Genomic DNA, 56,386 nt, shown 5'->3' with positions numbered 1-56,386 from the left:
GGCCCGGAGGCCGAACATCGCCACCGCGCGATTGCGGATCGACAGCAGCAGCGAGATCCAGGACGGTTTGCGGCGGAACATCAGCTCCGCCAGTTGAGCGGCCGACTGGCGCGCTTGTTCATCGCTGAGGGCAATGCTGAACGCATCGGAAAAATCCGCGCCGGGCAAGTCCTGCAGCAGAGCGGCGTCGGTATCGACGAGATGGGCGGAAGGTGTTTTCATCGCGGCCTCAAGGTTTGGACGGGCGTTTTTTTGCCAGCTCGGCCTGGGCGCTGGCGGCGACAAAGCGTTCGCGGGTCTCATCTTCCTTGCGGCGGCCGAAGGCGTAGTTGGCTTCCAGCCACATGACGTTGATGATGCCGAAGGCCAGCGCCAGGCCGACCCCGAGTATCCAGGCGAAATACCACATGATGTTCTCCTTCTCGACTATTCAATGGTTAGTAAGCGGTGGTTAGTAAGCCGTATGTTCATTGTCGGCGATGTGCTTGAGCGTCACCTTGCCGCGCATCACGCGATACACCCAGGCGGTGTACATCATGATCAGCGGCACGAAGAACAGCACCAGCCAGAACATGATGCCCAGCGTCTTGTGACTCGACACCGAATCCCAGATGGTCAGGCTGCTGCGCGGGTCCAGCGACGACGGCATGATGAACGGAAACATTGCCGTGGCTGCGGTCAGGATGATGCCGGCTACGGCGATGCCGCTGCTGATGAACGCCAGTCGCGCCTTGCGCCACGCGCCGAAGACCAGCACCAGCAGCAGTCCGGCGATGGCGGTGATCGGGATCGCCTTGGTTTCGGGCCACCGCGCATAGTTGTCCATCCACGCGCCGGAGACGATCTCGACCGTCTTCGCCAGCGGCATGAAGGCGCTGTTGGCGCTCGGCATGTCGGTGATGCTGTAGCCGTCAATGCCGTGCGCCACCCAGAAACCGGCCGCCACGAACAAGGCGAGGGTGGCGAGTGCACCCCACAGTGCAATCTTGCGCGCACGCGCCGCGATCACCGCTTCGGTCTTCACCATGATGAAGGTGGCGCCGTGGGTCAGCAGCATCGCCACGCTCAGCACGCCGGACAGCAGGCCGAAGGGATTGAGCAGTTCGAAGAAGCTGCCGGTGTATTCCACGCGCATGGTCTCGTCGTAGTGGAACGGCACGCCTAGCAACAGGTTGCCGAAGGCCACGCCGCAGATCAGCGGCGGCACGATGCCGCCCACGAACAGGCCCCAGTCCCAGGCATTGCGCCAGCGCGGATCGGCCACCTTGCTGCGATAGTCGAAGCCGACCGGACGGAAGAACAGCGAAAACAGCAACACCATCAGCGCGATGTAAAAGCCCGAGAAGGCCGTCGCGTAGACCAGCGGCCAGGCCGCGAAGGTGGCGCCGCCGGCGGTGATGAACCAGGTCTGGTTGCCTTCCCAGGTCGGGCCGATGGAATTGATCAGCACGCGGCGTTCGGCGTCGGTCTTGCCGACGAAGGGCAGCATCATGCCCACGCCGAAGTCGAAGCCGTCGGTCAGCGCGAAGCCGATGATGAGCACGCCGACGAAGGCCCACCAGATGATTTTTAAGGTTTCGTAATCGAAGATCATGAGGATTTCCTTGTGTACTTCTTCGTGAATGTGGTGAGTTGCGTGAGTTTCTGCCCGAGCGCCGGCACAAGTTTCTGCACGGACGTCAGCGCGCCGGTTTCGGCAGCGGCGGCTTCGCAGCAACAGCCGGTTTCTTTTCCTTCTCCAGCAGCTCCCAGTGGTATTTGCCGGTGTGCAGGCTGCTTGGCCCGCGCTTGGCGTACTTGACCATGAGCATCATTTCCACGACCAGCAGGAAGGTATAGAACAGGATAAATCCGGCCAGGCTGAAATACAGGCTCGACGCTTGCAGGGTCGAGGCCGACAGATGCGTCGGCAGGATGCCGGCAATGGTCCAGGGCTGGCGGCCGTATTCGGCCACGATCCAGCCCAGTTCGGCGGCGATCCACGGCAATGGGATGCTAAACACGGCCAGCCGCAGCAGCCAGCGTTGCGGCGCCAGTTGCTTGCGCACCAGGAAGTAGAACGCCGCCGAGAAGATGAACAGGAACAGCATGCCCAGCGCCACCATGCCGCGGAACGACCAGAACAGCGGCGCTACGTTCGGGATGGTGTCGTCGACCGCATTGGCGATCTGCTGCGGCGTGGCGTCGATCACGTTGGGCGTGTACTTCTTGAGCAGCAGGCCATAGCCGAGGTCATGCTTGAGCTTGTCGAACTCGGCGCGCGCCTCGGGCGACTTGTCGCCGGATTTCAGTCGCGTCAGCGCGGCATAGGCCAGCATGCCGTTGCGGATGCGCACTTCGTGTTCCTTCTTCAGATCCTTGATGCCGATCACCGGCGTATCGACCGAGCGCGTGGCGATCAGGCCGAGGACGTAAGGCACCTTGAACGCATAGTCGGTGCGCTCGCCCTTGTTGTCGGGCAGGCCGAAGATGGTGATGCCGGCCGGCGCAGGGTGGGTTTCCCATTCGGCTTCGATGGCGGCAAGCTTGACCTTGTTGACTTCGCCGGCGGTGTAGCCGGATTCGTCGCCGAGCACGATCACCGACAGCGTCGAGGCCAGGCCGAAGCCGGCGGCGACCGCAAACGAGCGCAGCGCGAATGCGGTATCGCGGCCCTTGAGCAGATACCAGGCGGATACACCCAGCACGAACATTGACGCCGTGACATAGCCGGCCGCGACGGTGTGCACGAACTTCACCTGCGCCACCGGATTGAAGATCACGTCGGTCATGCTGACCAGTTCCATGCGCATGGTTTCGAAATTGAATTCCGCGCCGACCGGATTGTTCATCCAGCCGTTGGCGATCAGGATCCACAACGCCGACAGGCTCGATCCCAACGCCACCAGGAAGGTCACCATCAGATGCTTGACGCGCGACAGTCGATCCCAGCCGAAGAAGAACAGGCCGACGAAGGTCGACTCGAGGAAGAACGCCGCCATGCCTTCGATCGCCAGCGGGGTGCCGAAGATGTCGCCGACGTAGTGCGAGTAGTACGACCAGTTGGTGCCGAACTGGAATTCGAGCGTGATGCCGGTGGCCACGCCCATGGCGAAGTTGATGCCGAACAGCTTGCCCCAGAAACGCGTCATGTCCTTGTAGATGGGGCTGCCGGTCATGACGTAGACGGATTCCATGATGACCAGGATCCAGGACAGGCCGAGCGTCAGGGGAACGAACAGGAAGTGATACAGCGCCGTGATGGCGAACTGAAGGCGCGACAGACTGACGACTTCGTCAATGGGAAGCATGGGGGACCTCGGTGGTGGAAGTGGAGACGGTGGGGACGGCAGGTGTGGAAACGGATTCAGGTGCCGGCGCCAGCAGATGCTGTTCCACCTGGGCGGTGGGCATGCGCATCTTCCTGGCCTGCGGTTCGGAGAAAAAGGTTTTCGCCAGCAGCGTCAGGAGCGCGATCTTGACCACCAGGATCAAGGCGATCTCGGCGCCGAGCGGAAGTTTGGTCAGGCGCGGCAGGTGCCAGAGGCTATGCGTGCGCAGCAACCATGAAGGTCTGGACATGGATCACTCCTTCGCCTTGGCGGCAGAGGCAGCCGCCGCCTTCTCTTCCTTGTCGGCCTTGTCGTTCTTGTCGGCCTTCTCGCCGCCGAAGCGGAACTTGTCCTTCACGTCGAGCAGCTTCTTGATCTTCGAGCCCATCTTCATGAGCGAGGACAAGGTTTCCGGCGACAGCCGCTGCACGTCGTCGAACCAGGAACTGGACAGCTCGATCAGGTCATACATTTCGCGCATGCGTTTTTGCGCGTGCTTGTCGTCGGCGCTGGCCGGCGTTTCGAGCAGGGCGTCGCGCAGCATCGACAGTGTCGGTTCGATCTCGCGGCGGCGGCGTTCTTCCAGCAAGGCCTTGAAAATGTCCCAGATGTCTTTCGGCGGTTCGAAATATTCACGGCGGTCGCCGGGCTGGTGCAGCAACTTGACCAGCCGCCACGACTGCAGCTCCTTGAGTCCCATGCTGACGTTGGAGCGGGAAAAACTCAGGTAATCGGCGATTTCATCGGCGTTAAGCGGGCGCGCCTGCACGTACAGCAGGGCGTAGATCTGGCCCACGGTGCGGTTGATGCCCCAGCGGCTGCCCATTTCGCCGAAATGGAGGATGAAACGCTGCATCAGGGGGCTGAGGGTGTTGGGTTCCATGGAGAATTCCTGGGAGTTCGGCATTGTGGATTGTTTTGAATTTTCAGTAATTACTGAAATATACGGCATTTCAGGAATATGAACAATCGCTGCGTTGCCGCATAACGACGCTGCCGGACCGGAAAAACCATCGGCAGCCGCGAAAACGGCGAAAAGACCCTTTTCCGGGAATCAACCGGCATCGCCGCGATCCGACTCCTTATTTGCCCGGAACCAAGCCATGTCCCACACCTTCATTCGCAAGCTTCCCGATGAGACCCGTCTGCAACAAGCCTGGCAGCTCAGCAAAGGCGCAGTGACGGCCTGGCTGGACGACTTCGCGCCGAGCATGGGAGCCGCAATTGCCTACTACACGATCTTTTCGCTGGCGCCGATGCTGGTAATCGCGATTGCAGTGGCGGGGATGGTGTTCGGCCACGACGCAGCACAAGGCGAAATCGTCGGGCAGATCCAGGGCGTGGTCGGTGTGGAGGGAGCGATGGCGGTGCAGGGCTTGCTGAAATCGGTGAGTGAACCGCGCGACGGCATCATCGCCGCCGGCCTCGGCATTGTCACGCTGGTGATCGGGGCCACCGCCGTGTTCGCCGAGTTGCAGAGCGCACTTGACCGCATCTGGCACATTCCGGCGGCGCCGCGCGACAGCGGCATCTGGCTGCTGATCCGCAAGCGGCTGCTGTCGTTCGGACTGATACTCGGCCTCGGCTTCATGCTGATCATTTCGCTGGTGGCCAGCGCGGGACTGGCGGCGCTGGGGAAATGGTGGGGCAGCTGGTTCACCGGTTGGGAAATCCTGTTGCAGGCGCTGAACTTCGCGATTTCGTTCGCGGTGTTTACGGGCTTGTTCTCGGTGATCTACAAATACCTGCCAAGCGTGCGGCTGGCCTGGCACGACGTACGCGCCGGCGCGGTGGCGACAACCATACTGTTCATCATCGGCAAGTACCTGATCGGCCTGTACCTGGGCCGCGCCGGCATGACCTCGGGATTCGGCGCGGCCGGGTCGTTCGCCTTGCTGCTGGCGTGGATCTATTATTCGGCGCAGATATTCCTGCTTGGCGCGGAATTCACCTGGGTCTACGCCAACCGGTATGGCTCGCGCGCCCCATTGCACCCGGAGACCTGAACCGGGCGCAGTTTCCTGGCGGCGTCAGCCGGTCAGCGTGCTCGCGTCGCGCCCCAGCAGCTGGCGATTGCCACGCTGCGAAGACGCCAGCGCGGCAAAACTGCGCGCACACATCAGGCTTTCATACAGGTCGACAGCGGGGGTGATGGTGTCGGCCGTGGCCATGCCGCTGGCTTCTTGCGCTTCGACCAGCACGCGCGTGAGCAGAGCGGCGTCGGCAAGTGCGGAGTTGGCGCCCAAGCCGCCGGCCGGGCTCATGGCGTGAATGGCGTCGCCCAGCGCGGTCACCCGCGACGCCTTCCACAGGCGCGGCACGCTCGCGGTGCGGATCGGCACCAGCGTGCGGGCGGCCGGATCGCAGGATTCGTACACCAGCTTCAGCGCCGGCGACCAGTCGGCGGTGACGGTGCCGATGATTTGCGTCAGTTCGGCCGCACTGAAGCGCAGCACCGCATCCGGATCGCGCGACAAGCCGAAGCGTTCGCGCGCACCGACCAGCGCCCAGTACAGATAGTCATCCGGCTGCGGCAGGTCGGCGTCGAAACCGCCGCCACTGCCGTTCGCCTCGAAGCGCATGACGTCGATCACGCCCGCCAGTCCCTTTTCGAAAATGACGCTGGTGCCGGCTTGCAGCCGGTGCGCCAGCGTTGCGCGCAAGGTCGCTGTCAGCGGCGTCTTGCCGTACAGGCAGACGTCGCCGGTGTCCTGCGGCCGCATTGCCGGGAAGCGCTGTGCCGCCACCGCCGAGTGGACCCCGTCGGCAGCCACCAGGACGTCGCCCACGGCACTGCGGCCGTTGACGAAATGCGCAGTCACCCGGCCATCCGGCATCTCTTCGTATTGCAGGAATTGCGCGCCGAAATGCACTTCGCGTCGCAGGTCCTGCAGCAACACCCGGCGCATGGTCTGGCGATCGGCAAGGCTATCCGGCGCGCCGTCCGCAGCGCCCTTGCGCCAACTGCTGACCCACTTTCCGGCCAGCGGCTCCAGTTGTCCATTGATGGTGTCGACGCTTGTTGCGGCCCGTGCGCAAGTGGCGTCGAACAGCTGGTAGCGGGCCGGCGGCAGGCAGGCTTGCAGGGCGTCGCGGCCGCCCTGGTCGATGCGGATGCGATAACCCTGGGTGCGGCTGAACGGCGACGCGTCCTTTTCGTAGACGGTGACCGCGATGCTATGCTTTTTGAGGCCTTGGGCCAGGCACAGGCCGCCCAGGCCGGCGCCGATGACGATTACGTGCAGAGGTGGAGTGGTGGATGGTTTCACGTTGTTCTTTCGCTCTGGGAATACACATGGAAAGGCGGCGGGATTGCGTTGCAGCCCTGTCGTGAAGCCCAGTATTGAACAAAAGCGGGAAAGCGTGATAACGTTGTTTGGACAGAATATACTGAAATCCGGCCATGACAAAAGAACTCTATGCGCAATTCGCCGACGTCAGCGACCGCGCCGACGGACCACCGCTGATCGCGATCTGGGGTGATGACCTGCGCGCCGACGATTTCCAGCGGCTCAAGATCGGCACGCGCGAATACGACTGGCATACCCATCTGCGCGGCCAGCTTTTTTGCATAGAAAGCGGACTGGTGCATGCCCGCACCAAACACGGGTCGTGGCTGTTGCCGCCGCAGCGCGCCGGCTGGATTCCGCCGAGAGAGTTGCATCAGGCCGACATCATGGGCGTCATGAGCGGCTGGAGCATCCTGATCTCACCCGAGGCCTGCCGCGGCCTGCCCGACAAGCCCTGCGTGATCGGCGTCTCCGACCTGATGCGTGCGCTGGTGCGGCGCGCGGTGACGTGGAGCATGCAGGACGAATTGTCGCCGGCGCAACGGCGCGTGATGAACGTGCTGCTCGACGAGGTGCGGCAAGCGCCGCACGAGCCGCTGCATCTGCCGTTGCCGACGGATCGCCGTTTGCTGCGGATCGTCTCGGCCATCATGCAGGAGCCGGCCGACAATCGCACGCTCGAGCAATGGGCCGAATGGGCCGGTCTGTCGCCGCGCACGATGAGCCGGCTGTTTCGTCTCGAGGTCGGCTGCAGCTTTGCCCAATGGCGCCAGCAGGCATTGCTCACGCATGCGCTGGAACGGCTGGCGCGCGGCGAACAGGTGGCCGCTGTCGCGGATGCGCTGGGCTATGCCTCGCCGAGCAATTTCATCGCCATGTTCCGACGCTGTTTCGGCGAATCTCCCGGGCGTTACTTCAACGCCTAGCCGGGGCATTGGCATGCCGTCGCGTGTTAACATCGCGGCCATGAACAATAACGACGCCATCGCCCAGGCTTACCTGTTTTTCCAGCACGGCCAGCTGGAGGCTGCCCACGCCATCCTGCAGCCGCTGGCGCAGCAGGTCGACGCCGATTTCAATTTGCTGCACTTGGCCGGCGCCGTAGCCGCGGGACTACAGCTGCACGCGCAGGCGATCGGGCTGTACCGCCGCGCATTGGCGTTGACGCCCGGCGAACTCGCGGTGAGTTACAAGCTCGGCCGCGTGCTGTACGAAGCCGGTCTGCACCAGGAGGCGCTCAGCCTTTATCTGCAACTGATCGCCGCCGGGGTGCAGCATGCCGACATCTTCCACGCCGCAGCCTTGCTGCTGCAGCAGTTCAACCGTCACGAAGAAGCGCTGCAAACGCTTGAACATCTCTTCCGACTGGCCCCGCAGAACGCCGACGCCTGGCACCTCCACGCCATCTCGCTGGGACGTTTGCAACGGCCGGGCGAGGCCTTGCAGAGCATGCAGAAGGCGGTTGCGCTGGCGCCCGCACAGACTGTGTATCGCTTCGATCTGGCGTTGCTGCAACACGAACTTCATCTCAACGAAGAGGCGCTGGCCAGCGTCGACCAGGTGCTGGCGCAGGAGCCGGACTTCGGTGATGGCTGGGTGTGCCGCGCCGCATCTCTGGGACGCCTGCGTCGCTATGAGGAATCGATCGCCGCCGCCCGGAAGGCCCTGAGCCTGCGCGCCGGTTATGCCGACGCCAGTGTCAACCTGGCGCTGACCTTGCTGGCGCTGGGACGTTTCGACGAGGCGTGGCCCTTGTACGAGGCGCGCTGGCAGGGCGAACTCGCCGATCCGCAGCGGCATGGCGACGTTGCACGCTGGCCCGGTGCGCATGCCGCCGCCGGCAAGACCGTGTTGCTGTGGGCGGAGCAGGGCCTGGGGGACACGATTCAATTTTCGCGTTACGCGCAACAGGTCGCGGCATCCGGCGCAAACGTCGTGCTCGAAGTGCACGCCGCGCTGAAAACGCTGTTGCAAGCGCTGGAGACCGACCCGGACTCCGGCGAGCCCACACGCATCATCGTGAAAGCCATCGGTGAAGCCTTGCCGGCAGCCGATTACCAGCTGCCGTTGATGAGCCTGCCGCTGATGTTCGGCACGCGTCCGGATACGATCCCGTCGCCGCAAGCGTATCTGCGCGCGGGAGCGCACGCGCAGCAGCGTTGGGCGCAATTGCTTGAGCAGGGCAGGGAAGGCGGCCGGCCGCTGCGCGTCGGCATAGTTTGCTCGGGCAATGCCGGCAATCACAACGACCGCCGCCGCTCGATTCCCTTGCAGGCGTTTGCGCCGTTGCTGGATATGGCCAATGCTGAATTCTTCCTGCTGCAACCGGAACTGCGCCGGCGCGATGCCGACTGGCTGGAGACCGCGCCGGCGCTGCAATGGCCGGGCCGTGAATTGCAGGACTTCGATGACACCGCCGCGCTGATCGCCAACCTGGATCTGGTGATCGGCGTCGATACCGCCGCCGTGCATCTGGCCGGCGCGCTTGGTGTACCGGTGTGGATATTGTTGTCGTACGCCGCCGACTGGCGCTGGTTGCTGGAGCGCGACGACAGTCCCTGGTATGCCTCGGCGCGCCTGTTCCGGCAGACCACGGCAGGCAATTGGGATGCGGTGATGGTGCGCGTTCGCGCGGAGCTGTCGGCGCTGAAGCAAGCCGCCGGCTGATCGGCCCGAGGTGTCTCTCACCCCCGCGTGGGGAAGAACAGGCTGAAGGCGATCCAGCCGTCGGCGGAGCAAGCCACGGCGGCTGTGCCGCCATGCACGGTCATGATGGCCTTGACGATCGCCAGGCCGAGCCCGTTGGATTCGGTGAATTCACTGCGTGACTTGTCGCCGCGATAGAAGCGGTCGAACATGCGTTCCATTTGTTGCCGCGTCATCGGCGCGCCGCGGTTGGCGACGTCAATGGCGACACCACCGGCAACCGGTCGCGCGCCGATCCTGATGGCGGTGCCGACGTCGCCGTAGCGCACCGCGTTGACCACGAGGTTGCTGACCGCGCGCCGCCCCATCACCAGGTTGGCGCTGCAGGCCAGACCCGGTGCGACATCGACCTCGAACTGCATGTCGCGTTCGGCTGCCACGCCTTCGAAATAATCGGCGATCTTTTGCAGCTCTTCCGACAATTCAATCGCACTGCGATCAACCATCAGTTCGGCATGGTCGGTCTGCGCCAGGAACAGGATGTTCTCGATGATGCGCGACAGGCGCGTCAATTCCTCCAGGTTCGATTCCAGCAGTTGCTCATACTCTTCTACGCTGCGGCGTTGACCCAGCGTCACTTGCGTCTGCCCCATCAGGATGTTGACCGGCGTGCGGATCTCATGCGCCAGGTCGGCGGAAAATTGCGACAGATGTTCGTAGCCGTTTTCGAGGCGATCGAGCATGGCGTTGAGCGCACCGGCGAGCTGGCGCAATTCGGCCGGCGCATCTTCTTCCCGCAGCCGGGTACTGAGATTGGACGGGGTGATTTCGGCGGCGCGGCGGCTCATGCGCGTAAGCGGCCTCAGGTCGCGCCGCAGCACGGCGAAACCGAGCACAGACGTCAGCAGCACCGCCAGCGCCACGGCGGCCACCACGCGCCATAGATACACCGTCATCATGCGCGACTCTTGCGTCATGACATAGGCGGCGACAATCTCGACGGTGTCGTTATGGTTGCCGACGTCAGCCAGCGCGGAGACCCAGCGCACCCGCACGCCGTCGGCGCGCATGCCGTCATGCAGCGAGGCGATGCCCAGCGGCATGCCGATGGCGACCGGCGTCATCTCCGGCGGCGTCAGCTTGTCGGGATTCATGTTGATGAACGGCGCCTCGCCCTGGCGGCGGAAGATGCGCACATCCTGCTCGTTGCCGAGCATGCTTTCGAACAGGGCGGGACGCTGCTCCATCTGCTCGACGTTGTAGAGGTCGTGCAGCAGGTTGCGGAAATGTTCGACGCGGCCGATCAGCGTGTAGTCGGCGCGCACTTCCAGCGACTGGCGCGCGGAGTTGTAGAGATACATGCCCAGCCCCGTCACCACCAGGAAGGCGATCAGCGCAAACAGCGCGCTGACACGGAACGCCAGTGTCCAGGAGCGCCATGGCCTCATGCTGCGTCCTTCATGGCGTTTCGGAAAACATGTAGCCGATGCTGCGCACGGTGTGGATCAGTTTCTTTTCGAACGGCGCGTCTATCTTGGCGCGCAGGCGCTTGACCGCAACGTCGACGACGTTGGTGTCGCTGTCGAAATTCATGTCCCACACCTGCGAGGCGATCACCGAGCGCGACAAGGCTTCGCCCTGGCGTTTGATCAGCAGATGCAGCAGCAGGAATTCCTTGTTGGTCAGCACGATATTGACGCCTTGCCGGGTGACCTTGTGGCGTACGTGATCGAGCTGCAGATCGGCGACCTGGTACACCTCGGCGTCGCGCGTGACGCCGCGGCGCAGCAGCGTGCGGATGCGCAACACCAGCTCGGTGAATGAAAACGGCTTGACCAGGTAGTCGTCGGCGCCCAGTTGCAGCCCGCGGATGCGGTCGTCGACATGGTCGCGCGCCGTCAGGAAAATCACCGGCAGGTCGCGTTTGGCGCGCAGCGCGCTCATCACCTGCCAGCCGTCGGTGCCGGGCAGCATGACGTCGAGCACCACCAGGTCGTAGTTCTGTTCCATCGCCATATGCAGGCCGTCGGTGCCGGTGCGTGCGAGATCGACCGTATAGCCGGACTCGCGCAATCCCTTCTTGAGGTAGTCGCCGGTTTTCGGATCGTCTTCGATGACAAGGATGGCCATGCTGGGCTTGTGGGGTTCAGAGGTTGTCAGACTGGTTGTAGGGCAGATGTGGCTGCATTCTAGCAATTCGGGGCGGGCGCACGATGACAAATTTGTCATCAAATTGCCATCTTGATGACACTGCCCCTGCCATAGGATGATGGTGCAAAAGAAGCGCCCGCGCCATGCGTTTTCATGCTTCCGGGCAATAAGCCGCATCCATCCATTATTTCAGGAAACCGCCATGCTGATCAAAATCCGTCCAGACCAGATCGATATTCCGCTCGCTTCGGAGATCACGCCGCAAGAGGTCTACGCCTCGCGCCGCGCCTTCATGGGCAAGGTGGCGGCGGGTGCGATCGCCGGCAGCGGCCTGCTCGGCGCCGGCAGCGCATTTGCCCAGTCGGCCACGGCGCGCAAGTTGCCGGCCAAGCTCAACAGCGCCTATGCCGTGATGGACAAGCCGACCGCCTACCAGGATGCGACGACGTACAACAATTATTACGAATTCGGCACCGACAAGGCGGATCCTGCACGCACCGCCGGCACGCTCAAGACCGCTCCCTGGACCGTCAGCATCGAAGGTGAGGTGAAGAAGCCGTTCACGCTCGATCTCGACGCGCTCATGAAGCTGGCGCCGCTGGAAGAACGCATCTACCGCCTGCGCTGCGTCGAAGGCTGGTCGATGGTGATTCCATGGATCGGCTATTCGCTGTCGGCGCTGATCAAGAAGGCCGAGCCCACCGGCAACGCTAAATACATCGAGTTCGTCACGCTGGCTGACAAGAAGCAGATGCCCGGCTTGTCCGATCCCATCCTGCAATGGCCGTATACCGAAGGCCTGCGTATGGACGAGGCCAATCATCCGCTGACCTTGCTGACCATGGGCATGTACGGCGAAGTGCTGCCGAACCAGAACGGCGCGCCGGTGCGCGTCATCGTGCCGTGGAAGTACGGTTTCAAATCGGCCAAGTCCATCGTCAGGATCCGCTTCGTCAAGGATCAGCCGAAGACCGCCTGGAACATGTACGCCGCGCAGGAATACGGCTTCTATTCCAACGTCAATCCCAACGTCGATCATCCGCGCTGGTCGCAGGCCAGCGAGCGCCGTATCGGCGAAGACGGCTTCTTCGCACGCAAGCGCAAGACGCTGATGTTCAACGGCTACAACGATGTCGCGGGCTTGTACACCGGCATGGATCTCAAGAAATATTTCTGACGCCGGAGCCGACATGCCATCCCTGAAAAATCTTACGCAGCGCCAGGTGCAGCACCTGCGCAACCTGCTGTTCGTGCTGGCGCTGCTGCCGCTGGCGCGGCTGGTGGCGTTCGGCTTCCTCGACCGGCTGGGCGCCAACCCGATCGAATTCATCACCCGTAATACCGGCGACTGGGCCTTGTATTTCCTGTGCATCACGCTGGCGGTGACGCCGCTGCGCAAGCTGACGAAGTGGAACTGGCTGGTGCGCCTGCGTCGCATGCTGGGGTTGTATGCATTTTTCTATGTCGCGTTGCATTTCACGATTTTCTTCTGGCTCGATCATTTCTTCGACGTACGGGAGATGTGGGCCGACATCGTCAAGCGGCCGTTCATCACGGTCGGCGTGCTGGCCTTCGTACTGCTGATTCCACTGGCCGTCACCAGCACCAACGCCATGGTGCGCAGGTTGGGCGGCAAGCGCTGGCAATGGCTGCACCGGCTCACCTATGTGATCGTGCCGCTGGGCGTGCTGCATTTCTGGTGGGTCAAGGCGGGCAAGAATCTGCTGGCGCAACCGATCCTGTTTTCGATGATCGTGGCGCTGCTGTTGCTGACGCGCGTGCTGTCGGAAAAAAACCTCCAGCGACTGGCGCAACTGTGGTCGCGGCGCGGCGCCGGCAATACAGGAACTGCTTTGATGAAAGAAGGTAAATGATGAAAAACACTTTGCACAAATACGGTTTGCCGCTTCTGTTTGCCGCTTCGGCAATCACGATGTCTGCATTGCCTGCCTCGCCCGCTTTTGCTGCGGAATCGGCATTCAGGATTCCACCGCCGAAAAGCGCGCCCGCCAGCAATGCCGCCACCGAAACAGTGGTTCTCGCCGGCGGTTGTTTCTGGGGCGTGCAGGCAGTGTTCCAGCACACTCTCGGCGTGACCAGCGCGGTGTCCGGCTATGCCGGCGGCAACAAGGAAACTGCGCGCTACGAGATGGTCGGCAGCGGTTCTACCGGCCATGCCGAATCGGTCAAGGTGACCTTCGATCCGCGCAAGGTTTCTTACGGCAAGATCCTGCAAATCTATTTCTCGGTTGTGCACGACCCGACCCAGCTCAATCGTCAGGGGCCGGACAGCGGCACGCAATATCGTTCGGCCATCTTCTACCAGAGCGATGAGCAGAAGCGCATCGCCGCCGACTACATCGCCCAGCTTGATGCGGCCAAGGTCTACCCGGCGCGCATCGTCACGCAATTGACGCCGTTGGCGCCGGCGGCGTTTTATGCGGCCGAAGACTACCATCAGGATTTTGCGACGCTGCATCCGACGCAAGGCTATATCGCGCGTTTCGATCTGCCAAAGATCGAGAATTTCAAACAGCTGTTTCCCTCCGACTATCGCGCCGCGCCGGTCACCGTCTTCAAGAAATAATTTGTCCGACGTGCTTCCTTCCACGCGGAGGGAAGCATGACAAATTTGTCACCGCTTTGTCATCCGTTTAACCCTTTGCGCCTCCTACACTGAGCGTCAATCCTGTGCACCGTTCACCGGTGCGATGGATCGTCCACGATCAGAAATACAAGGGAGGTTTGCATGGAACAAACAATGAGATTCATGGCCGGGCAGCGCCACGTCGCTGCTGCAATGGCAGTCGCCGGCTCGGTGCTGGCAGCGACGATTTTCCTGTGCAGCAGCGGTAATGTGCTGGCCCAGGATATGCAGAATAGCCAGCATATGCAGCACCATCACGCCACTGAAACCGCCGCCGCGCACGGCATGGCGCCGCCGGCCTTCATCGCCAGCACCGCAAAGCCGTTTGCAGGATTGATGGACGACGCCATGGCGGTGATGGACTACGGCATGGCGCAGGCGCCGATGAACGGCAAACCGGCACACGATTTCATCACGATGATGATGCCGCATCACCAGGGCGCGATCGACATGGCGAAGGCCGTGCTGCTGTACTCCGATGATCCGGAAATCCGCAATCTGGCGCTGGGCATCATCACCGAACAGCAGAATGAAATCAAGGTCATGCAAGCCTGGTTGCAGCGTCATGGCGGCGCCGGCGGCCAATAGTTTTAACCAATCACAATCCAACTCAGGGACACCACCAACATGAAAAAATCCGCATTGGCGCTCGGCGCTGTCGCAGCCTTGTTCGCACACGCCGCCTCGGCTTTGCCGTCGGCCGACGATCGCGTCTACACCGCCGACCAGAACAACAATACCGTCAGCGTCATCAATCCCGCCACCAACACGCTGGTCGGTCAGATCCGCCTCGGCAATCCGCGTCCGGACGTGCTGTCGCCGCTGTACAAGGGGCAGATCAACGTGCACGGCATGGGATTTTCACCCGACCACAAGACGCTGCTGGTGGTCTCCAACGGTTCCAACTCGGTGACCTTCATCGACACGGCAACCAACAAGGTCAAGGGTACGACTTACGTCGGTCGCTCGCCGCATGAAGGTTTCTTCAGCGCCGACGGCAAGGAAGTCTGGGTGGTGGTGCGCGGCGAGGATTACATCTCGGTAATCGATCCGGTCAGCTTCAAGGAGACCGGTCGCATCCAGACCGGCGTCGGTCCCGGCATGGTGCAGTTCATGCCGGACAACAAGCTGGCGTTTGCGGTGTCGAGCTTCACGCCGCAAGTCGACGTGATCGACGTACAGTCGCACAAGGTGGTGAAGAAAATCGACGTCGTCAGTCCGTTTTCACCGTTCCTGCAATTCACCCCGGACTACAAGGAAGTCTGGATGACGCACAAGGACGTCGGCAAGGTCACGCGCATCGATACCCGCACGCAGCAAGTCGTCGGCGTGATCGACACCGGCTTCATCACCAACCATCTGTCGTTTGCCAGGGTCGGCGGCAAGGTGCTGGCGTATGTCACCGTCGGCGGTGAAAACGTCGTCAAGGTCTACACCACCGACAAGGACGCGAAGCTCATTGCGACCATCGCCACCGGCGCCTTGCCGCATGGGATATGGACTGCGGATGACAGCAGCCGCATCTATGTCGGACTCGAGAACGGGGATGGCGTCGAGGTCATCGACACGGCTTCCAACAAGGTGATTGCGCATATCGGCGGCGGTCAGGCGCCGCAGGCGCTGGTGTATCTGTCGCATGTCGCCGGTGCGGACGGCGGCGCCGCCAATCTGGTTGCGCGCGTGAACAGCGATCCGCTCAACATCCGCCTGCAAGCGGCGGCCAGCGGTCCCGCCGAGGCGCGCGGCTTTGTGGTGTCGCGCAATCTCGGCGTGGTCGACGCGCTGGAAGTGTCGTTGTTCAAGCTCAAGCCGCAGACCGCTTACAGCGTCTATCTCGATGGCCAGGCAGCGCCGGTTGCGCGTTTCGTCACCGATGCCAAGGGCATGTCGAATGGCACGGCCATCGGACCGTTGCGAGAGCTGGCGGCGCCCGGCGTTTCATCGGTTGAGGCTGCAGCGCGCATTGTCGTGATGGAAGGCAATGCGGCGGCAGATGTGTCGAAGGCGGTGCTGGTGCAGGCGAAGTGATTCAGTCCAGCGTGACCGGAGCAGCAGGGAACAGATAGCGGCGTTGCATGAGCGGCGGAATGTCGGCGGCGGGGACGGGATGCGAGATGTAGTAACCCTGTACCTCGTCGCAGTGCAAGGCCTGCAGCAGGTGCAGTTGCGCTTCGGTTTCCACGCCTTCGGCGACCACCGTCATGCGCAGGGCGTGCGCCATCGACACCATGGCGTTGAAGAGTACTTCGCTTTCGGCCCGCACGCCTAGTTCGGCGGTGAAGGCCTTGTCCACTTTCAGCACGTCCAGGTCGAGGCGCTGCAGCTGCGACAGCGATGAATAGCCGGTGCCGAAATCGTCCACCAGCAACTTGATGCCGAGCTTGCGGAACGACGCCAGTTCTTCGGCGACCTCGATGGCGTCGGCCATCATGCAGGATTCGGTCAGTTCCAGTTCCAGCTGGGCTGGGGTGATCGCGTATTCAGCCAGCGCGGAGGCAATGATGTCGTTGAGATTGCCCTGGTTGAGCTGGCGCGAGGAGACGTTGACCGACATCGGCAGCAGCGGCAGGCCGGCGATACGCCATTGCGCCAGTTGCGCGCAGGCCTTGCGGATGATCAGTTCACCCAGTTGCAGGATCAGGCCGGTTTCTTCCGCCACGGGGATGAACTCGAGCGGCGAGACGATACCGCGCACCGGATGCCTCCAGCGCGCCAGTGCTTCCATGCTGCAGAATTCACCGCTGACCGCATTCACGCGCGGCTGGAAATACAGCACGAACTCGTCACGCTCGATCGCCAGGCGCAAGGCATTTTCATTTTCTATCTTGATCTGCAGCCGCTCGGACAATTGCGGCTGGTAGAAGCGGAAGCGTTTCTTGCCCTCCGATTTGGCGGCGTGCATGGCGGTGTCGGCATGTTTGAGCAGCGCGTCGACACTGCTGCCGTCGCGCGGGAAGATGCTGATCCCGATCGACAGGTTGACCTGCAGGATGTTCTGGTTGGACAGCATCAGCGGGCGTGAAAACGCCTGCAGGATGCGATCCGCCAGCTGGGCCGCGTCATCGATGCTGCCACCTTGCTGAATCACCGTGAACGAATCGCCGCCGAAGCGCACCACTTCATGCGGCGCGGGGACCAGCTCGCGCAGCCGCTGTGTGACCGCTTGCAACAGCAGGTCGCCGCTGGAGTGGCCGAGCGTGTCGTTGACGTTCTTGAAGTCGTCGAGGTCGGCGAACAGCACGGCGAAACCGCGGCCGTCGCCGGCGGCGTCGTGCAACAGCCGGTTCAGGTAGCGCAACACCCAATGACGGTTGGGCAGGCCTGTCAATTCATCGGTGTTGATCTGGTCCAGCAGGGCCAGTTCATGCGTCTTGCTTTCGCTGATGTCGCGCACCGTGATGGCCAGTCCGAAACGCGTGCGCACCATGCGCCGATGCAGCCATGAGGCGCCGAGCGGGCTTTCCGGCGGGGTCTCGAATTCGTCTTCGTATTCGCCGTTTTCCATGGCGCTGCGGAAGGTCCGCATCAGCGTCGCAAAATACTCGGGCGAATAGAACCGCGACATGTGGCTGCCGATGAGTTCGGACTTGTTGATGCCGAAGATGGCAGCGCCGCGTTCGTTGCAGTCGAGCACCTGGAAGTCGACGATCTCGCCGTCCTTGCCGCGTAGCGCCAGCCACATGTAAAAACCATCGGCGCCGCCTTCGGTGACGATGCCGTAGGCTTCACGGGCCTTTTCGGTTTCGTGCTTGCGGATCGCCAGCCGCATCGAGAACAGCATGCCGACCACTGCGCAGATCGCCAGGAACGCCGAACAGGCGCTGGCGATGAACATGTAGTCGGAGGCGCGCTCGCGGAACGCGGCATAGACGTCGCGCGTCGACACGCCCACCGCCGCCACCAGCGGATAACCGCGCACCGCATGCCATGCCACGATACGCTCCTCGCCATCGTCGAAGGTGGAGCCGGGCATGACCATGGCGCCGCTGGCGCCGGCCAGCGGCGGCCGCGATTTGAAGGCGGTTTCCTGCGTCTGCAGCGCATCCATTGTGCGCGACAGCAGCGGCGTGCCATCCGGCTGGAACAGCGCGATGAAGTCCTTCTTGCCGAGCGCCGATTCATCTTGCGACGGCGCCAGGAAGGCAGGTTCCACTGCGACCATGACGATGCCGTTGAAGTTGCCCACTGCGTCGTCGAGGCGGCGCGAAAAGCGGATCAGCATGCGTTGCGAGCGTATGCCGATCGCCGGATTGCTGATCAGCAGTCCGCTGTGGGCGTGATTCTTATGGGTCAGGAAGTAATCGCGATTGGCGACGTTTGTCAGCTTTTGCAGCGACAGCGAGCTGGTCAGGAGTTTGCCGTCGCGATCCGAGATGGTGACATACAGCAGCGAGGAGGTCGGATAGAGACCTTGCTGCTGCTGGTCTTCCACGCTCAGGTGGCCGTCGGTGTAAGTCCAGTAGTACTTGAGGTGCAGGGTGATCTGGTCGACCTGGCTGACGGCGCGGGCCAGTTGCTCGGCATACGACTTCGACTGGACGCCCGCTTCCTGCAGGGCGTTCTTGCCGATTTCCGCTTCGCGGTCATTGAGGCGCGCCAGCAGCAGCGACCACATGACGATTGCCAGGATGAGGCACCCAATGGGCCAGGCCAGAATGCTGAGGACTTTGGGCAGGCGCTTCTTCACTGTCGTTGGCTTATAAGAGGATTCTTGATGTGTTGTGCATGAATCGGTGGCTGCACTTTCCGTGACCGGTGATGCGGGCGTTTTCTTCAGGTCCCTTTTTCTTGTTTTTCGTTCGAGCAGATACAAAAACAGATGAGGCGGACTCGCTCAAATTAATTTTATTTTTGCCAATGATTATATAGAAACGTTTGCCTGTTCATACGATTCGGGTGCGTCTTTGAGGATACTTTTTTTCAGGCGTCCGGCCGGATGTGTTGTCCGCCATGTGGGCAGCCGGCGAATCAGATGCCTGCTCGCATTGCACGGCATTGCCGTCCTGGCTGCGAGGTGGCGACACGTCGTCCGGAGGAGGGCGCGCGGGGCGGTGCGATCAAGTGGAATTACAACGCCGGGAGTTTGCGTCTGCAGTTCCAGATCCGCACGCCAAGCGCGCACCAGACCAGGAAGAGAACCATGTTGGCCGGCACCCAGACCAGCTGCAGCCAGATGTAGTAACGCATGGCGTCGTTCCAGTGGCCGGGATTCTGCATCTCGGCCATGTCCATCCACGGCGCCGCGCTCAGGGAAGCATATTGAGTCCATCCCAGTACGACTGCCATGGGCAACAGCAGGAAACTCCAGAACGACACGGTGCGATGCACCTGGACGTCGGCGTGGGCGATATGCGGTATCTCGTCGTGCTGACTGCTGCACGGAATGTCATGGCCCGAACGCTGCGGCGCATTCATGCGGCCGGGTTGGCGACAGCTGATGTTCCGGTTGCTCGTGTTATTTCCTGCATTTGCCACATCGTTCTGCATAGTGCCCCCGCATCTGCAAACTGACTTGATTGAATTTATTCGGTTTCTTATTTCATTCTCGGCATGGCGCCCGCGTCTTCATTCAGACAGGCGAAGCAGCAGGTGCGAACAGTCGCGGCGCCGTTCGGGTGACAGGCGCGGCAGAAGAGCAAGGACAGACCGGGAAATGGAAAGCCGACCGCCGGGCCGTGGCGTCGCTGCGCAGGCAAGCGGTCGTGTCTCTGGCCGACCGGAGGTCGCCAAATTGTGACAGGGCATTTACGGTTCTCGCTGAGGTTGAGCGCATTCCAACCGAGGTGGATGCGTTGTTGTGCAATAGAAAAACAAGACGATACGTTTCGTCTCTAATTCTAGGTGCAAAATTCCTACGGCGCAACAAATCTTGCGAGAATGTTGTTAAATTAATTCGATATTGGTTTTGGCGGGGGTGATGCCGTCGAGCACCAAGGCGACGTGCAGGTCAACATGGCGCTCGTCGATGCCGGCGTGGCGCATGAGCATGCGCTGGATGATCGGACCGTACAGCAGGTCGAAGATGACATCAAAGTCGAGGTCAGGCTTGAATTCGCCGTTCTGGATGCCGCGCAACAGGACTTGTTTGGCGGCGTTGCGGCGCGGATCGAGGAAGTTGTCGTTGAACAGGCGCATGGTCTCGGCGTCGAATTGCGACAGGCCGATCATTTCGCACACCACGCGGCCGGTCTTGCCGCGATACAGCTTGGCCAGCTTGCGGATCTGATTCTCGATGTCGTGGCGGGCCGATTCGGTTTCCGGGAAGGCGACATTCGGACCGACTTCACGCAGCAATGCTTCCATGGCCAGCGAACTCTTGTTCGGCCACCAGCGATAGATCGTCGCTTTACCCACACCTGCGCGCGCAGCCACGCCTTCAAGCGAGAGCTTGTCGAAGCCGATCTCATCCAGCAGGACGCAGGTGGCGTCCAGGATGGCATCGTGCGTGGCCGGGTTGCGGCGCCTGCCCGTAGCGGGGTCAGGCATGTAGGTGAGAGAAATGATCGCGCTCCAGTGATGGGGAATACAGTCTGTCCACAGCCTTTATCGGTCGTCTGCGTGACAACTTGAGAAAGAAACCTCGATTCCCGCGATTTTCGACAACATTTTTTTACATCCGCGATCGAATGAGCGAGGCTTCAGCGGCGCAGCAGCAGATTCTTGCCGGTGTTGTTGATGACCAGCAACAGGCCCATCAGAACCAGAAAACCGGCGAACAGGCCGGTGGCGTTGAGCAGCACGTGCGGATAGCCGAGGTCGCGCACGTTGATGAAGGGATAGGGATAGAAGCCGGAACTGCCGCCGCGCCACAGCGTGATGCTCAGGTAGCCGAGCGGGTAGACCAGCCACAGCAGGCATTTCTTCAGACTGGGCTGAAAGCGCGGCACGAAAAAAATCCAGTACACCAGCGCCAGCAGCGGCGTCACGGTATGCAGGCTTTCATTGACCAGCGCGCGGAAACCGGTCGGCTGCCACAGCTGGCGTAGCAGGAGGTTGTAGGCAATGCCGACGAAGATCATGTATGCCACCACCGCCGTAATGACCTGCGGCTTGCGGAAGAAGCGGCTGACCTGATTGACGCCGGGCAGGGCCAGCGCGGAAAAGCTCACCGCACTCAGCAGGATGGTCAGGTTGGTGAGATAACTCGTCAGACGCTCGACGCCATCCATGACCGTCAAGCCGCGATCGAGCAGGCGGTCGATGGTGATGTCGGTCTGGGCGCTCAGCGCAAACCAGCTGATCACGGCGATCAGCAGGGCGAGCATGCAGGAAAGGGTGTTCGGTTGCCGGTCGGGAAAGATCTCGGCGGACAAGGTCGGTTCGTTCTTGGGTGTGGACATCGGCGGTTCGTCGGGCTGGTGTTGATAAGGAGGCTGTCAATCCAGTGAGGCAATGCCGACGCTGCCAACGCAGACGTTCAGAAATCCTTCACGGGGACCTGGATATTGACCGCCGCAACGAAAGCATTGTTCCTGGCTGTTGCGTCAGTCTGTTGTTCCGCTAATTCCGCAGCTTCGATGAAGATGAAATCCTCGTTGCTTTCCGGTACCAGGTTCATCGCCTGCAACAACTGGAAAAACAGCGCTGCCGCGATGGGCAGTGCAATGGCGCCAATGATAATCCACATGATTCCCTCTCTGTTTAGCACGATAGTGCGAAATTTAAATAAAAGCGAACATACGCTCTGTATGCGGCGCGGCCTGGGCCGGTTCAGCCGTGGTAATTGAAACTGCGGTAAGTCGAAATCAGCCGGTCATAGGCTGTCTGCACCCGCTCCAGCGCCTGCGGATCGCGCAGGAACCGCGCATCGTGCATCAGTCCGACCATCAGGCAATACAGCTCGAATACCAGTTGCTGCGGATCGGTGTCCGGCCGCAACTGGCCTTCTTCCAGCGCCTGCTCGATGGTCCGGTGCAGCATGCCGCGCCACTGCAGGATGTTCTTCTTGATGCGGTCGCGCATCGGGCTGTCGACCACGTCGTCGTACTCGAAGGCGCCGGCGATGTAGAGGCAGCTGACGTCGTTGTTGGTGCGCTGCAGCCAGTTGCGGATCATCTTGTTCAAGCGCGGGAGACCGCGCGGCAGCGCCATCGCGGGCTTGAAAATCTCTTCCACGAAACGCCGGTCGAACTCGTCCAGCACCGCCTGCTGCAAAGCCTCGCGCGAGCCGACGCGCGAAAACACGCCGCTCTTGCTGATGTTGAGCCGTTTGGCGACTTCGCCCAGCGAAAGCGACTCGAGTCCTTCGTTTGCGGCCATGTCGAGGGCGGTGTCGACGATGGCGGCCAGGGTCAGCTCGCTTTTGGCTGTACGGGTAATGACGGTATCCATGCCTGTTAATTTAGCACACTAGTGCGAAATGTAAACGGCTTTTTGGCGTGATCGTAGAAGTACCGTAGGTAGGTCGCGTCAATAGCCATGAAACAATGCTACTAGGAAACTTCTTGCGAATTCAGTCCGGCAACAATGCCCGCAAGGCGGCTGAAGTCTCCGCATTGGCCGGGAAGAAGCACTCCAGCGCCAGCTCCGACAAGGTGATGTCGACCGGCGTGCCGAAGATAGTGGTGGTGCTGAAGAAAGACAGCGTGCCTTGCTCCGTCGCGAGCTGGAACGGCACCGCCACGGCGGCGTAAGGCGAGGCCGGATGTTCATCGGCGCCGGCTTTGGCCTCGGAGGGCTCCGGGTAGTCCTGCAATTCCTTCATCAGGTCGATCAGCACCGGATCGGCGCTCAAGGCGATCTGCTGGCGCAGGCGATCCGACAGGTGGCGACGCCATTCGGGCAGGTTGACGATGCGCGGCGCCAGTCCTTGCGGATGCAGGCTCAGGCGCATGACGTTGACGGGTGCTGCCAGCAGTTCCGGCGCCACGCCGGCCAGCAGCAGCGGAATGACGCGGTTGGCGGAGACCAGGTTCCAGTGGCGGTCGATCGCCAGCGCGGGAAACGGTTCGTGGCCGGTCAGGATCTGGTCGACCGCCGCTCGCGCCGCCTGTAGCGCCGGATCGTCCAGCGCACGTTCCGGGAACAACGGTGCGAAGCCGCCCGCCATCAGCAAGGTATTGCGTTCGCGCAGCGGGATATCAAGCCGCTCGGCCAGCCGCAGCAGCATCTCCCGGCTCGGTTGCGAGCGGCCGGTCTCGAGGAAGCTCAGATGGCGCGTCGAGATGTCGGCTTCGCAAGCCAGGTCGAGCTGGCTCATGCGGCGTCGCAGGCGCCATTCGCGCAGCAGGTCGCTGGCGCTGCGTGCGGCGGCACGAGATGGCGTGGGGGCGAGGGATGGTGTCGTGATCATGGGGCGATCATAGCCCATCGTCCGTCTTTCTCACATTACCTCCGAGGTAATTGCCGGTGCGACGAAGCGTGCGCAAAGATGTGCCTGACGTTGCGCCGGACGCTGAAGGATGCGCCGGGCGGCGATCAGCTGATTTCCACTTTACTCACCATATTCACCACATGGAGCCGGACATGACAAACCTGAACAACGAACAGACGAGCAAGCTGGTCGACCTCTACATCGCGGTCTGGAACGAGCCCGACGCCGCGCGCCGCGCCGGCCTGATCGACGAACTCTGGACCGCTGATGCCAGCTACCGCGATCCGCTCATGCAAGGCGAGGGCCACGCGGCCATCTCGCAACTGGTCGCGGCGGTGCATGAGCGCTTCCCGGGCTTTCGTTTCAGCCGCATCGGCGCGGCCGACTCTCATGGCGATCATCTGCGTTTTTCGTGGGCGCTGGGACTGGATGGCGAGGAAGCCATGATCAAGGGCACCGATTACGCTGTGCTGGAGGGGGGACGCTTGCGCAGCATGACCGGCTTCCTCGATCAGGTGCCGGCCTGAGTTTTCGCGGCGGCCGGCGGCTTATTGCGCGTTGAGGATGCGCTCGACCCGTTCGGCGCTGGCCGGGTGGCTCGACAGGTAGGGCGGCACGCCGCCGCCGGCAGCTTCCTTCTCCCCCAGCTTCTCGAACACGTACGCCAATTTCTTGCGGCTGATGCCATTTGCCTTGAACAGCTCCACGGCATAGTCGTCGGCTTCGCGCTCGACGTCGCGCGAATATTTCATGTCCAGCAGCACCGTCGGGACGTTGGCGATCACCGCCGAGACGTCGCCAAACAGCGCCGTCGCAGCCGCGCCGATCGCCGAACTCTGGATCAGGCGGCGCATCAGGTGGCGCCGGTGTACGTGGCCCAGTTCATGTGCGAGCACGCCCATGACGGCATCGTCGTCGTCCAGCAGCGTGACGATCTCGTCGGTCAGCACGATCTGACCCGACGGCAGCGCGAGCGCATTCGGCCCGATGCGGCTCTTGCGGAACACGATCTCGTAGTGCGGCACCCCTTCGACCTCCGCCGTCAGCGCACGAAAGCGCGTCGTGATGGCGGTGCGCCTTGCGGCCGGCAACTGCGTCGGCAGCAGGACATGATCATCGAGGAAATCCAGTGCGCCGTCGCCGATGCGCTGCTCGACGCTGATGGGCAACGAGCGGGCGACGACCTCCGCCGCCAGCGGCAACAGATACAGGTAACCCAGCACCAGCACCGCCACCAGCGTGGCCGCGGCTGCCAGCGTGGCGCGCCAGTTCTGCTGCATCCGCACCACCAGCGAATCGCGGTGCGCCGTGGCGTGCAGCAGGCTGGTGAAGGCGGCGTTGTCCTGGATTTCAAGATAAGCGCCATCGGGATAGGTCACCTTGCGCGCAGCCCGGTTGAGCCGCTCGGAGACACGCAGCTGGTTGATCGGACACACCCGCTCGGCCTCGCCGCTGATGGTGGCGAGGCCGTCGGCCACGTCCAGCGTGACCGTATGGCGACGCGAGGTCTTGCCGTCGAAATAGAACGCTGCAACCTGCATCGCGGCGCTCAAAGCGACAGATCGAAGTCGAGCAGGTCGCTCATGCCCTCGCCAGCGGCGGAACCTTGCGCCGCATGGTCGGCAATGAACTCGTCGAGATTGCCGGCGGCATGCAGGCTCATCGATTCGATCTTGTAGCGCAGCGCGCGGATCTGCGCGAACGGCGTGAACAATCCCAGCGTCACGACGATGCCGATGATGTTGGTGAAGGCGATGAACATCATGCGCGGCCAGCGCATCGCGCTGCGGAAGTGGTGTTCGCCGAGCCGGGTGTGGTTCCAGATCAGATTCTGCAGTAGCGTCAGGAACAGCGGATACATCAGGAACGTCCACGCATACAGCGCAAAGAACAGCAGCATGAACGAGAACACGCTGTGCGCGCCGAACTGCCGGCCTGCCGCGATCAGCGCGGTGCCGCCCAGCGCCACCACGATCGCAATGAAGCCCGCCAGGTAAATCCCGAAGCCGACCAGGTAAGTCTTGTAAAAACTGCCGACCGAGCCGTCAAACGAAAAATGGCTGGCGCCGAAGCGCGATTCATTGTGCTGGAAGCGCTTAATGCGCTGGTGCGTGAAGGGCGTCAGCAGGTACAGCGTCAGCAGGGTCAACAGCGGCAGCAGCAGATACACCTTGTAAGCGCCGCCGGCATTGCCGCGAAAACCGAAACGGATGCCGCGATAACTGGAGTTGTACAGCTTGAATTGCAGGCTGCGCCAGATCAGCCACGGCACCGCCAACGCAAACACCAGCAACGCAATCATGCCCAGCAGCGGATTGTAGTTGAACGCGAACTGGTAGCCGAACAGCAGCACCACCGCCACGATGCGGCCCTTGAGGATGGCGATGGGATTGCCGTGGTACTCGAAGCTGGTGCCGGCCACCGTCGTGTTGTCATAAAAATAACGCAAGCGGCGGACCTTGGCCCACGCCGAGTAAATGCCGAAGGTGACCACTGACAGCAGCAGATTGACTATCCATATGCGGAAATATTCGGAGCCGCGTCCGCTGAACGAAAACGCCTCCACCGACGGCCCGGTGTGTGCCGGTAACAGCGATGCGAAACTGACCGGTGGAGTGGGCTCAGGCTGTCCCGGCGGATCGAAAGTGTCGCTCATGTTTACCCCGTTCGTTGTTATGGAAGGCGCCGCAAGACGTCGGCAATGATCCCGGCGCGTCCTTGAGTGCGGCAAAGAATCTCTTGCGGCATGCAAAAAGTCAAGCCGTCGGAGGACCGATGCCGGCGACACCGGCGAAGTCAGCGAGGGCGAGATAAAGAAGGGGGCGAGAAAGGAAGAGAGAAAGAGAGCGCGAAAGAGAGGGCGGAGTCAAAATGGAAAAAGAAAAAAGCAGCCGCAAAAAAATGTAACCGCCGTTCATCCGTCGACGAAAAAAAAGATGGTGTCGCCGATTGGCGACACCATCGTCCTCGCCAAAAAAATATCGCCTCCGCAGAGTGAAAACGCGCATAAAAAATGATGATGCGCGCAGTGATATTTGCGTGTCGCGAAAATTTTATACGGATTAAAAATCGACGAGGGGAATTCAACTGCGCGAATGTTCTGCAATCTCATTTCACTGTTACAAAATTCTCGTGAACTTTCTATTTCTTGATGTGCCGAATCGCCTGAGATCGCTGCACCACTCGTGTCGAGAAAACGCAAACGGCATCAGCATTACAGCGATCTCACCCTCCGCGGAGGACAGCGTTCATCATCGCGTAGAACAGTGCGCCACCATATGAAGATCATGTCCCCGATTTGTTTTATCAGTGCCACGTCTTGCACCGCACATTTATCTTCAGGAGATTCCATGCTTCGCTCAGAAACCCTCTTTGGCAAACGAGAAACCAATTCGCCAAATTCCCCTTTCAGCGCCAACAACAACTTGACGCAACCGGGCGTATCCAATGTGTCCAAGACGGCTAATCCGACTTCCGCTTCTGCTTCCGGATCGCAGCCGAACAACAACTCCGGCTCCAACGAAATGGGCAGCAAGCTGATCGTCGGTCCGAACATCAAACTCAAGGGCGTGGAAATCAACGACTGCGATACGCTCGTGGTCGAAGGCCGCGTCGAAGCGACCATGGATTCGCGCGTGATCCAGATCGCCGAGAAGGGCGCCTTCAAGGGCTCTGCTGAAATCGACCTCGCCGAAATTCGCGGCGACTTCGACGGCGACCTCACGGTTCGCCAGAAACTGGTGATCTATTCCAGCGGCCGCGTCTCGGGCAAGATCCGCTACGGCAAACTGGTGATCGAAGAAGGCGGCCAGCTCAGCGGCGACGTGCAGGTGGGCGGCAGCGCCGAGCAGCGCGAATTGCTCCAGGCCAAAACGGCTTAAGCCGCTGAGCAACTTCACATAGTCGCCTTCACCGGCGACCGACAGCTGCTTGCCGCAGGCGCGGCGGCGGCATGTCCGTGCGCGACCGGACTGATCAGGTCGTGACGGGCAATGCGAGGCTTTTCCGGTATGGCCGGGAAGGGTTGTTGACCTTGTTCGCCCGTTTTTAACGGTTTTTACGGGTTTTTCGTGCCATCCAGACCCCTGATCCGGGTTTGGAGCTTTGTGCGCGTGCGCCGGGCATGCGACAATAGCGGTTTTTCGCCGTTCGGCTGCATTCTTGAAGCTTCTTCGGGACTGGCGGCTGGCGACAGTGCCATCAAGATCGACTATGACTCACCCGGAATACATCCTCACCATCTCCTGTCTCGACCAGCGCGGCATCGTCCATCGCGTGTCGGGCTTCCTTGCCGATCACGGTTGCAACATCATCGACTCCGCCCAGTTCGGCGACGCCCAATCGAAATTGTTCTTCATGCGCGTGCATTTCGCCTCGGAAGACACGGCGATCAGCGACGAAGTGCTGCGCGCCGATTTTGCGCTGCTCGGCGCTTCGCTCAACATGGACTGGCAGCTGCACGACGCCGCCCAGAAGCCGCGCGTGTTGCTGATGGTGTCGAAGATCGGCCATTGCCTCAACGACCTGCTGTTCCGCTACAAGAGCGGCCTGTTGCCGGTGGAAATCCCGGCCATCGTGTCCAATCACACCGATTTCTACCAACTGGCGGCAAGCTACAACATTCCCTTCCATCATCTGCCATTGGCAGCCGGTGCATCCGAAGAGGCCAAGCTGGCGCAGGAAGCGCGCATCCTGGAAATCGTCGAACACAACCAGATCGACCTGGTGGTGCTGGCGCGCTACATGCAGATCCTGTCACCATCGATGTGCGCCGCGCTCAAGGGCCGCGCCATCAATATCCACCATTCCTTCCTGCCCAGCTTCAAGGGCGCCAAGCCGTATTACCAGGCGCATGACCGCGGCGTGAAGCTGATCGGCGCCACCGCGCATTTCGTCACCAGCGATCTCGACGAAGGTCCGATCATCGAACAGGGCGTCGAGCGCGTGGACCACTCCATGGGGCCTGAAACGCTGACGGCCATCGGGCGCGACATCGAGTCCGTCGTGCTGGCGCGCGCCGTCAAATGGTTCACGGAACACCGCATCCTGCTGAACGGCCACAAGACGGTGATCTTCAACTGATCCGATCTTTTTGGTCTCCCTGACGAAAACGCCGGTGCAGAGTTTCTGCACCGGCGTTTTTCATTCTGCGCGCAGCGGGACGAAGGTCGCCGCGAGTGGCAATGCGCGGGCGATTCGGCGATAATGCGCGGGAAGCAAGAATCTAGCGGTTTTTTGATGATTTTGCGATATTAGTTTCGCATTGGTTTCACATTCTGTGCCGCATCATCTTCCACACCGTCTTCCATCCTATTGAGAGAGCCCCGTCAGCATGAAAAATTGGACGATCAAACAGCGAATCCTCGGCAGCTTTGCGGTCATCCTGATCCTGATGGTGATCATGGCCGGCATCGCCTACACCAGGCTGGCCAAGATCGATGACGAGGCCACCAGCCTGCGCCAGGACTCAACGCCTGGGCTGTATTACAGCACCATGATCAACGCCGCCTGGTATGAAAACCTGCTGCTGGGTCAGCAAATCTCGCAGGTCGACGGCACTGACGCAACGCGCCAGTCCGACATCGAGCTGCTGCGCGCCAATGCAGAGCGCCTCAACCATCTGCAGGAAGAATACGAAAAAACCATCTTCAGCGCGCGCGACCGCGCCTTGTTCGACCAGTTCAAGCAGGCCCGCATGGCATACCGTCAGATCCAGCAGGACATCCTGCGCATGGATTTGTCCAGTCCCAACCCGGCCGTCTACAAGATCGTCTCCGACCAGTTGCGGCCTGCCTGGCGCACCGGCTACGCATTGACGCAGAAGATGGTGGAAGTCAACAAGGCGATCTCCAACGATTCGGCGCAACGCATCACCGATGCCGTGACCCAGGCCAAGACCAGCATGCTCATCGCGGTCATCGCCGCGCTGGCGGCGGCGCTGGTGTGCGGTTACTTCCTGCTGCGCGCGATTACCAGTCCGATGCAGCGCCTGATGGGCATCCTCGACGTCATGCGCGCCGGTGATTTTTCGCAACGCCTGTATTTCGAGCGCCGGGATGAGTTCTCGCATCTGGCGGCAGGCTTCAACCGCATGACCGACGAGTTGACTGCACTGGTCGGCCAGGCGCAGAAATCCTCGACGCAGGTATCGACCTCGGTGACCGAGATCGCCGCGACGTCGCGCCAGCAGCAAGCCACCGCCTCCGAGACCGCTGCCACCACCACGGAAATCGGCGTCACCTCGCGCGAGATCTTTGCGACCGCGCGCGACCTGGTACGCACCATGAACGAAGTTTCGCTGGTGTCGGAACAGGCGGCTACGCTGGCCGGCAGCGGCCAGAGCGGCCTGACGCGCATGGAAGACACCATGCAGGACGTCATGGAAGCAGCCGGCTCGGTCAGCGGCAAGCTGGCCATCCTCAACGAGAAGGCCGGCAACATCAATCAGGTCGTCACCACCATCACCAAAGTCGCCGACCAGACCAACCTGCTGTCGCTGAACGCCGCGATCGAGGCTGAGAAAGCCGGCGAGTACGGCCGCGGCTTCTCGGTCGTGGCGACGGAAATCCGCCGCCTGGCCGACCAGACCGCGGTCGCCACTTACGACATCGAACTGATGGTCAAGGAAATCCAGTCGGCGGTCGCCGCCGGCGTCATGGGCATGGACAAGTTTTCCGACCAAGTGCGTCGCGGCATGGCCGAAGTGCAGCAGGTCGGTACCCAGCTGTCGCAGATCATCGCCCAGGTGCAGGCGCTGGCGCCGCGCTTCCAGGTGGTCAACGAAGGCATGCAGACGCAGGCCAACAGCGCCGAGCAGATCAACCAGGCGCTGCTGCAACTGAGCGAAGCCGCCCAGCAGACCGTCGAGTCGCTGCAGCAGTCCAGCCAGGCCATCGACGAGCTGAACCTGGTGTCGAACGGCCTGCGCAACGGCGTCTCGCGTTTCAAGGTATCGGCCTGAGCGGCCGGCCATGCTGTTCCTGATTTTTCAGATCGGCAATGAGCGTTATGCGCTCGATGCCGCCGAGGTGGCGGTAGTGCTGCCGCCGGCGCCTTGCAAGCAGGTGCCCGAAGCGCCGCCGTGGGTGCGCGGCATCTTCAGCCACCAGGGGCGCAACGTGCCGGTGCTGGACGTCAGCATGCTGGCGCTCGGCACGCCTGCCGCCGCACGCCTGAGTACGCGCATGGTGCTGGTTCACTACAGGCCGGAAGGGCGACGGAACACATCAGGGGAGCCGCAATTGCTCGGACTGGTGGTCGAACGCGCCACCGACACGCTGCGCTGCGAGGCCGCCGACTTTACCGGCTCCGGCCTGGCGCACGACAATGCGCGTTACCTCGGTCCGGTCATGCGTCACGGCGACGGCCTGATCCAGTGGGTCAGGGTGGCCGACATGCTCGACGCCGAGGTGCAGGCGCTGCTGTTTCCCGAGGAGAGTCCGGCATGAACGCCAACGCATCCCCGAGTTTGCATGCTCACCATGCGGCCATCGAGCCGATCGCCGCCATGCTCAAGCAGCACATGGGGCTGGACATCGCCTCGGTCGGCAGCACCCTGATCGAGCGCGGCGTGCGCGAGCGCATGAACGTGCTGGGCCAGGCCGACATGACCGGCTATCTGCACATCCTGCAATCCGGTGTGGGCGAATTGCAGGAACTCATCGAACTCGTGGTGGTGCCGGAGACCTGGTTCTTCCGCGATCGCGAAGCAATCCTCGCCGTGGCGCGGTTGGCCCGCGACAAGATCATCCGTTCGCCCAACGCCATCGTGCGCATTCTGAGCCTGCCGTGTTCCACCGGTGAAGAACCGTATTCCATCGCGATGGCGCTGCTCGACGCCGGTGTGCCGCCTGCACAGTTCCGCATCGACGGCATCGATATCTGCCATCGTTCCCTGGCCGCAGCGCAGCGCGCCATCTACGGCCGCAATTCCTTCCGCGGCAAGCAGCTTGCGTATCGCGAACGCTATTTCAGCGACGGTCATGAAGGCGCCGGCCAACCCGACTGGGCGCTTGCCGGGGACGTGCGGCAACAGGTCGCTTTCCGTTTCGGCAATATGCTGGCGGACGACTTCATGCGCAACGAAGCGCCTTACGATTTCATCTTTTGCCGCAACGTGCTGATCTATTTCGACCGCGACGTACAGATGCAGGCGGTGCAGGTGCTGGAGCGCCTGCTTGAGCACGACGGTTGCATTTTCGTCGGACCGGCAGAGGCCGGATTGCTGCTCAAGCCGCATGTCGAATCGATAGGTATTCCGCTCAGTTTCGGCTTCCGCCGCAAGAAAGCCGTGGAACGCATCGACCTGCCGCCGCCGAAGCTGGCGGCGCCGGCGGCTCGGATTGCCACTCCTGAACCCGCGCCGCCGCTGCGCGTCCGGGCTGTGCCGCCTCGTCAACCGGTCCCCGCTGCAGCGCCGTCTGCCGCCGTCCCCGATGACTTGCTCGCGCAGGCGCGCGCCTGCGCCGACCGCGGCGAACTGGCGCAAGCCGAGGCGCTGTGCGAACAGCAATTGCGCAGCGTCGGCCCCAACGCCGACGCTTATCATTTGCAGGGCCTGATCAGCGATGCGCGCCAGGATACCGGCGCCGCGCAGCAGTTGTACCGCAAGGCGATCTACCTGCAGCCCGATCATCGGGAAGCATTGCTGCACCTGGCCGCCTTGCTGGCGGCGCAGGGTGACGCCGTCGGCGCGCAGCGTTTGCAGGAACGCGCCAAACGCACCGAAGGTGCGCAACTGAAGCAGGCCGGCGAGGAGCGCTCGCATGTCTGATTTCGCTTCCTCGCCGTTCGCCGTGGAAATCGCCGTCGACGATTGCTGGAACCGCATCGGCGTACGCGGCGACAACAGCTGCGTCAAACTCAAGGAATACTTCCGCTGCCTCAATTGCCCGACCTTCGCGTCGGCTGCCTCGGCGCTGCTCGACCGGCCGGTGTTCGGCGGCGACGACGGCGCCAACTTGTTTTCCCCGGCAGGCGAGGATGAGGGTGAAGGTAAAGGGGGGAGGGAGGCACGCGGTCGCGGCGACGCCACGGCGTCGATGCTGGCGTTTCGCGTCGGCGCCGAGTGGCTGGCGTTTCCGACCGCCGCCGTGGTTGAAGTGATCGAGGCGCGCGCCGTCCACAGCTTGCCGAGCCAGGCCAACCCTGCCGTGCTCGGGCTGACCAATATCCGCGGCGCGCTGAAGATCTGCGTATCGTTGGCGCGCATGCTCGGCATGGCCGACGCGCCGTCGGCCCGGACTGCACAACGCCTGCTGGTGGTGGAGCACGAGCAGCAGGTGCTGGTGTTCCCGGTCGATGAAGTCGCCGGCGTCTACGGCTATGCCGCCAATGCCGTGCAGCCGCCGCCGTCGACCATGACGCATGCGGGAATGACCTATACGCAATCGCTGATCGCCTGGCGTGATCGGCAACTCGGACTGCTCGACTGCGGTTTGCTGTTTTATGCCTTGAATCGGAGCCTGACATGAGTTCGACCGATCTGCGGCAGATGACCATGCTGGAGTTGTTCCGGCATGAAGTGGAAAGCCAGGTGCAGGTGCTCAACGCCGGCTTGCTCGAACTTGAGCGCCATGCCGGCGACGTCGATCCCGAGCAGTTGGCCGAGCCGCTGGAAGCCTGCATGCGCGCCGCCCATTCGCTCAAGGGCGCGGCGCGCATCATCACGCTCAATGCCGGTGTCAATGTCGCGCACGTGATGGAAGATTGTTTCGTACTGGCGCAACAGGGCAGGCTGAGCTTGCGGCGACGCCAGATCGACGCCTTGTTCAAGGGCGTCGACTTGCTGACCCGGATCGCCAATGCGCCGGGCGACGATGAAACCTGGGGCGACAAGGAAGGCAAGCCCGAGATCGATGCCTTCATGCTCGCGCTCAGTGTGGCGATGACCGATAGCAGCGATGATGAGGACGAGGCGCCAGTCATTGCGGCCGTGCCGGACGCCAACGCCGCGGCGCCGGTAATGCAGGCCGAAACGCGCGACGCCGCCTATGTGGGCACCGGCGCCGGCGCCGGCCGTTCGGTGCGCGTCTCCGCCGACAATCTCGACCGTCTGCTCAGCCTGAGCGGCGAGTCGCTGGTGGAATCGCGCCGCCTCAAACCGTTTGCCGCATCGATGCTGCGCGTCAAGCGCCTGCAGCGCGAAGCCGCGCAGGCGCTTGACATGCTGCAGCAAAAGATGAGCGCCGGCGGCGACGCCGCGCAAGTTGCGCTCAATGAAGTGCGTGCCCTGATGCTGCAAGCGCAGCACATGGTCGGCGATCAGCTGGCCGAGCTCGAGATGTTCGATCGCCATTCCGTCAATCTGTCCCAACGGCTCTACGAAGAAGCGCTGGCCTGCCGCATGCGGCCGTTCTCCGACGGCGCCGGCGCAGGATCGGGCAACTATGCGCGGATGGTGCGCGATATCGGCCACACGCTGGGCAAGTCGGTGCGGCTGGACATCGTCGGCAGCGCTACCCAGATCGACCGCGACATTCTGGAAAAACTCGACGCCCCGATCGGTCATCTGCTGCGCAACGCCGCCGACCACGGCATCGAGTCGCCGCAACAGCGCCTGCGGGCAGGCAAACCGGAGCAGGGCCGCATTACGCTGGAGGCGCGCCATAGCGCCGGTATGCTGCAGGTCAACGTCAGCGACGACGGCGCCGGTATAGACATGGAGCGGCTGAAAAAAGCCATCGTCGCGCGCAAGCTGTCGACCGACGATATCGTCGCGCGCCTGAGTGAAAGCGAGTTGCTGGAATTCCTGTTGCTGCCCGGCTTCAGCCTGCGCGATACGGTCACGGATATTTCCGGTCGCGGCGTCGGTCTCGACGTCGTGGCCGACATGCTCAAGCAAGTGCGCGGGACGGTGCGCATCACCAGCACCATCGGTCAGGGCACGCGCTTCCAGTTGCAGTTGCCGCTGACGCTGTCGGTGATCCGCAGCCTGCTGGTGAGCATCGATGGCGAGCCGTATGCGTTCCCGCTGGCTTACGTCAACCGCACGCTCGAGTTGCAGCGCGATGAACTGGACGTGCTCGAGGGCTACCAGCATTTCAGTTTCGAAGGCCGTCAGATAGGTCTCGTCAGCGCGCACCAGATCTTGCAGAAAGGCGATTTGCGCGCCAGGGGCGAGTCGGTCATGGTGGTGGTCATCGGCGACAACGAGCATGCCTACGGCGTGGCGGTGGATCGCTTCCTCGGCGAGCGCATGCTGGTGGTGCAGGCGCTCGATGCACGCCTGGGCAAGATCCCCAACGTGCAAGCCGGCGCATTGATGGAAGACGGCGCTCCGGTGCTGATCCTGGACGTGGCCGACATGCTGCGCTCGGTCGAGAAGCTCAGCGTTGCCGGCCAGCTCGAGAACGTCGGCCAGGCAAGCGCCGATGACGCAGGTATGGTGCGCAAGAGGGTATTGGTGGTGGACGATTCTCTGACGGTGCGCGAACTCGAGCGCAAGTTGCTGAGCAACCGCGGCTACCAGGTCACTGTTGCGGTCGACGGCATGGACGGCTGGAACGCGGTGCGTACCGAACAATTCGACTTGGTCATCACCGACATCGACATGCCGCGCATGGACGGCATCGAACTGGTCACGCTGATCCGGCAGGCTCCGCACCTGCGCAACCTGCCGGTGATGATCGTATCGTACAAGGATCGCGAAGAAGATCGCCAGCGCGGCCTGGAAGCCGGCGCCGACCACTATTTCACCAAGAGCAGCTTCCATGATGAGACGCTGCTGCAGGCGGTGGTCGACCTGATCGGAGCAGCCTGATGAAGATCGCCATCGTCAACGACGTTCCCATGGTGGTCGAGATCCTGCGCCGTGTGCTGGCGGAGTGGCCCGAACACCAGTTGCTGTGGGTGGCGCAGGACGGCGCGCAGGCGGTGGAACTGTGCGCCTGGCAATTGCCCGACCTCATTCTGATGGACATCGTCATGCCGGGCATGGATGGCGTCGAGGCGACGCGCCGCATCATGCAGCAGACGCCATGCCCGATCCTGGTCGTCACTGCCGATATCGGCGCCTGCGCCGACAAGGTGTATCAGGCGCTGGGCCATGGTGCGCTCGATGCCGTCGATACGCCGGCGCTGTCGGGCAGCGACTGGCGCCAGGGGTCTGCCGTGCTGATGGAAAAGATAACGCGCATCGGCCGGATGGAACGCAAGTCGGCGCCGCCGTCGCGGGCGCATGCGTCGGCGCCGGTCGCGGTGAAGAAAATCCCGACTGTCGTCACGGTTCCCGACAAGCTGGTCGCGATAGGCGCATCGGCAGGCGGACCGGGTGCGCTGGCGGTGATCCTGCGTGCGCTGCCGGAAAGCTTCCCGGCAGCCATCGTGATCGTGCAGCATATCGATCCCGCTTTCGCCGTCGGCATGGCGGGCTGGTTGCAGCAGCAAAGCGGGCTGACGGTGAAGGTGGCGCAGGAAGGTGACCGGCCGCAACGCGGCACGGTGCTGATGGCCGGCACCAACCAGCACTTGCTGTTCAGGAATCGCGACAGTCTCGGTTATGTACCGGAGTCGCCGGAGGATGTCTATCATCCTTCGATCGACGTGTTTTTCAACAGTGTGGTGCGGCAGTGGCGCGGCCAGGCAGTGGGAGTGCTGCTGACCGGCATGGGGCGCGATGGCGCCGCCGGTCTCAAGGCCATTCGCGACGCCGGCTGGCACACGATCGCGCAGGACCGTGAAAGCAGTTCCGTCTACGGGATGCCGAAGGCGGCTGCGGCGCTGGATGCCGCCACCGAAATTTTACCTATAGCGGACATCGCCAAGGCGCTGGTCAGTCAATTTACATGATGCAAAGGAACGACAAGATGGGGTCCCCGACTCTCACCGGCAGCGACAGCAAGGACAGCAACGACAGCGACCTCGGCATACACCTGCCGCCGGCCGACTACAAGATCATGGTATTGCTGGTCGATGACCAGGCCATGGTCGGCGAAGCGATCCGGCGCGCGTTGTTGACCGAACCCGACATCGATTTCCATTTCTGCGCGCGCGCCGAAGACGCCGTGGACATCGCCGAAAAGACCCAGCCGACCGTGATCCTGCAAGACCTGGTGATGCCCGGCGTCGACGGCCTCACGCTGGTCAAACAGTACCGCAGCAATCCGCTGACGATGGATATTCCCATCATCGTGCTGTCGAGCAAGGAAGACGCGCTGGTCAAGCGCGACGCCTTCGCCACCGGCGTCAACGACTACATGGTGAAGCTGCCGGACACGATCGAACTGATCGCGCGGATTCGCTACCACTCGCGCTCGTACAACAACCAGGTGCAGCGCGACGCCGCCTATCGCGCCTTGCGCGAGAGCCAGCAGCAGCTGCAGAAAAGCAATTTCGAACTGCAGCGCCTGACCAACACCGACGGCCTGACCAGCATAGCCAACCGGCGCTATTTCGACGACTACCTGAATGCGGAATGGAAGCGCGCCAAGCGCGTGCAGCAAGAGATTTCGCTGCTGCTGATCGACGTCGACAACTTCAAGCTGTACAACGACAACTACGGCCACGTCGCCGGTGACCAGGTGCTCAAGAACGTGGCGCGCGCGATGGAAGCCAGCGCGGTGCGCTCGTCCGACCTCAGTGCGCGCTACGGCGGCGAAGAGTTCGCCGTCATCTTGCCGGGCACCGATGCCGACGGCGCGCGCGCTGCCGGCGAAAAGTTGCGCGAGATGGTGGAGTCGCTGCATATCGGCCATGCGCATTCGGTCACCAGCGAATGGGTGACCGTCAGCATCGGCACGGCGACCGTGATTCCGAAGGAAGATCAGATCCAGAGCGATCTGATCCGCCTGGCCGACAAGCGCCTCTACAAGGCCAAGCAAAGCGGGAAGAACCGCGTGATGTCGCAGGACGACTGAACGTCCCGCGCTATCGCGTCAGATGATTACGACGGATACTGCTCGCGCATCACGCGCTTGTTGAGTTTGCCGACGCTGGTGCGCGCCAGTTCCTTGACGAACTCGATGCGGTCCGGCACGCCGTACTTTGAAATCACGCCGTCGTCGGCTGCCGCCAGCACCAGCTTGCGGATGTCGTCGGCGCTGATGCCTTCGTGGCCGGCCTTCAGCACCACCAGCGCCACCGGGCGTTCGCCCCATTTCGCATCCTTCACGCCGATCACCGCGATCTCCGCCACGGCGGGATGGCGCGCGATGATTTCTTCGATCTCCAGTGAGGACACCCATTCGCCGCCGGTCTTGATCACGTCCTTGATGCGGTCGGTCACCTGCAGGTAGCCGCGCGCATCGATGTTGCCGATGTCCTGGGTGTGCAGCCAGCCGCCTTCCCACAGACCTTGCGACGCCTCCGGATTATGCAGGTAGCCTTGTGTGAGCCAAGGCGCGCGCACCACCACTTCGCCGGTGCTCTTGCCGTCGTGCGGGCAATCGTTCATGTCGGCATCGACCGTGCGCAGGGCCACCAGGGGCAAGGGGCGACCGGTTTTCACGCGGGTGGCGACATCCTGTTCCGTGCCGAGTTCGGCGGTGGGTACGTGGGCAAGCGAGAGGATGGGGCAGGTCTCCGACATGCCGTAGCCGGTGAAGACATCGATACCGCGTTCCCGCGCCGTCTGCGCCAGCGCGCTGGTCATGGCGGAGCCGCCGATGATCATTTTCCAGTTCGACAAGTCGACGTCTTTTGCCGCCGGCGCACTCAGCACCATGTGCAGGATGGTCGGTACGCAATGCGAGAAGGTGACTTTCTCCGTATCGATCAGTCTGAGAATGGTGTCGGGCACGTAGCGGCCCGGGTAAACCTGCTTGAGCCCGGCCATCGTGGCGACATAAGGCAGACCCCAGGCGTGTACGTGGAACATCGGCGTGAGCGGCATGTAGACGTCGTCGCGATGCAGGCGGCCTTGCTGAGGCGCCAGCGCCAGGCCGGCGGTGACCGCCAGCGTGTGCAGCACCAGCTGGCGGTGGCTGAAGTAGACGCCCTTGGGCAGGCCGGTGGTGCCGGTGGTGTAGAAGGTGGTGGCGCGCGCGTTCTCATCGAAGTCGCGGAATTCGCAAACCGGCGACGCTTGCGCCAGCAGTTCTTCGTATTCGCCCGCGAAACCTGGACCGCGCGGCGCCGGCGTACCGTCGTCGCCGATCAGCACGCAACGCGTGAGCGTAGTCAGCTCGCCGCGGATCTGCTTGAGCACCGGAAGGAAATCCGAATTCACCAGCAGTACATCGGCCTGTGCGTGGTTCAGCGTGTAGGCAATCTGCTCGGGCGACAGGCGTACGTTGACGGTCTGCAGCACGCAGCCGAGCATCGGCACGGCGAAGAAGCACTCGAGATAGCGATGGCTGTCCCAGTCCATTACGGCGACGGTGTTGCCGGGTTGCAGGCCGAGCTCGCGCAGCATGTTGCCCAGGCGCTGGATGCGCACGTTGAGGTCGGCGTAAGTGTGGCGGCGCTGATTGTCGATGCCGTAGACAATCTCCTGGGCGGGCGCGGTCGCCATGGAGGAATGCAGCAATTGCTTGATCAGCAGCGGATAGCCGTAGGCCTCGGGCGTGCGGTCGATGATGTGGGCGCTCATGCGGTCTCCAGTTGTTGTTATGGCGGTAAGCGAGGCGGCACGCGCAGAATGCAAGGTGCGCGCGGCGTGCTTATTCCGGAACGACGATGATAGCCCGATTTGCTGTCGCGAGCCTTACCGGCGCAGATCGTTGCCGGCGATGCCTAGGAGGGCGAACGCGCGGTGGGCGTGGCTGGACGAGGTCCGGTGTAAGCCGCGCGCGGGCGGATCAGTTCGCCGCTCGCGCGCTGCTCCAGCGCCTGTGCGATCCAGCCCATGCCGCGCCCGAGCGCGAACAGGCCGAACGCTGCGCCCACCGGCAATTGCAGATGGCGTCGCAGCGCCACCAGGGCGAAGTCCACCGACGCATGCTGGCCGATCAGGCCGTGGCTGGCGGTGATGATCTCGCGCCATGCCGGACGATGCGGCAACACTTCCGCCAGCAGCGCATTGGCGCGCACGTCGCCGTCGGGATACAGATGGTGGCCGAAGCCGGGCAGGTCATCGCCGCGCGCCAGGCGTCGTTGCAGTGCGGCGGGAAGATCTGCTTTTCGAGTGTCTCCGATTTCATCCAGCAAGGCTTCCACGCGCGCCGTGGCGCCGCCGTGTTTGCCGCCGGTCAGCGCCGCCAGTCCGGCGATGACCGAGGCGCGCAGGCTGGTGCCGGTGGACGCCACGCAGCGCGCGGTGAAACTCGACGCGTTCAGTTCGTGGTCTGCGCACAGCACCAGCGCCATGCGCACCAATGCGGCGCCGTGCGCGTCGAGCTTCCACGCTTTGGCGCATTGCTCGTGGAGCGGGGCTGGGGATGGTCGCGTGCCGAGCAGGCTGGCGGCAAGCAGACGCATCAGCGCGCCGCTGCCTTCGGCGGTGCGCTCGGGCGAGGTTTGCCATTGCGCGGTGGCGGCGTCGTCGCTGGCGATCGTGAACAGCGGCAGCAGCGATTCTTCCGCGCGGCGTCCGGAGAAATGCCTGAGCATGCCGGCGTAGGCGGGATGCGCCGCCACGACTGTCACTTCGCCGACGCCGAAAGCCTGCCGCACCTCGCAGTTCCACAGCAACGCGGCGACGTCTTCCACGGACTGCGATTGGGCCAGGGCGACGGCGTCGCGGCCACGATAGTAAAGCCGGCCGTCTTCGATCAATGTGATGGCGGACTCCAGCACCGGCAGGCCCCAATTGAGCGTCGCCTTGGCGACTTCCTTCGGCTTGCGTCCGCGCGTGCGCTGGGTCGCCAGGCGCGTGACTTCTTCTTCCAGATAACGGCTTTCACGCGCAGAACCGTCCGACTGGGCGCTGAGCAGGCCGCGGCTGACATAGGCGTACAAGGTCTGGCGCGAGACGCCGAGCGCGGCGGCGGCTTCGGCGGAGCTGAGGTAGGTGGGCATAGAGGATCCGAAGGCAGTTTATGTTGATTATATTAATCAATATTGACAATTAAAACGAGCGGAATATGCTGCAAGCATCTTCACCAATCTTTCGATGAAAGGTCATGATGTCTGCTGAATCACACCCAAGCACGCAGGCTTTCCTGCGCGAGATCTGGCTGGCCGCGCGGGGCGAGTCCGCTTTCCTCGAACAAGTCCGCCTGAGCGGCGAGGGTAGTCTGCCGTCGGTCTTCGCGGTGACCGACCTGGCTGCTGGCGCTATCGGCGCGGCCGGCCTGGCGGTTGCGGAACTGGTGCAGGCGGCCGGCGGCGCTGCACAGGAAGTGGCGGCCGACCGCCGGCTGGCGTCGTTCTGGTTCGGTACGTCGCTGCGGCCGCAAGGCTGGGAAGCGCCGCCCTTGTGGGACGCGGTGGCCGGTGACTACCAGGCGGCGGATGGCTGGATACGCTTGCACACCAACGCGCCGCATCATCGCGCGGCGGCGTTGGCGGTGTTGGAGGTGCCGGTCGACAGGGCCGCCGTCGCCCAGGCCGTGGCGCGATGGAAAACGGAGGAGCTGGAGGCCGCCGTTGTCACGCACGGCGGTTGCGCCGCCAGGATGCGCACGATGGAGGAATGGCGGGTTCATCCGCAAGGCGCTGCCGTGAATGGCGAACCGTTGTTGCATATCGCCGATGCGCCGGCGGGCGCGAAGCCCGGCTGGCCGGTCAATCCGCAACGCCCCTTGCAGGGCATTCGCGTGCTCGACCTGACGCGCGTGCTGGCGGGGCCGACCGCGACGCGCTTCATGGCCGGCTTCGGCGCCGACGTGCTGCGCCTCGATCCGCCCGGCTGGGACGAGCCGGGCGTGGTGCCGGATCTGGTGCCGGGCAAGCGCTGCGCGCGGCTCGACCTGCGCACTTCGCAGGGGCAGGAAATCTTTACGCAATTGCTGGCGCAGGCGGATGTGATGGTGCACGGCTATCGCTCCGACGCGCTGGCCGGCCTCGGCTTCGACGCGGCAAGCCGTCGCCGCATCAATCCCGCACTGGTCGACGTCAGTCTCGATGCCTATGGCTGGAGCGGCCCGTGGAAGGCGCGGCGCGGTTTCGACAGCCTGGTGCAGATGAGCAGCGGCATTGCCGAAGCGGGCATGCGCCGGCTCGGACGGGACAAGCCGACGCCGCTGCCGGTGCAGGCGCTGGATCATGCGACCGGCTACCTGATGGCGACGGCTGCGATCCGTGGATTGACGCAGCGCCTGAAGACCGGCAAGGGAAGCGAGGTGCGCACGTCGCTGGCGCGCATGGCGCAGTTGCTGGTGACGGGGTCCGGCAATCAGGCCGATGCCGCGCTTGCGGCGGAAAACGCCGGCGATCTGGCGCCTGCAATCGAGCAGACATTCTGGGGGCCGGCGCAACGCGTAAGCGGTGCGGTGACGGTGGGTGAAACGATGATGGCCTGGGACCGGCCGGCTGCACCGCTGGGTTCGGCGCAGCCGGCGTGGTGAATATCTTTACAGCGAACGGACCAGCCGCAAGCCGTTGAACACCACGATCAAGCTTGCTCCCATGTCGGCGAACACCGCCATCCACAGCGAGCTCTCGCCGGCCAGCGCGAGCGCCAGGAACACGGCCTTGATGCCGAGCGCGATCGTGATGTTTTGCATCAGCACGCGATGGGTCTTCTTGCTCAGGCGGATGAAGTCGGGAATTTTGCGCAGGTCGTCGTCCATCAGCGCGACATCGGCGGTTTCCAGCGCCGTGTCGGTGCCGGCCGCACCCATGGCGAAACCGATCTGCGCACGCGCCAGCGCCGGCGCATCGTTGATGCCGTCGCCGACCATGCCGACGTAGCCGCGCCGGGCAATCAGCTCGCCGATTGCCGCCAGCTTGTCTTCCGGCAGCTGATCGCCGCGTGCATCGTCAAGCTGCACGATGTCGGCGATGGCACGGGCGGTGTGCGCGTTGTCGCCGGTCAGCATGGTGACGCCGACGCCGAGCTGCTTCAATTGGGCGATGGCGTCGCGACTGCTGTCGCGCACCGTGTCGGCGACCGCCAGCAGCAACTGGGCCTTGCCGTCGCGGCACAGGATGGTGGTGGTCTTGCCTTGTTTTTCCAAGGCCAGCAAGCGTTCTTCCAGGGCCGGACTGCACATGTCGAGTTCGTGCACCAGCCGATGATTGCCGAGGTAAAACGCGCTGGCGCCGATGCTGCCTTGCACGCCGCGTCCGGTCAGCGCTGCGAAATCGGCGACGTCTTCTGCGATCGCGCCGGCTTGCCGGGTTTTCCAGTGCGCTGCAATCGCCGCCGAGACCGGATGGTCGGAACGCAAGGCGAGGCTGGCGGCCTGCGTGAGCAGGCTTGCCTCGTCGCCGCCGGACAGCAGCTGCACGTCGGTGACAACCGGCTTGCCGTGCGTAATGGTGCCGGTCTTGTCGAGCGCCAGCGCCTTGAGCCGGCGGCCTTGTTCCAGATACACCCCGCCCTTGATCAGGATGCCGTGGCGCGCTGCTGCAGCCAATCCGCTGACGATGGTCACCGGCGTGGAAATCACCAGCGCGCAAGGGCAGGCGATCACCAGCAGCACCAGCGCCTTGTAGAGCCACGGATAGAAGGGCACGTTAAAGAGCAGCGGCGGCAACACCGCTACCAGCACGGCTACCGCCACCACGGCAGGGATGTAATAGCGCGCGAACTGATCGACGAAGCGCTGCGTCGGCGCACGCTGGCCTTGCGCCTGCTGCACGCTTTTGACGATGCGCGACAGCGTCGATTCGCTTTGCACGGCTGTGACGCGATAATCGAACGCGGTCTGGCCGTTGATGGTCCCGGCGAACACCTGGTCGCCGGTCTGTTTGGCGACCGGCATGCTTTCGCCGGTGATGGGCGCCTGGTTGATGGCGGGCTGGCCGGCGGTGACGACGCCGTCGAGCGGGACGCGCTCGCCGGGTTTGACGCGCACCTCGGCATTCAACGCCACTTGTTTTGCGGCGACCCCGATCCAGGCGCCGTCCTGCAATACCGTGGCCTGATCCGGCGTCATGGCCATCAAGCCGGCGATGGCATTGCGGGCGCGATCCAGTGACAGCGATTCGATCATTTCGGCCAGCGTGAACAACACGATGACCACGGCAGCCTCCGGCCATTGGCCGATGATGGCGGCGCCGATCACCGCCAGCGACATGAGGAAGTTCATGTTCAGCGACAAGTGGCGCAACGCGATCCAACCCTTCCTGAGCGTGTCGAGTCCGCCGACCGCAATCGCCAACAGCGCCAGCGCGATCACCGTCAGCGAACCGTCGTCGCCGCTGGTCCATGCCACGACCTCTGCGGCCAGCGCAGCCACGCCGGCAATGCCCACCATCAGCCATTTGCGTGCGGGAATCGCGTAGGACGCACTGTGATCGTCATCACCGCCGGCCTCGGCATCGAGCGTGTCGCTCTTCACCTTGGGCAGCATGTCGAGCGCGGCCAGCGTCTTCACGATTGGCTCGACCGAGGGCAGGCGATGCTGCACGGTCAGCTCGCGCTGGATCAGGTTGAACTGCATGGCGGCGATGCCGTCCATGTTGGCGAGGCGTTCGCGGATCAGCTTTTCTTCGGTGGGGCAATCCATTTTCTGGATGAAGAACACGGCCTCTTCGGCATCGGCCAGACCGGCCGGCCTGGTGTTGTCGGTGGAGGAGTCGGCGTGCTCATGTTTATGGTCGTGTGTGTGCCCATGTCCATGAGTGTGTTCGTGGATGTTGGTGACTTTCTTGCCATGATTGTGTTTACAGCAATTCGACATGCGTGCTCCTGACAAGCGGAATATGAGGGCTTGCTGTATATTAAAAACCCTGAACCAGCTACAAGGTCAAGCCTTTTATAACCTTGCTTGCAGGCTGGTTATCCGGAGGGAAGCATGGATGCATTGAAGATAGGTGAACTGGCGGCGCGCACCGATTGCCCGGTTGAAACCATCCGCTACTACGAGCGCGAGGCCTTGCTGCCCGCGCCTACGCGCTCGCAGGGCAATTACCGCCTGTACGGCGACGCCCACGTTGAACGGCTGCAATTCATCCGCCATTGCCGTTCGCTCGACATGACGCTCGATGAGGTGCGCAGCCTGTTGCAATTCCGCGATGCGCCGGAGGAGAACTGCGGCGAAGTCAACGCCTTGCTCGACAAGCACATCGGTCACGTGGCCCAGCGCATCGCCGAGCTCAAGAAGCTGCAGGTGCACCTGAAAAGCCTGCGCGCGCAATGCGACACCGCGCAGGCGACCCGGGACTGCGGCATCCTGCAGGGGCTGGCCAACATGGGCGACGACAGCAAACCGGTCAATCTCGGCAGCCACGGCAGCGGCTGTCATTAGGCGTTGTTTCCAGAATTTTTGCGATGAACGCAGGTAGTCGATTCGGTTCCAATGAGATTCCTCCGCGGCATGTCGCCGCCGGAGTGATGCTTATGGAGAAGAAAGGCGTTCATGACGGAATTTCACGTGGTCAGTTTTGTCGGCACCGCCGATGCAATGCGTATTGCCTTTCCGGACGCGCACGTGTTTTGCGCGTGGGACGATTACAGCGTGGGGCCGCTGGACGACGGTCATGGAAGAGCCGATTTCTGGCGCCGCATGGCGCAAGGATACAGCCGGGAATGCATGGCGGAGTCGACGGACTGTTTTGCTCCGTGGCATGAGATGAAGTCGGTTCTGGCCGGCGCGGATTGTTCCAGGATCTTCATCTGGCATAGCGGAAGCGGATCGGAACAGGTATTCCTCCGAATGGCCTGTTCTTGGCTGGGAGAGCTCGACCACGCCCTGCTGGCGGTCCGGACGCCGGCCTGCGGCGGAGTTCATTCGACCGCTGCATGGCCACCGGGGCAGTTGAGAAAATTCATCGCGAATGCCGTGCCGGTGTCGCGGTTGCAGCGAGAAGAGTATGCGCGGGAATTCGCCGCCATCTCCGCCCAGCCGGAGATGTTGCGCGAGTGCGACGAGAGCGGCCATTTGCATTGTCGACCCATGAACGTGCATGACGATCTCTTGCTGGCCTGCTGTTCCGGGCAATGGCAACGCGCCGTGGCGGTCGTGGGTGAAGCGATGGGACGTGTCGACCAGCGGAACGCACAAGGGGATGTTTTCTGGAGTTCTCGTTTGCAATATCTGGTGGATTCCGGCCGGATTGAAGCCGACGGCGAGCGCGTCGCCCTGGGTGCATATCGGGTCCGCTTGCGGTGAACGGTGATTTTCCGCAAACAGATTGAGTCGGAACCAATGTCGTCTGCGGTTTTCCAACTTCGTCATTGAGACATCCATAAGGAAGCAGTCATGAAAAAATCCACCCGCGCGCTCGCCTGTTGGGCATTGGTCACCATCGCGGCAACATCAGCAATTCCCGTATTCGCCCAATATACCGGCCCCTCGCACAAACCGGCGATACAGACCGTCGCCAGCGCCGCCAAGTCCGCAGATGACACGCCTGTGGTGCTGGTGGGCACCATCATCGCCAAGCTTCGCGACGAGCATTACACCTTCCAGGACGGCAGCGGCAAGATCGAGATCGAAATCGACGACAAGCATTTCCCGTCCACGCCGATCAATGAAACCACCAAGGTCCGCATCCACGGCAAGGTCGACAAGCATTTCGGCAAGGATGCGACGATCGACGTCAAGAAAGTGGAGCCGTTCTAAGAATTTTTTCCCAGGATACGATCCAGCGCCCAGCTGGTGCGCGCTGCCGTCCGTCCCGTCGACGGATGCGTGGTACTTCCGCGCAGATGCGCTTGCATGTTGCGCACGTGATGCAGCTGGATGTTGTCCGGATTTGCGATGGCAACTTCTTCGACGCCGGCGGCGGTGGTCAGCTGCAGCGGGGCCTCTTCAAACACCGGGAAGGTGATCTTGCCGAGGCTGCCGGTGATCTCCACCTTGTCGCAGCGCTCGAAGCTGCCGAAGTTCCAGCTACCGCTGCCCGTGACGCCGGAGGCATGTAGCCAGGCGCCGCTGACCGTGTCGGCGGCCGAATACAGTTCCTGCTGATTGGCGCTGCATCCCGAAGCTTGCATCACCTCGCCCAGCAAATACGCAAACAGGTCGATGCCGTGACTGGCGAGATCGTCGAAGTAACCGCCCGCCGCGATGGCCGCATCGGTGCGCCAGTTATAGGCGCGGCTCAGGTCGAGCGGCGAGGGTGTGCGGCTGAATTGCCAGCCGACATGGCGCGGTGAGCCGATGCGACCTTCGTCCAGCCAGCGTTTGACCTGGGCGAAGCGCGGCAACGACCGCCGGTAATAGGCGACGAACAAGGGCAGGCCACGGCTTTCAAAAGCCGTGTAGATGGCTTCGCATTCGGCGAATGTCGGCGCCATCGGTTTTTCGATGCAGCAGGGCTTGTTCGCTGCAGCCACTTTCAAGGCGTAGAGCAGGTGCGTGTCAGGCGGCGTCGCGATGTAGACGGCATCGACGTCCGGATCGGCGATCAGCGCGTCGGCATCGTCGTAGTATCGCGCAACTCCATGCCGGCGCGCATAGTCGGCAGCCTTGGCGGCGTCGCGGCGCATCACGGCATGCAGCGCGAAGCCGGGAGTTTGCTGATAGGCCGGACCGCTCTTGCGTTCGGTGACGGCGCCGCAGCCGATGATGCCCCAGCGAATGGTGTCGGGAAGCGTGCTTGTCATGGGCTTGGTCAGATGGTCAATGTGTCCCGGACGGAAGCTCGGCGCTCAGGGCATCGAGGATCGGACAATCGGGCCGGTTGTCGCCGTGGCAATCGTGGGCGAGTTGCTGCAAGGTCGATTTCATCGCCTGCAGTTCACGTATTTTGACATCGAGCTCGGCAATGTGATCATTCGCCAACTGCTTGACCTTGCGGCTCGGGCGCGATTGGTCCAGCCACAATCCCATCAGGTCGCCGATCTGCTTCATCGAAAAACCGAGCACGCGGCCTTGCCGGATGAAGCGCAGCAGGTGCACGTCGCGTTCGCCGTAGATGCGATAGCCGGCGTCGGTGCGAGCCGCTTTGGGCACCAGACCGATATCCTCGTAGTGGCGGATCATTTTGGCGGACACGCCGGAAGCCTGTGCGGCTTCGCCGATGTTCATGGTCATGTCTGTGCTCCCTGGGATTGCCGGGACTCCTTTGGTTTCCAACGCTTGAGCAGCAGTGCATTGCTGACCACGCTCACGCTCGATATCGCCATCGCCGCGCCGGCGATCATCGGATTCAGCAATCCGAACGCCGCCAGCGGAATGCCGACGATGTTGTAGATGAACGCCCAGAACAGGTTCTGGCGGATCTTGCCATAAGTGCGCCGCGAGATGTCGATGGCATCCGCCACCAGCGATGGATCGCCGCGCATGAGCGTGATGCCGGCGGCCTGCATGGCGACGTCGGTGCCGGTCGACATGGCGATGCCGACATCGGCTGCGGCCAGTGCCGGTGCGTCGTTGATGCCGTCGCCGACCATCGCCACCAGTGCGCCGTCCTTGCGCAATTCGCCGATCGCCTGCGCCTTGTCGGCCGGCAGGATGTTGGCGCGGAAATCGTCGAGTCGCAGTTGCTGCGCCACGTGCGCGGCGGCGCCATAGTTGTCGCCGCTGAGCATGACGGTGCGTACGCCCAGTGCATGCAGGCTGTTGACGGCTTGCTGCGCGCTGTTCTTGAGCGTGTCGCCGAAGGCCAGCAGGCCGAGCAGGGCGACCTGGCCGCCGTCGGCTTCGCTTTGCGCCAGCCAGGAGATGGTGCGGCCTTGCTGCTCCAATGTTTTTGCAATGCCGGCCAGTGCCGCGTGCTGATCGGGCGTTGCGCCGAGTTCCTGCATCCAGCGCGCGCTGCCGAGATAGCTCAGGCGATTGCCGATCAGCGCCTGCGTGCCGCGTCCGGGGACTGCCTTGCTGTCGTCGGCTGCGGCCGGGGTGAGATGTCTCTGTGCAGCGGCGGCCATTACCGCATGCGCCAGCGGATGCTCGCTGTTGCGCTGTAACGCGGCGGCGAGAGCGAGAAGCCGGTCGGCATCGTTGTCGAGCGCATGCACGGCCGCCAGCAGCGGCTTTCCTTCGGTCAGCGTGCCGGTCTTGTCGAAGGCGACCACGCCGATGCGATGGGCGATTTCCAGCGCTTCCGCATCCTTGATCAGGATGCCGTAACGCGCCGCGATGCCGGTGCCGGCCATGATTGCAGTCGGCGTCGCGAGACCGAGCGCGCAGGGGCAGGCGATCACCAGCACGGCGACGGCATTGAGCAGCGCCTGTTCCCAGTCGCCGGCGATCAGGCCCCAACCCAGCAGCGTCAGCAAGGCCAGAACCAGCACCACCGGCACGAACACCGCGCTGACCTGATCGACCAGGCGCTGGATGGGGGCTTTCGCGGCCTGGGCGTGTTCCACCATGCGGATGATGCGGGCCAGCACGGTTTCCGCGCCGATGGCAGTGGTTTCGATCAGCAGCAAGCCGTCGCCGTTGATGGCGCCGCCGGTGACGTGATCGCCGCCGTGTTTTTCCATCGGCAGGCTTTCGCCGGTGAGCATGGATTCGTCCAGATGGCTGGCCCCCTCGCGCACCACGCCGTCGACCGCGACGCGTTCGCCGGGACGCACCACAACCAGGTCGCCGAGCCGGATGGCCGATAAGGCGACTTCGCTGTCGACGCCATCGCGCCGCACCGTCGCCTTGTCCGGACGCAGCGCATTGAGCGCGCGGATGGCGTCGGCGGTCTGGCGCTTGGCGCGGGTTTCCAGCCATTTTCCGAGCAGCACCAAGGTAATCACCGCAGCCGAGGCTTCAAAGTAAAAGTGCGCCGCGCCGTGTCCGGAGTGGCCGCCTTGCCATTGACTGAACAGTTGATAGAGCGACAGGCCATAGGCGGCGCTGGTGCCGAGCGCGACCAGCAAATCCATGTTGCCGGTGTATGCCTTCACGGCGCGCCAGCCGGCGCGATAGAAGCGCGCGCCGAGCCAGAACTGCACCGGCGTCGCCAACAGCAATTGCCAGATGCCGGGCAATTGCCATTCGATACCGAACGGCATCAGCAGCATCGGCAGAACCAGCGGTGCGGTAAGGAGGGCGCCGACCGCCACCGGCCACCACGATGGCGCCGCAGCAGGTTTTTGCCCGCTTGCTTGCGCCGTAGCGGGCAGGCTGGCGGAGTAGCCGGCGCGCTCGACGGCGGCGATCAGCGTGTCGACGGCGACTTCGCTGGTGGTGGTCAATGTGGCTTTTTCAGTGGCGAGATTGACGGAGACGGCGCTGACGCCGCTCACTTTGGAAAGTGCTTTCTCAACGCGGCCGACGCAGGAGGCGCACGTCATGCCGGCGATGTCGAGCGTCACCTCCTGTTGCCTGACATCGTAGCCGGCCTTGTTGACGGCGGCGATCAGCTGGTCGGCGTGCACATCCGGGCCGGCCTGTATGGTCGCCCGTTCGGTGGCAAGATTGACGCTGACGTCCTGCACGGCGGGAACCGCACGCAAGGCTTTTTCGACGCGGCCGACGCAGGAAGCGCAGGTCATGCCTTCGACGGCAAGCGTCAGTTCCTGCAGCTTGGGGGACAGTGTGGCGGAGTTCATGGATGGCTCATCAAGGGATTGATCACAGGGTCAGCATGATCCTTCCCATCATGGTAAGGTCAAGACCTATTTTGACACGATTTACGAAATATCAACGGATGAGGCGCTTGACCTTCACCATGTGGGAAGGTTTAAGCTGGTCTCTTTCCATCATGTAAGAAGGAGCAATACCATGCTGACATTCAACGTCCAGGACATGACCTGCAACCACTGCGCCAGCGCCATCACGCGCGCCGTCAAGGACGTCGACGCCAACGCCAGGGTCGAGGTCCAGGTCGCCGAGAAGCGCGTCAACATCGACAGCAGCGTCGCGGCAGCCGAGTTTGAAGAGGCAATCAAGGATGCCGGCTATACGCCGGTTGCGGCTTGAGATTCAGTTTGAATTCCAGCTTGAATTCCAGCCGGAATGCGGCCGAATGAGCCCGGCTACTTGCTGAGCAGGCGCATTGCCCGTTCCAGGCCTTCAATGGTCAGCGGAAACATGCGCTGGCTCATCAGTTGCTGGATGATCGAGATCGATTGGCGGTATTGCCACAGGCCTTCCGGTTCCGGATTGAGCCAGGCGAAGTTGGCGAAGGTGCTGGTGAAGCGCTGCAGCCAGACGGCGCCGGCCTCGGGATTGTTGTATTCCACCGAGCCGCCCGGCTGGACGATTTCGTAGGGGCTCATGGTGGCGTCGCCGACGAAGATCAGCTTGGTGTCGGGCGAATATTTGTGCAGCAGGTCCCAGGTCGGGAAGCGCTCGGCATGGCGCCGGCGGTTGTTCTTCCACACGTAGTCGTAGACGCAGTTGTGGAAGTAGAAGAACTCCATGTTCTTGAATTCCGTCTTGGCGGCGGAAAATAATTCTTCGGTGCGCGTGATGTGGTCGTCCATCGAACCACCGACGTCGAACAGCATCATCACCTTGATGTTGTTGCGCCGTTCCGGCTGCATCCGGATGTCCAGGTAACCGGCGTTATTGGCGGTGGCGCGGATGGTGTCGTCCAGCGCCAGTTCTTCATCGGCGCCGTCGCGGGCAAACTTGCGCAGACGGCGCAGCGCCACCTTGATATTGCGCGTGCCGAGTTCGCGCTCGCTGTCGTAATCCTTGTACGTCCGTTCGTCCCACACCTTGACCGCGCTGCGGTTCTTGCTCTCGCCGCCGATGCGGATGCCTTCCGGGTTGTAGCCGCTGTTGCCAAAGGGCGAGCTGCCGCCGGTACCGATCCACTTGTTGCCGCCTTCGTGGCGCTCATGCTGTTCCTTGAGCAACTCCTTGAGGCGGTCCATCAGCTTGTCGTAGCCGAACTTCTCCAGCGCCGCTTTCTGCTCCGGCGTGAGTTCGCGCTGCATGCGCTTCATCAGCCAGTCGAGCGGGATTTCGGGATTCTTTTCAAAGATCGTTTCGATGCCCTTGAAATAACTGCCGAAGGCCTTGTCGAACTTGTCGTAGTTGGCTTCATCCTTGACCAGCGTGATGCGCGCGAGATAGTAGAAGTCGTCGATGTTGGGCGAGATGACATCCTTTTGCATGGCCTCGAGCAGGATCAGGAACTCCTTGATGGAGACCGGGACCCGTGCATCCTTGAGCGTGAAAAAGAAGTCGATCAGCATAAAGCGTTCATCCGGTAATGCCTCAGTGTCCGAGCTTGAATTGCAGATGGCGCTTGATGGCCGGCCATTCGGATTCGATGATGGAATAGACCACCGTATCGCGCAGCGAGCCGTCCGGCATGCGCTGGTGATTGCGCAGGATGCCGTCCTGTTTGGCGCCCAGGCGCAGGATCGCCGCGCGCGATTGCTGGTTCATCCAGTGGGTGCGGAATTCGACGGCGATGCAGTGCAGGGTCTCGAAGGCGTGCGTCAGCAGCATCAGCTTGCATTCGGTGTTGATGCCGGTGCGCTGGGCGCTGGCGGCGGTCCAGGTCGAGCCGATTTCGACGCGGCGATGGACCGCGTCGGCGTTCATGTAGGTCGTCATGCCGCACAGCGAGCCGGTGTCGTGGCGGCGCGTGACGAAGGGCAGCATCGTGCCTTGCTCCTGCAGGCGCAGTCGGCGTTCGATCTCGGCGCGCATGTTTTCCGGCTTGGGAATGGCGGTGTACCAGAGCTTCCACAGCTTGCCGTCGGAGGCCGCTGCGATCAGCGCATCGTGGTGGTCGAGCGACAGCGGCTCGAGTGTGGCGTAGTGGCCTTTGAGCGTGATCGGATGCAGGAATTGCATGGCGGACTCCTTGCGTGGGCAGGCGAGGTTGATCGGGCTATCGATTGTTGCGCGACATGAACACCAGGCGTTCGAACAGATGCACGTCTTGTTCATTCTTGAGCAACGCGCCGTGCAGCGGCGGGATGGCGGCCTTGCCGTCCTTGCTGTGCAGCGTCTCGGCCGGGATGTCCTCGGCCAGCAGCAGCTTGAGCCAGTCGATCAGTTCCGAGGTCGACGGCTTTTTCTTCAGGCCGGCGATGTCGCGCACTTCATAAAAGGTCTGCAGCGCCTGCGCCAGCAGATCGCGCTTGAGGTGCGGGAAATGCACGTCGACGATCTGCTGCATGGTGTCCTTGTCGGGGAACTTGATGTAGTGGAAGAAGCAGCGGCGCAAAAAGGCGTCCGGCAATTCCTTCTCGTTGTTCGAGGTGATGATCACCAGCGGGCGATGCTTCGCGCGCACCATTTCGCGGGTTTCGTACACATAGAATTCCATGCGGTCGAGTTCGCGCAGCAAGTCATTGGGGAACTCGATATCGGCCTTGTCGATTTCGTCGATCAGCAGCACTTGCGGCTCGTCGGCGCTGAAGGCCTGCCACAGCACACCCTTGACGATGTAGTTGTGGATGTCCTTGACGCGCTCATCGCCGAGCTGGGAGTCGCGCAGCCGCGACACCGCGTCGTATTCATACAGGCCTTGCTGCGCCTTGGTGGTGGATTTGATGTGCCATTGCAGCAATGGCCGGTTCAGCGCCGCCGCGACTTCTTCTGCCAGCATGGTCTTGCCGGTGCCGGGCTCGCCTTTGATCAGCAGCGGGCGTTGCAGCGTCAGCGCGGCGTTCACCGCGAGTTTCAGGTCGTCGGTGGCGACGTAACTGGAGGAACCTTCGAAGCGTGTTTCTTGTCGCATGGCGGGGGTGTCATCAGGACGAAAATAAATCCGAGTATAAGGTAAAAAGGCCGGGCTTCCCGTGCGTCGGGCGGCGCAGACGGTTCGCTTTGCTTGAAAGCCGGCTTTTCGTCCCCATATACCGAGGTCAGAGGAATTTGCTGCAGCGCCGAGGTTGCGGCAGGCCCTTTTCCTCATGAAAACAGAGTGAGGCATGAAGTTTCTTTTTCTTAAGATGCGCGTGATCTGGCGGCGTTTCCGCCACGGTCTGCAGGCGCGTTACGAACACCATGGCGAACACGGACCGCAGCTGGAAGTGCTGATGCGCCGCGCCGACCCCGATTCCGCCTGGCACGACCGCGCCAACTGGATGATCGACGTCGCCGAATGGGTGCGCCATCAACCCAAGGTTTCCCTGCTCGACGCCGAGGGCTGGCGCCGGGTCAAGCACCAGCGCGTGCGCGCCATGCTGGACTGGCTCGATGCGCATCGGGACATCCGCCGCCAGGTCCAGAGCTGCCTGCAAAAGACGCTGCGCGAGGCGAGCGGGCCGGAACTGTTTTCGGTCACGGGCCTGCCGCACGAACCGGCCTTTTTCACGGAGCTGACCGAACGCGCTTTCAAGATGGTGTTGCCGCGGCATTTGTCCCCAAGCGAACTGCCGACCCTGTTCGCCGCCATGTTCCCCGATCCGGACGACGCCGAATGGCTGCTCGAACTGGATCAGGCGTTGCAGGAGCGGCTGTGGAAGCTGGCTGCCGACGATGGCATTTCGCATACCTATTGGCAGCAGATCGAAGAGGCGCTGACCTATCTCACCACGGTCGTGGTGGCTGACGGCATCAGCCCGGCGTTCCGCCAGCGGCTGGAACCGAAGATGCCGCTGCAGGCCACGCCCTTCATGGCCTTGCGGCGCGAGATGGAAGCCTATCTGCGCGCCGGCCCGCACGACGAAGGGGCCTTGCGCAGCGCGCGCATGCTGATCGCCGTATGCCAGGCCCAGACCGATCGCATTTATGCGCATCTGGATGAATACGGTGTCTCGGTCAGCCTGGTCTATCGCATCGAACGCATGCGCGCCCAGCTCACGCGCATGGGGCGTCTGATCGACGTGCGCTCGGCCACGTGGCGGGAGCCCAGGACAGGTCGCGGGGCCGGTCGCGTGCAGTTGCTGCTGGCCGATCTGATCGCCGCGCATCACAGCCGTTCTTCGGTGCGCAGCCTGGTGCGGCGCAGTTTCGCGCTGCTCGCGCGCAAGATGGTCGAACGCAGCGCCGATCACGGCGAGCATTACATTGCGCGCGACCGCGCCGGCTATCGCGCGATGCTCAAGGCCGCCTGTATCGGCGGCGTCGTCACGGCGTTCACGGTGCTGGGCAAGATTGCGCTGACCAGTCTGGGAATGGCGCATTTCTTTGAAGGGGCGTTTGCTTCGATCAACTATGCGGTCAGCTTCCTGGTGATCGCCGCGCTGGGCGGCGTGCTGGCGACCAAGCAGCCTGCAGTGACCGCGCCGGCGCTGGCCGCCAAGATGGGCGAGCTGGACACCGTCGACGGCCTGCGTGCGCTGATCGGCGAAACCGCCATGTTGCTGCGCTCGCAGGCGGCGGCGATTTTCGGCAATCTGATCGCGGTGATCCCGACCATGTTGCTGATTACGGCCGGTTTCCTGCTGGCGTCGGGGACCACCCTGATGACGCCGGAAAAGGCCCGCGCCGCCTTGCACAGCCTGTCGCTGGTCGGACCGGCGCCCTTGTACGCGGCCCTGACGGGCATCCTGCTGTGGCTGTCTAGCCTCGCCGCCGGATTTGCCGACAACTGGTTTGCCTTGCGCCGCCTGCGCGAAGCGCTGGCGCACCAGCGTCGGCTGGTCCACGCGCTGGGCGCTGCACGCGCGGCGCGCTGGGCCGTCTGGCTGGAGCGCCATATCGCCACCATTGTCGGCAACGTCTCGCTGGGCGTCTTGCTCGGCATGACGCCGGTGGTGGCGGAATTCTTCGGCCTGCCGCTGGAGGTGCGCCATGTCACGCTGGCAACCGGCACGCTGGTGGCGGCCGCCGCCAGCCTGGGCTGGGGCATTGTGGCGACGCCGGCATTCTGGCTGGCGGTCAGCGGCATCGTGCTGATCGGTGCGCTCAATGTCGGCATCGCGTTCTTGTGCGCGATGACGCTGGCTTTGCGTGCGCGGGAAATCCCGGCGCGCATTCGTCGCGTGGTTTTTCGTGCTGTATTGCGACGTTTTGCGGCCTCGCCATTGACGTTTTTCTTCCCGGAAAAAGCCGTCAACGCTGCTGCGAGGCCAGTTCCGAGCGAGTCGGAAGTCGAAGAAGAGGGCTGAAGCACCGCAATAAGACGAGGATGCAGGGGAAGGATGTTGTAATTTGGAGCGCTGTGACAGATTGACTCACGGCGCTGTTGGGGTAAAATCAACCGGTTTTTTGGCGTCGCAGGGGACGGGCGAGAATGCTTGATCAATCCAGTCAGCAAATTGGTTGAGCCAATAATGTATAGCCAAACCTGTGGAACCAGCTTCGAAAAGTCATGTGTTTCGCTTTAGTTTGATTTTTATTTACCCCTGCCAATATGAAAAAACTCTTCGTACTGCTCGCTCTCGCGGGTGTTGCCAGCGCGGCCTCGGCCGTCGATCTTGCAGGTAACACCGGCAAGGTCAATGTGTCGATGTGCATCGGCTGTCACGGGATTCCAGGCTACAAGGCAACTTTCCCCGAGGTCTACCAGGTCCCTATGCTGGGCGGCCAGTCTGAAAAATATATCGAGAACGCGCTGAAGGCCTATCAAAAAGGCGAGCGTAAGCATCCGTCCATGCAGGGCATCGCCGGCAGCCTGTCCGACAAGGACATCGCTGAACTGGCTGCTTACTACTCACAGCAAAAATAAGGGAAGCACGAGATGAAAAAGATCCTGACCTGGGCCGTGTTCGCCGCTGCCTCCGTTGTTTCCCTGCAAGCCGCTGCGGCGGGCAATGCCGAATCGGGCAAACTGCTGGTTGAAAAGTACAACTGCGCTTCCTGCCACGGCAAAGATTTCAATTCCCCGATCGATCCTTCGTATCCGAAGCTGGCAGGCCAGCATCAGGATTACCTGCAGCACGCACTGGTGTCGTATCGCCGCGGCAACGACGGCATGAACGGCCGCACCAACGCCATCATGGCCGGTCAGGCCAAGGTGCTGACCGACAAGGATATCCAGGACATCGCGGCTTACCTGCACAAGCTGCCGGGTTCGCTGGTGCTGGAAAAGTAAAGAAGCAAGCGAGGCCTCGCCTCACGGTAAAAAGCCACGGCATGCCGTGGCTTTTTTTATGCGCTCAGGGAAATCATCGCCGCTTGATGCTCTCAATGTAGGCCGCGCCGTCCGGCGGCAAGCCGCTGCGCTGGGAATTCCAGATCATCTCGCCCAGGCATTCCATGATTTCGTGATGCGCGTCGTGCGCCGATCCCTTGCGCTGGGCCAGTGCTTCGAAAGCCTTGCGGATGCCGGGCGGCTGGTCGATGGAAATCTGCTC

54 protein-coding genes (2 of these 54 cut by a window edge) are annotated in these 56,386 nt (G+C 62.6%); 26 read left to right on the top strand and 28 right to left on the bottom strand.

Annotated features, from left to right (window positions below; all coding sequences use genetic code 11):
• The 6 genes from F506_RS14860 to F506_RS14835 all read right to left on the bottom strand — a co-directional run.
• On the bottom strand, positions 1–222 hold the beginning of the coding sequence (locus F506_RS14860) for a DUF2867 domain-containing protein (RefSeq protein WP_053198653.1). Its footprint begins 276 nt before the window's first position; only the first 222 of its 498 coding nucleotides appear in the window; the start codon lies at positions 220–222; the stop codon falls past the left edge of the window.
• Between the two features lie 7 nt (positions 223–229).
• The gene (gene cydX / locus F506_RS14855; RefSeq protein WP_053198651.1) at positions 230–409 is read right to left on the bottom strand and encodes a cytochrome bd-I oxidase subunit CydX; all 180 of its coding nucleotides are present in this window, start codon (positions 407–409) and stop codon (positions 230–232) included.
• A 42-nt stretch (positions 410–451) separates the two neighbouring features.
• Positions 452–1,594 carry a cytochrome d ubiquinol oxidase subunit II gene (gene cydB / locus F506_RS14850; RefSeq protein ID WP_053198650.1) on the bottom strand — a complete coding sequence of 381 codons (1,143 nt, stop codon included), beginning with the start codon at positions 1,592–1,594 and terminating at the stop codon, positions 452–454.
• 85 nt (positions 1,595–1,679) lie between these two features.
• The gene (locus tag F506_RS14845; RefSeq protein WP_053198646.1) at positions 1,680–3,290 is read right to left on the bottom strand and encodes a cytochrome ubiquinol oxidase subunit I; all 1,611 of its coding nucleotides are present in this window, start codon (positions 3,288–3,290) and stop codon (positions 1,680–1,682) included.
• Positions 3,277–3,561 carry a cytochrome oxidase putative small subunit CydP gene (gene cydP / locus F506_RS14840; RefSeq protein ID WP_053198644.1) on the bottom strand — a complete coding sequence of 95 codons (285 nt, stop codon included), beginning with the start codon at positions 3,559–3,561 and terminating at the stop codon, positions 3,277–3,279. The genes F506_RS14845 and cydP overlap by 14 nt, the downstream gene beginning before the upstream one ends.
• 3 nt (positions 3,562–3,564) lie before the next feature.
• Positions 3,565–4,194 (bottom strand): GbsR/MarR family transcriptional regulator, encoded by a 630-nt coding sequence (locus tag F506_RS14835; RefSeq protein ID WP_053198642.1) that lies wholly within the window; start codon positions 4,192–4,194, stop codon positions 3,565–3,567.
• Between the two features lie 220 nt (positions 4,195–4,414).
• On the opposite strand from F506_RS14835, the gene F506_RS14830 reads away from it, so the two are divergent.
• Positions 4,415–5,317: a YihY/virulence factor BrkB family protein gene (locus F506_RS14830; protein WP_053198640.1), complete on the top strand. Its 903-nt coding sequence runs from the start codon at positions 4,415–4,417 to the stop codon at positions 5,315–5,317.
• A 24-nt stretch (positions 5,318–5,341) separates the two neighbouring features.
• On the opposite strand, the gene F506_RS14825 is transcribed toward F506_RS14830, so the two are convergent.
• Positions 5,342–6,580 (bottom strand): FAD-dependent oxidoreductase, encoded by a 1,239-nt coding sequence (locus F506_RS14825; RefSeq protein ID WP_053198638.1) that lies wholly within the window; start codon positions 6,578–6,580, stop codon positions 5,342–5,344.
• Between the two features lie 134 nt (positions 6,581–6,714).
• Between F506_RS14825 and F506_RS14820 the strand changes: the two genes are divergently transcribed.
• Both F506_RS14820 and F506_RS14815 read left to right on the top strand, forming a co-directional pair.
• Positions 6,715–7,527, top strand: a complete 813-nt coding sequence (locus F506_RS14820; protein ID WP_053198637.1) for an AraC family transcriptional regulator — start codon at positions 6,715–6,717, stop codon at positions 7,525–7,527.
• Positions 7,528–7,567: 40 nt separating this feature from the next.
• Entirely contained in the window at positions 7,568–9,268 is a 1,701-nt protein-coding gene (locus tag F506_RS14815; protein ID WP_053198635.1) for a tetratricopeptide repeat protein, read from the top strand.
• 17 nt (positions 9,269–9,285) lie between these two features.
• Here the strand turns inward: F506_RS14815 and F506_RS14810 are convergent, their stop codons facing one another.
• Together F506_RS14810 and F506_RS14805 are read right to left on the bottom strand one after the other, a co-directional pair.
• Positions 9,286–10,695 (bottom strand): heavy metal sensor histidine kinase, encoded by a 1,410-nt coding sequence (locus tag F506_RS14810; protein WP_053198633.1) that lies wholly within the window; start codon positions 10,693–10,695, stop codon positions 9,286–9,288.
• 10 nt (positions 10,696–10,705) lie between these two features.
• Positions 10,706–11,377, bottom strand: a complete 672-nt coding sequence (locus F506_RS14805) for a heavy metal response regulator transcription factor (protein ID WP_053198632.1) — start codon at positions 11,375–11,377, stop codon at positions 10,706–10,708.
• A 223-nt stretch (positions 11,378–11,600) separates the two neighbouring features.
• On the opposite strand from F506_RS14805, the gene msrP reads away from it, so the two are divergent.
• From msrP to F506_RS14780, 5 genes are all read left to right on the top strand, one after another.
• Positions 11,601–12,575 (top strand): protein-methionine-sulfoxide reductase catalytic subunit MsrP, encoded by a 975-nt coding sequence (gene msrP / locus F506_RS14800; RefSeq protein WP_053198630.1) that lies wholly within the window; start codon positions 11,601–11,603, stop codon positions 12,573–12,575.
• Between the two features lie 13 nt (positions 12,576–12,588).
• Positions 12,589–13,272: a protein-methionine-sulfoxide reductase heme-binding subunit MsrQ gene (locus tag F506_RS14795; protein ID WP_053198628.1), complete on the top strand. Its 684-nt coding sequence runs from the start codon at positions 12,589–12,591 to the stop codon at positions 13,270–13,272.
• On the top strand, positions 13,269–13,985 hold the full coding sequence (msrA, locus tag F506_RS14790; protein ID WP_053198626.1) for a peptide-methionine (S)-S-oxide reductase MsrA: 717 nt from the start codon (positions 13,269–13,271) through the stop codon (positions 13,983–13,985). The genes F506_RS14795 and msrA overlap by 4 nt, the downstream gene beginning before the upstream one ends.
• Positions 13,986–14,147: 162 nt before the next feature.
• Positions 14,148–14,633, top strand: coding sequence for a DUF305 domain-containing protein (locus F506_RS14785; RefSeq protein WP_407638186.1), 486 nt, complete (start codon positions 14,148–14,150; stop codon positions 14,631–14,633).
• 39 nt (positions 14,634–14,672) lie between these two features.
• Positions 14,673–16,073, top strand: coding sequence for a beta-propeller fold lactonase family protein (locus tag F506_RS14780; protein ID WP_053198625.1), 1,401 nt, complete (start codon positions 14,673–14,675; stop codon positions 16,071–16,073).
• A 1-nt stretch (position 16,074) separates the two neighbouring features.
• Here the strand turns inward: F506_RS14780 and F506_RS14775 are convergent, their stop codons facing one another.
• The 7 genes from F506_RS14775 to F506_RS14745 form a co-directional block, all read right to left on the bottom strand.
• The gene (locus F506_RS14775) at positions 16,075–18,660 is read right to left on the bottom strand and encodes a bifunctional diguanylate cyclase/phosphodiesterase (RefSeq protein ID WP_053201667.1); all 2,586 of its coding nucleotides are present in this window, start codon (positions 18,658–18,660) and stop codon (positions 16,075–16,077) included.
• 452 nt (positions 18,661–19,112) lie between these two features.
• On the bottom strand, positions 19,113–19,460 hold the full coding sequence (locus F506_RS14770; protein ID WP_053198623.1) for a hypothetical protein: 348 nt from the start codon (positions 19,458–19,460) through the stop codon (positions 19,113–19,115).
• 468 nt (positions 19,461–19,928) lie between these two features.
• Positions 19,929–20,531: a TetR/AcrR family transcriptional regulator gene (locus tag F506_RS14765; protein ID WP_083457908.1), complete on the bottom strand. Its 603-nt coding sequence runs from the start codon at positions 20,529–20,531 to the stop codon at positions 19,929–19,931.
• A 152-nt stretch (positions 20,532–20,683) separates the two neighbouring features.
• Entirely contained in the window at positions 20,684–21,385 is a 702-nt protein-coding gene (locus tag F506_RS14760; protein WP_053198621.1) for a Pr6Pr family membrane protein, read from the bottom strand.
• A 77-nt stretch (positions 21,386–21,462) separates the two neighbouring features.
• Positions 21,463–21,672 carry a hypothetical protein gene (locus tag F506_RS14755; RefSeq protein WP_053198619.1) on the bottom strand — a complete coding sequence of 70 codons (210 nt, stop codon included), beginning with the start codon at positions 21,670–21,672 and terminating at the stop codon, positions 21,463–21,465.
• 83 nt (positions 21,673–21,755) lie between these two features.
• Positions 21,756–22,376, bottom strand: coding sequence for a TetR/AcrR family transcriptional regulator (locus tag F506_RS14750; RefSeq protein WP_053198617.1), 621 nt, complete (start codon positions 22,374–22,376; stop codon positions 21,756–21,758).
• 121 nt (positions 22,377–22,497) lie between these two features.
• Positions 22,498–23,337 (bottom strand): helix-turn-helix domain-containing protein, encoded by an 840-nt coding sequence (locus F506_RS14745; protein ID WP_053201663.1) that lies wholly within the window; start codon positions 23,335–23,337, stop codon positions 22,498–22,500.
• 173 nt (positions 23,338–23,510) lie between these two features.
• On the opposite strand from F506_RS14745, the gene F506_RS14740 reads away from it, so the two are divergent.
• A complete protein-coding gene (locus tag F506_RS14740) occupies positions 23,511–23,885 on the top strand; it encodes a nuclear transport factor 2 family protein (RefSeq protein WP_053198615.1) in 375 nt (124 codons plus the stop codon).
• A gap of 21 nt (positions 23,886–23,906) precedes the next feature.
• Here the strand turns inward: F506_RS14740 and F506_RS14735 are convergent, their stop codons facing one another.
• A complete protein-coding gene (locus F506_RS14735) occupies positions 23,907–24,899 on the bottom strand; it encodes a M48 family metallopeptidase (protein ID WP_053201661.1) in 993 nt (330 codons plus the stop codon).
• Between the two features lie 8 nt (positions 24,900–24,907).
• The gene (locus tag F506_RS14730) at positions 24,908–26,014 is read right to left on the bottom strand and encodes a YjgN family protein (protein WP_053198613.1); all 1,107 of its coding nucleotides are present in this window, start codon (positions 26,012–26,014) and stop codon (positions 24,908–24,910) included.
• Between the two features lie 694 nt (positions 26,015–26,708).
• Between F506_RS14730 and F506_RS14725 the strand changes: the two genes are divergently transcribed.
• The 9 genes from F506_RS14725 to F506_RS14685 all read left to right on the top strand — a co-directional run bounded on the left by F506_RS14725 (position 26,709) and on the right by F506_RS14685 (position 37,214).
• Positions 26,709–27,239: a bactofilin family protein gene (locus F506_RS14725; protein ID WP_053198611.1), complete on the top strand. Its 531-nt coding sequence runs from the start codon at positions 26,709–26,711 to the stop codon at positions 27,237–27,239.
• 331 nt (positions 27,240–27,570) lie between these two features.
• The gene (gene purU, locus F506_RS14720) at positions 27,571–28,440 is read left to right on the top strand and encodes a formyltetrahydrofolate deformylase (protein ID WP_053198609.1); all 870 of its coding nucleotides are present in this window, start codon (positions 27,571–27,573) and stop codon (positions 28,438–28,440) included.
• A 250-nt stretch (positions 28,441–28,690) separates the two neighbouring features.
• Positions 28,691–30,319: a methyl-accepting chemotaxis protein gene (locus F506_RS14715; RefSeq protein ID WP_053198607.1), complete on the top strand. Its 1,629-nt coding sequence runs from the start codon at positions 28,691–28,693 to the stop codon at positions 30,317–30,319.
• A 10-nt stretch (positions 30,320–30,329) separates the two neighbouring features.
• Positions 30,330–30,806: a chemotaxis protein CheW gene (locus tag F506_RS14710; protein WP_053198605.1), complete on the top strand. Its 477-nt coding sequence runs from the start codon at positions 30,330–30,332 to the stop codon at positions 30,804–30,806.
• A complete protein-coding gene (locus F506_RS14705) occupies positions 30,803–32,131 on the top strand; it encodes a CheR family methyltransferase (protein ID WP_053198603.1) in 1,329 nt (442 codons plus the stop codon). Before F506_RS14710 ends, F506_RS14705 begins: the two co-directional genes overlap by 4 nt.
• On the top strand, positions 32,124–32,831 hold the full coding sequence (locus F506_RS14700) for a chemotaxis protein CheW (protein ID WP_053198601.1): 708 nt from the start codon (positions 32,124–32,126) through the stop codon (positions 32,829–32,831). The genes F506_RS14705 and F506_RS14700 overlap by 8 nt, the downstream gene beginning before the upstream one ends.
• Positions 32,828–35,119 (top strand): hybrid sensor histidine kinase/response regulator, encoded by a 2,292-nt coding sequence (locus F506_RS14695; protein WP_053198599.1) that lies wholly within the window; start codon positions 32,828–32,830, stop codon positions 35,117–35,119. The genes F506_RS14700 and F506_RS14695 overlap by 4 nt, the downstream gene beginning before the upstream one ends.
• Complete coding sequence (gene cheB / locus F506_RS14690) at positions 35,119–36,147, top strand: chemotaxis response regulator protein-glutamate methylesterase (protein ID WP_053198597.1); 1,029 nt, start codon at positions 35,119–35,121, stop codon at positions 36,145–36,147. Before F506_RS14695 ends, cheB begins: the two co-directional genes overlap by 1 nt.
• A 17-nt stretch (positions 36,148–36,164) precedes the next feature.
• Positions 36,165–37,214 (top strand): diguanylate cyclase, encoded by a 1,050-nt coding sequence (locus F506_RS14685; protein WP_083458294.1) that lies wholly within the window; start codon positions 36,165–36,167, stop codon positions 37,212–37,214.
• Between the two features lie 26 nt (positions 37,215–37,240).
• Here F506_RS14685 and F506_RS14680 read toward each other — a convergent pair whose 3' ends face one another.
• Positions 37,241–38,887 carry a fatty acid--CoA ligase gene (locus F506_RS14680; protein ID WP_053198595.1) on the bottom strand — a complete coding sequence of 549 codons (1,647 nt, stop codon included), beginning with the start codon at positions 38,885–38,887 and terminating at the stop codon, positions 37,241–37,243.
• Positions 38,888–39,030: 143 nt separating this feature from the next.
• Complete coding sequence (locus tag F506_RS14675; protein WP_053198593.1) at positions 39,031–40,254, bottom strand: citrate synthase; 1,224 nt, start codon at positions 40,252–40,254, stop codon at positions 39,031–39,033.
• A 104-nt stretch (positions 40,255–40,358) separates the two neighbouring features.
• Between F506_RS14675 and F506_RS14670 the strand changes: the two genes are divergently transcribed.
• Positions 40,359–41,744, top strand: a complete 1,386-nt coding sequence (locus F506_RS14670; protein ID WP_053198591.1) for a CoA transferase — start codon at positions 40,359–40,361, stop codon at positions 41,742–41,744.
• A gap of 6 nt (positions 41,745–41,750) precedes the next feature.
• On the opposite strand, the gene F506_RS14665 is transcribed toward F506_RS14670, so the two are convergent.
• Positions 41,751–44,027: a heavy metal translocating P-type ATPase gene (locus F506_RS14665; RefSeq protein ID WP_053198590.1), complete on the bottom strand. Its 2,277-nt coding sequence runs from the start codon at positions 44,025–44,027 to the stop codon at positions 41,751–41,753.
• 114 nt (positions 44,028–44,141) lie between these two features.
• On the opposite strand from F506_RS14665, the gene cadR reads away from it, so the two are divergent.
• The 3 genes from cadR (at position 44,142) to F506_RS14650 (ending at position 45,911) form a co-directional block, all read left to right on the top strand.
• Positions 44,142–44,594, top strand: a complete 453-nt coding sequence (cadR, locus tag F506_RS14660) for a Cd(II)/Pb(II)-responsive transcriptional regulator (protein ID WP_053198588.1) — start codon at positions 44,142–44,144, stop codon at positions 44,592–44,594.
• Positions 44,595–44,705: 111 nt separating this feature from the next.
• Positions 44,706–45,458: a DUF3658 domain-containing protein gene (locus F506_RS14655; protein ID WP_053198586.1), complete on the top strand. Its 753-nt coding sequence runs from the start codon at positions 44,706–44,708 to the stop codon at positions 45,456–45,458.
• 90 nt (positions 45,459–45,548) lie between these two features.
• Complete coding sequence (locus tag F506_RS14650; RefSeq protein WP_053198584.1) at positions 45,549–45,911, top strand: NirD/YgiW/YdeI family stress tolerance protein; 363 nt, start codon at positions 45,549–45,551, stop codon at positions 45,909–45,911.
• Here the strand turns inward: F506_RS14650 and F506_RS14645 are convergent.
• The 3 genes from F506_RS14645 to F506_RS14635 are packed head-to-tail and all read right to left on the bottom strand — an operon-like array spanning position 45,908 to position 49,783.
• Positions 45,908–46,897 (bottom strand): Gfo/Idh/MocA family protein, encoded by a 990-nt coding sequence (locus F506_RS14645; protein WP_053198581.1) that lies wholly within the window; start codon positions 46,895–46,897, stop codon positions 45,908–45,910. The genes F506_RS14650 and F506_RS14645 overlap by 4 nt on opposite strands.
• A gap of 16 nt (positions 46,898–46,913) precedes the next feature.
• A complete protein-coding gene (cueR, locus tag F506_RS14640; protein WP_053201657.1) occupies positions 46,914–47,321 on the bottom strand; it encodes a Cu(I)-responsive transcriptional regulator in 408 nt (135 codons plus the stop codon).
• Between the two features lie 2 nt (positions 47,322–47,323).
• A complete protein-coding gene (locus F506_RS14635; RefSeq protein WP_053198579.1) occupies positions 47,324–49,783 on the bottom strand; it encodes a heavy metal translocating P-type ATPase in 2,460 nt (819 codons plus the stop codon).
• 172 nt (positions 49,784–49,955) lie between these two features.
• Here F506_RS14635 and F506_RS14630 point away from each other — a divergent pair, with 172 nt between their 5' ends.
• Positions 49,956–50,153 (top strand): heavy-metal-associated domain-containing protein, encoded by a 198-nt coding sequence (locus F506_RS14630; protein WP_053198577.1) that lies wholly within the window; start codon positions 49,956–49,958, stop codon positions 50,151–50,153.
• A gap of 56 nt (positions 50,154–50,209) precedes the next feature.
• Here F506_RS14630 and F506_RS14625 read toward each other — a convergent pair whose 3' ends face one another.
• The 3 genes from F506_RS14625 to F506_RS14615 are packed head-to-tail and all read right to left on the bottom strand — an operon-like array spanning position 50,210 to position 52,881.
• Positions 50,210–51,379, bottom strand: coding sequence for a vWA domain-containing protein (locus F506_RS14625; protein ID WP_053198575.1), 1,170 nt, complete (start codon positions 51,377–51,379; stop codon positions 50,210–50,212).
• 22 nt (positions 51,380–51,401) lie between these two features.
• Positions 51,402–51,989, bottom strand: a complete 588-nt coding sequence (locus F506_RS14620) for a GNAT family N-acetyltransferase (RefSeq protein WP_053198573.1) — start codon at positions 51,987–51,989, stop codon at positions 51,402–51,404.
• Between the two features lie 37 nt (positions 51,990–52,026).
• Entirely contained in the window at positions 52,027–52,881 is an 855-nt protein-coding gene (locus F506_RS14615; RefSeq protein ID WP_053198571.1) for an AAA family ATPase, read from the bottom strand.
• A gap of 193 nt (positions 52,882–53,074) precedes the next feature.
• Between F506_RS14615 and F506_RS14610 the strand changes: the two genes are divergently transcribed.
• From F506_RS14610 to F506_RS14600, 3 genes are all read left to right on the top strand, one after another.
• Entirely contained in the window at positions 53,075–55,198 is a 2,124-nt protein-coding gene (locus tag F506_RS14610) for a site-specific recombinase (RefSeq protein ID WP_053198569.1), read from the top strand.
• Positions 55,199–55,443: 245 nt separating this feature from the next.
• Positions 55,444–55,758 carry a c-type cytochrome gene (locus tag F506_RS14605; protein WP_053198566.1) on the top strand — a complete coding sequence of 105 codons (315 nt, stop codon included), beginning with the start codon at positions 55,444–55,446 and terminating at the stop codon, positions 55,756–55,758.
• Positions 55,759–55,770: 12 nt separating this feature from the next.
• Positions 55,771–56,124 carry a c-type cytochrome gene (locus tag F506_RS14600; protein ID WP_053198564.1) on the top strand — a complete coding sequence of 118 codons (354 nt, stop codon included), beginning with the start codon at positions 55,771–55,773 and terminating at the stop codon, positions 56,122–56,124.
• Positions 56,125–56,197: 73 nt separating this feature from the next.
• Here F506_RS14600 and F506_RS14595 read toward each other — a convergent pair whose 3' ends face one another.
• Positions 56,198–56,386, bottom strand: partial view of a DUF1841 family protein gene (locus F506_RS14595; RefSeq protein WP_053198562.1) — the final stretch only. Its footprint extends 231 nt past the window's final position; the window shows 189 of its 420 coding nt (coding positions 232–420); its start codon lies off the right edge, out of view; the stop codon is at positions 56,198–56,200.

The organism is Herbaspirillum hiltneri N3, assembly GCF_001267925.1.
GTDB lineage: Bacteria > Pseudomonadota > Gammaproteobacteria > Burkholderiales > Burkholderiaceae_D > Herbaspirillum > Herbaspirillum hiltneri.
This window is presented reverse-complemented; position numbering and strand designations above follow the sequence as displayed.

Coding starts and splice junctions, on each gene's coding strand:
- F506_RS14745 (WP_053201663.1), bottom strand. CDS start 23,337: ATGATCACGACACCATCCCTCGCCCCCACGCCATCTCGTGCCGCCGCA.
- cydX (WP_053198651.1), bottom strand. CDS start 409: ATGTGGTATTTCGCCTGGATACTCGGGGTCGGCCTGGCGCTGGCCTTC.
- F506_RS14735 (WP_053201661.1), bottom strand. CDS start 24,899: ATGCAGGTTGCAGCGTTCTATTTCGACGGCAAGACCTCGCGTCGCCAT.
- F506_RS14655 (WP_053198586.1), top strand. CDS start 44,706: ATGACGGAATTTCACGTGGTCAGTTTTGTCGGCACCGCCGATGCAATG.
- F506_RS14680 (WP_053198595.1), bottom strand. CDS start 38,887: ATGAGCGCCCACATCATCGACCGCACGCCCGAGGCCTACGGCTATCCG.
- F506_RS14605 (WP_053198566.1), top strand. CDS start 55,444: ATGAAAAAACTCTTCGTACTGCTCGCTCTCGCGGGTGTTGCCAGCGCG.
- F506_RS14730 (WP_053198613.1), bottom strand. CDS start 26,014: ATGAGCGACACTTTCGATCCGCCGGGACAGCCTGAGCCCACTCCACCG.
- F506_RS14755 (WP_053198619.1), bottom strand. CDS start 21,672: ATGTGGATTATCATTGGCGCCATTGCACTGCCCATCGCGGCAGCGCTG.
- F506_RS14750 (WP_053198617.1), bottom strand. CDS start 22,376: ATGGATACCGTCATTACCCGTACAGCCAAAAGCGAGCTGACCCTGGCC.
- msrP (WP_053198630.1), top strand. CDS start 11,601: ATGCTGATCAAAATCCGTCCAGACCAGATCGATATTCCGCTCGCTTCG.
- F506_RS14830 (WP_053198640.1), top strand. CDS start 4,415: ATGTCCCACACCTTCATTCGCAAGCTTCCCGATGAGACCCGTCTGCAA.
- cadR (WP_053198588.1), top strand. CDS start 44,142: ATGGATGCATTGAAGATAGGTGAACTGGCGGCGCGCACCGATTGCCCG.
- F506_RS14670 (WP_053198591.1), top strand. CDS start 40,359: ATGATGTCTGCTGAATCACACCCAAGCACGCAGGCTTTCCTGCGCGAG.
- F506_RS14785 (WP_407638186.1), top strand. CDS start 14,148: ATGGAACAAACAATGAGATTCATGGCCGGGCAGCGCCACGTCGCTGCT.
- msrA (WP_053198626.1), top strand. CDS start 13,269: ATGATGAAAAACACTTTGCACAAATACGGTTTGCCGCTTCTGTTTGCC.
- F506_RS14675 (WP_053198593.1), bottom strand. CDS start 40,254: ATGCCCACCTACCTCAGCTCCGCCGAAGCCGCCGCCGCGCTCGGCGTC.
- F506_RS14795 (WP_053198628.1), top strand. CDS start 12,589: ATGCCATCCCTGAAAAATCTTACGCAGCGCCAGGTGCAGCACCTGCGC.
- F506_RS14635 (WP_053198579.1), bottom strand. CDS start 49,783: ATGAACTCCGCCACACTGTCCCCCAAGCTGCAGGAACTGACGCTTGCC.
- F506_RS14765 (WP_083457908.1), bottom strand. CDS start 20,531: ATGCCTGACCCCGCTACGGGCAGGCGCCGCAACCCGGCCACGCACGAT.
- F506_RS14775 (WP_053201667.1), bottom strand. CDS start 18,660: ATGTGGTCGCTGCTGCTGGCGCGCCTCAATGACCGCGAAGCGGAAATC.
- F506_RS14650 (WP_053198584.1), top strand. CDS start 45,549: ATGAAAAAATCCACCCGCGCGCTCGCCTGTTGGGCATTGGTCACCATC.
- F506_RS14685 (WP_083458294.1), top strand. CDS start 36,165: ATGGGGTCCCCGACTCTCACCGGCAGCGACAGCAAGGACAGCAACGAC.
- F506_RS14615 (WP_053198571.1), bottom strand. CDS start 52,881: ATGCGACAAGAAACACGCTTCGAAGGTTCCTCCAGTTACGTCGCCACC.
- F506_RS14665 (WP_053198590.1), bottom strand. CDS start 44,027: ATGTCGAATTGCTGTAAACACAATCATGGCAAGAAAGTCACCAACATC.
- F506_RS14695 (WP_053198599.1), top strand. CDS start 32,828: ATGAGTTCGACCGATCTGCGGCAGATGACCATGCTGGAGTTGTTCCGG.
- F506_RS14700 (WP_053198601.1), top strand. CDS start 32,124: ATGTCTGATTTCGCTTCCTCGCCGTTCGCCGTGGAAATCGCCGTCGAC.
- F506_RS14705 (WP_053198603.1), top strand. CDS start 30,803: ATGAACGCCAACGCATCCCCGAGTTTGCATGCTCACCATGCGGCCATC.
- cydB (WP_053198650.1), bottom strand. CDS start 1,594: ATGATCTTCGATTACGAAACCTTAAAAATCATCTGGTGGGCCTTCGTC.
- F506_RS14725 (WP_053198611.1), top strand. CDS start 26,709: ATGCTTCGCTCAGAAACCCTCTTTGGCAAACGAGAAACCAATTCGCCA.
- F506_RS14715 (WP_053198607.1), top strand. CDS start 28,691: ATGAAAAATTGGACGATCAAACAGCGAATCCTCGGCAGCTTTGCGGTC.
- F506_RS14600 (WP_053198564.1), top strand. CDS start 55,771: ATGAAAAAGATCCTGACCTGGGCCGTGTTCGCCGCTGCCTCCGTTGTT.
- cheB (WP_053198597.1), top strand. CDS start 35,119: ATGAAGATCGCCATCGTCAACGACGTTCCCATGGTGGTCGAGATCCTG.
- F506_RS14770 (WP_053198623.1), bottom strand. CDS start 19,460: ATGAATGCGCCGCAGCGTTCGGGCCATGACATTCCGTGCAGCAGTCAG.
- F506_RS14820 (WP_053198637.1), top strand. CDS start 6,715: ATGACAAAAGAACTCTATGCGCAATTCGCCGACGTCAGCGACCGCGCC.
- F506_RS14620 (WP_053198573.1), bottom strand. CDS start 51,989: ATGCAATTCCTGCATCCGATCACGCTCAAAGGCCACTACGCCACACTC.
- F506_RS14815 (WP_053198635.1), top strand. CDS start 7,568: ATGAACAATAACGACGCCATCGCCCAGGCTTACCTGTTTTTCCAGCAC.
- F506_RS14610 (WP_053198569.1), top strand. CDS start 53,075: ATGAAGTTTCTTTTTCTTAAGATGCGCGTGATCTGGCGGCGTTTCCGC.
- cydP (WP_053198644.1), bottom strand. CDS start 3,561: ATGTCCAGACCTTCATGGTTGCTGCGCACGCATAGCCTCTGGCACCTG.
- F506_RS14780 (WP_053198625.1), top strand. CDS start 14,673: ATGAAAAAATCCGCATTGGCGCTCGGCGCTGTCGCAGCCTTGTTCGCA.
- F506_RS14630 (WP_053198577.1), top strand. CDS start 49,956: ATGCTGACATTCAACGTCCAGGACATGACCTGCAACCACTGCGCCAGC.
- F506_RS14625 (WP_053198575.1), bottom strand. CDS start 51,379: ATGCTGATCGACTTCTTTTTCACGCTCAAGGATGCACGGGTCCCGGTC.
- cueR (WP_053201657.1), bottom strand. CDS start 47,321: ATGAACATCGGCGAAGCCGCACAGGCTTCCGGCGTGTCCGCCAAAATG.
- F506_RS14845 (WP_053198646.1), bottom strand. CDS start 3,290: ATGCTTCCCATTGACGAAGTCGTCAGTCTGTCGCGCCTTCAGTTCGCC.
- F506_RS14645 (WP_053198581.1), bottom strand. CDS start 46,897: ATGACAAGCACGCTTCCCGACACCATTCGCTGGGGCATCATCGGCTGC.
- F506_RS14805 (WP_053198632.1), bottom strand. CDS start 11,377: ATGGCCATCCTTGTCATCGAAGACGATCCGAAAACCGGCGACTACCTC.
- F506_RS14710 (WP_053198605.1), top strand. CDS start 30,330: ATGCTGTTCCTGATTTTTCAGATCGGCAATGAGCGTTATGCGCTCGAT.
- F506_RS14740 (WP_053198615.1), top strand. CDS start 23,511: ATGACAAACCTGAACAACGAACAGACGAGCAAGCTGGTCGACCTCTAC.
- purU (WP_053198609.1), top strand. CDS start 27,571: ATGACTCACCCGGAATACATCCTCACCATCTCCTGTCTCGACCAGCGC.
- F506_RS14810 (WP_053198633.1), bottom strand. CDS start 10,695: ATGAGGCCATGGCGCTCCTGGACACTGGCGTTCCGTGTCAGCGCGCTG.
- F506_RS14760 (WP_053198621.1), bottom strand. CDS start 21,385: ATGTCCACACCCAAGAACGAACCGACCTTGTCCGCCGAGATCTTTCCC.
- F506_RS14835 (WP_053198642.1), bottom strand. CDS start 4,194: ATGGAACCCAACACCCTCAGCCCCCTGATGCAGCGTTTCATCCTCCAT.